At 60.0% G+C, this 55,738-nt stretch carries 49 protein-coding genes and 1 pseudogene; 32 read left to right on the forward strand and 18 right to left on the reverse strand.

Translation table 11 applies throughout. The features are described 5' to 3' along the window. The 9 genes from HMPREF9465_RS10615 to HMPREF9465_RS10655 all read left to right on the forward strand — a co-directional run. Positions 1 to 364: ISL3 family transposase (locus tag HMPREF9465_RS10615; protein WP_005436827.1), on the forward strand; the 364-nt coding region annotated here is incomplete at its 5' end. A gap of 229 nt (positions 365 to 593) precedes the next feature. Next, the gene (locus HMPREF9465_RS10620) at positions 594 to 2,609 is read left to right on the forward strand and encodes a type I restriction-modification system subunit M (RefSeq protein WP_038007707.1); all 2,016 of its coding nucleotides are present in this window, start codon (positions 594 to 596) and stop codon (positions 2,607 to 2,609) included. After that, positions 2,606 to 3,916: a restriction endonuclease subunit S gene (locus HMPREF9465_RS12925; protein ID WP_005436831.1), complete on the forward strand. Its 1,311-nt coding sequence runs from the start codon at positions 2,606 to 2,608 to the stop codon at positions 3,914 to 3,916. Before HMPREF9465_RS10620 ends, HMPREF9465_RS12925 begins: the two co-directional genes overlap by 4 nt. After that, entirely contained in the window at positions 3,906 to 4,952 is a 1,047-nt protein-coding gene (locus HMPREF9465_RS10630) for a virulence RhuM family protein (protein ID WP_005436838.1), read from the forward strand. Before HMPREF9465_RS12925 ends, HMPREF9465_RS10630 begins: the two co-directional genes overlap by 11 nt. Positions 4,953 to 4,994: 42 nt before the next feature. Continuing rightward, complete coding sequence (locus HMPREF9465_RS10635; RefSeq protein WP_005436841.1) at positions 4,995 to 8,252, forward strand: DEAD/DEAH box helicase family protein; 3,258 nt, start codon at positions 4,995 to 4,997, stop codon at positions 8,250 to 8,252. A 4-nt stretch (positions 8,253 to 8,256) separates the two neighbouring features. After that, positions 8,257 to 9,630 (forward strand): ISL3 family transposase, encoded by a 1,374-nt coding sequence (locus HMPREF9465_RS10640; RefSeq protein ID WP_005436843.1) that lies wholly within the window; start codon positions 8,257 to 8,259, stop codon positions 9,628 to 9,630. Further along, entirely contained in the window at positions 9,620 to 10,012 is a 393-nt protein-coding gene (locus HMPREF9465_RS10645) for a hypothetical protein (protein WP_005436844.1), read from the forward strand. Before HMPREF9465_RS10640 ends, HMPREF9465_RS10645 begins: the two co-directional genes overlap by 11 nt. Before the next feature lie 38 nt (positions 10,013 to 10,050). Further along, positions 10,051 to 12,264: an ATP-dependent RecD-like DNA helicase gene (locus tag HMPREF9465_RS10650; protein WP_005436846.1), complete on the forward strand. Its 2,214-nt coding sequence runs from the start codon at positions 10,051 to 10,053 to the stop codon at positions 12,262 to 12,264. A 201-nt stretch (positions 12,265 to 12,465) separates the two neighbouring features. Next, positions 12,466 to 13,371 carry an alpha/beta fold hydrolase gene (locus HMPREF9465_RS10655; RefSeq protein WP_005436848.1) on the forward strand — a complete coding sequence of 302 codons (906 nt, stop codon included), beginning with the start codon at positions 12,466 to 12,468 and terminating at the stop codon, positions 13,369 to 13,371. Here the strand turns inward: HMPREF9465_RS10655 and HMPREF9465_RS10660 are convergent, their stop codons facing one another. Continuing rightward, positions 13,372 to 14,361, reverse strand: coding sequence for a tRNA dihydrouridine synthase (locus HMPREF9465_RS10660; protein WP_005436850.1), 990 nt, complete (start codon positions 14,359 to 14,361; stop codon positions 13,372 to 13,374). It abuts the gene before it with no gap. Between the two features lie 253 nt (positions 14,362 to 14,614). Next, positions 14,615 to 15,862: an RNA-guided endonuclease InsQ/TnpB family protein gene (locus tag HMPREF9465_RS10665; protein ID WP_038007713.1), complete on the reverse strand. Its 1,248-nt coding sequence runs from the start codon at positions 15,860 to 15,862 to the stop codon at positions 14,615 to 14,617. A 241-nt stretch (positions 15,863 to 16,103) separates the two neighbouring features. Here HMPREF9465_RS10665 and dcuC point away from each other — a divergent pair, with 241 nt between their 5' ends. Beyond that, complete coding sequence (gene dcuC / locus HMPREF9465_RS10670; protein ID WP_005436853.1) at positions 16,104 to 17,366, forward strand: C4-dicarboxylate transporter DcuC; 1,263 nt, start codon at positions 16,104 to 16,106, stop codon at positions 17,364 to 17,366. A gap of 140 nt (positions 17,367 to 17,506) precedes the next feature. Here the strand turns inward: dcuC and HMPREF9465_RS12540 are convergent, their stop codons facing one another. Further along, positions 17,507 to 18,718: an MFS transporter gene (locus tag HMPREF9465_RS12540; RefSeq protein ID WP_147645357.1), complete on the reverse strand. Its 1,212-nt coding sequence runs from the start codon at positions 18,716 to 18,718 to the stop codon at positions 17,507 to 17,509. Between the two features lie 214 nt (positions 18,719 to 18,932). Here HMPREF9465_RS12540 and nadE point away from each other — a divergent pair, with 214 nt between their 5' ends. The 9 genes from nadE (at position 18,933) to HMPREF9465_RS10720 (ending at position 25,506) form a co-directional block, all read left to right on the forward strand. Further along, on the forward strand, positions 18,933 to 19,715 hold the full coding sequence (nadE, locus tag HMPREF9465_RS10680) for an NAD(+) synthase (RefSeq protein ID WP_005436857.1): 783 nt from the start codon (positions 18,933 to 18,935) through the stop codon (positions 19,713 to 19,715). Beyond that, positions 19,712 to 21,106 carry an MATE family efflux transporter gene (locus tag HMPREF9465_RS10685; protein ID WP_005436859.1) on the forward strand — a complete coding sequence of 465 codons (1,395 nt, stop codon included), beginning with the start codon at positions 19,712 to 19,714 and terminating at the stop codon, positions 21,104 to 21,106. The genes nadE and HMPREF9465_RS10685 overlap by 4 nt, the downstream gene beginning before the upstream one ends. 124 nt (positions 21,107 to 21,230) lie before the next feature. After that, positions 21,231 to 21,899, forward strand: a complete 669-nt coding sequence (locus tag HMPREF9465_RS10690) for a HyaD/HybD family hydrogenase maturation endopeptidase (RefSeq protein WP_005436860.1) — start codon at positions 21,231 to 21,233, stop codon at positions 21,897 to 21,899. Between the two features lie 39 nt (positions 21,900 to 21,938). Then, positions 21,939 to 22,265, forward strand: coding sequence for a HypC/HybG/HupF family hydrogenase formation chaperone (locus tag HMPREF9465_RS10695; protein WP_005436862.1), 327 nt, complete (start codon positions 21,939 to 21,941; stop codon positions 22,263 to 22,265). 3 nt (positions 22,266 to 22,268) lie between these two features. Next, the gene (locus HMPREF9465_RS10700; protein ID WP_005436865.1) at positions 22,269 to 22,727 is read left to right on the forward strand and encodes a hypothetical protein; all 459 of its coding nucleotides are present in this window, start codon (positions 22,269 to 22,271) and stop codon (positions 22,725 to 22,727) included. A 15-nt stretch (positions 22,728 to 22,742) separates the two neighbouring features. Beyond that, entirely contained in the window at positions 22,743 to 23,585 is an 843-nt protein-coding gene (locus tag HMPREF9465_RS10705) for a hydrogenase expression/formation C-terminal domain-containing protein (protein WP_005436867.1), read from the forward strand. Beyond that, positions 23,582 to 23,851 (forward strand): rubredoxin, encoded by a 270-nt coding sequence (locus HMPREF9465_RS13930; protein WP_005436868.1) that lies wholly within the window; start codon positions 23,582 to 23,584, stop codon positions 23,849 to 23,851. The genes HMPREF9465_RS10705 and HMPREF9465_RS13930 overlap by 4 nt, the downstream gene beginning before the upstream one ends. A gap of 153 nt (positions 23,852 to 24,004) precedes the next feature. Beyond that, positions 24,005 to 24,901 carry a DMT family transporter gene (locus HMPREF9465_RS10715; protein WP_005436870.1) on the forward strand — a complete coding sequence of 299 codons (897 nt, stop codon included), beginning with the start codon at positions 24,005 to 24,007 and terminating at the stop codon, positions 24,899 to 24,901. 119 nt (positions 24,902 to 25,020) lie between these two features. After that, positions 25,021 to 25,506 carry a GNAT family N-acetyltransferase gene (locus HMPREF9465_RS10720; protein WP_005436872.1) on the forward strand — a complete coding sequence of 162 codons (486 nt, stop codon included), beginning with the start codon at positions 25,021 to 25,023 and terminating at the stop codon, positions 25,504 to 25,506. Positions 25,507 to 26,022: 516 nt separating this feature from the next. Here the strand turns inward: HMPREF9465_RS10720 and HMPREF9465_RS10725 are convergent. Then, positions 26,023 to 26,904: an IS3 family transposase gene (locus HMPREF9465_RS10725; RefSeq protein ID WP_147645179.1), complete on the reverse strand. Its 882-nt coding sequence runs from the start codon at positions 26,902 to 26,904 to the stop codon at positions 26,023 to 26,025. Then, complete coding sequence (locus HMPREF9465_RS10730; RefSeq protein ID WP_038006001.1) at positions 26,892 to 27,383, reverse strand: helix-turn-helix domain-containing protein; 492 nt, start codon at positions 27,381 to 27,383, stop codon at positions 26,892 to 26,894. Before HMPREF9465_RS10730 ends, HMPREF9465_RS10725 begins: the two co-directional genes overlap by 13 nt. A gap of 825 nt (positions 27,384 to 28,208) precedes the next feature. Between HMPREF9465_RS10730 and ltrA the strand changes: the two genes are divergently transcribed. Beyond that, the gene (gene ltrA / locus HMPREF9465_RS10735; RefSeq protein ID WP_005436873.1) at positions 28,209 to 29,468 is read left to right on the forward strand and encodes a group II intron reverse transcriptase/maturase; all 1,260 of its coding nucleotides are present in this window, start codon (positions 28,209 to 28,211) and stop codon (positions 29,466 to 29,468) included. A 178-nt stretch (positions 29,469 to 29,646) separates the two neighbouring features. Here the strand turns inward: ltrA and HMPREF9465_RS10740 are convergent, their stop codons facing one another. The 5 genes from HMPREF9465_RS10740 to aroD form a co-directional block, all read right to left on the reverse strand. Next, on the reverse strand, positions 29,647 to 30,762 hold the full coding sequence (locus HMPREF9465_RS10740) for a M20 family metallopeptidase (protein WP_005436876.1): 1,116 nt from the start codon (positions 30,760 to 30,762) through the stop codon (positions 29,647 to 29,649). Between the two features lie 172 nt (positions 30,763 to 30,934). Then, positions 30,935 to 31,717, reverse strand: a complete 783-nt coding sequence (locus tag HMPREF9465_RS10745; RefSeq protein ID WP_005436877.1) for a transporter substrate-binding domain-containing protein — start codon at positions 31,715 to 31,717, stop codon at positions 30,935 to 30,937. A 134-nt stretch (positions 31,718 to 31,851) separates the two neighbouring features. Then, complete coding sequence (locus tag HMPREF9465_RS10750) at positions 31,852 to 32,076, reverse strand: hypothetical protein (RefSeq protein WP_005436879.1); 225 nt, start codon at positions 32,074 to 32,076, stop codon at positions 31,852 to 31,854. A 247-nt stretch (positions 32,077 to 32,323) separates the two neighbouring features. Beyond that, positions 32,324 to 34,117 carry an FAD-dependent oxidoreductase gene (locus tag HMPREF9465_RS10755; RefSeq protein ID WP_005436881.1) on the reverse strand — a complete coding sequence of 598 codons (1,794 nt, stop codon included), beginning with the start codon at positions 34,115 to 34,117 and terminating at the stop codon, positions 32,324 to 32,326. A 132-nt stretch (positions 34,118 to 34,249) separates the two neighbouring features. Next, on the reverse strand, positions 34,250 to 35,173 hold the full coding sequence (gene aroD, locus HMPREF9465_RS10760) for a type I 3-dehydroquinate dehydratase (protein WP_005436883.1): 924 nt from the start codon (positions 35,171 to 35,173) through the stop codon (positions 34,250 to 34,252). Between the two features lie 204 nt (positions 35,174 to 35,377). Here aroD and HMPREF9465_RS12545 point away from each other — a divergent pair, with 204 nt between their 5' ends. The 4 genes from HMPREF9465_RS12545 (at position 35,378) to HMPREF9465_RS10775 (ending at position 39,478) form a co-directional block, all read left to right on the forward strand. Then, complete coding sequence (locus tag HMPREF9465_RS12545) at positions 35,378 to 36,349, forward strand: phosphate/phosphite/phosphonate ABC transporter substrate-binding protein (RefSeq protein WP_005436885.1); 972 nt, start codon at positions 35,378 to 35,380, stop codon at positions 36,347 to 36,349. Beyond that, on the forward strand, positions 36,274 to 37,362 hold the full coding sequence (locus HMPREF9465_RS12550; protein ID WP_081579502.1) for an ATP-binding protein: 1,089 nt from the start codon (positions 36,274 to 36,276) through the stop codon (positions 37,360 to 37,362). The genes HMPREF9465_RS12545 and HMPREF9465_RS12550 overlap by 76 nt, the downstream gene beginning before the upstream one ends. A 74-nt stretch (positions 37,363 to 37,436) precedes the next feature. After that, positions 37,437 to 38,009, forward strand: a complete 573-nt coding sequence (locus HMPREF9465_RS10770; protein WP_331270990.1) for a response regulator transcription factor — start codon at positions 37,437 to 37,439, stop codon at positions 38,007 to 38,009. Then, a complete protein-coding gene (locus HMPREF9465_RS10775; RefSeq protein ID WP_005436892.1) occupies positions 38,006 to 39,478 on the forward strand; it encodes an FAD-binding protein in 1,473 nt (490 codons plus the stop codon). The genes HMPREF9465_RS10770 and HMPREF9465_RS10775 overlap by 4 nt, the downstream gene beginning before the upstream one ends. A gap of 74 nt (positions 39,479 to 39,552) precedes the next feature. On the opposite strand, the pseudogene HMPREF9465_RS10780 reads toward HMPREF9465_RS10775, so the two are convergent. The 3 genes and pseudogenes from HMPREF9465_RS10780 to HMPREF9465_RS10790 all read right to left on the reverse strand — a co-directional run bounded on the left by HMPREF9465_RS10780 (position 39,553) and on the right by HMPREF9465_RS10790 (position 42,568). Beyond that, positions 39,553 to 40,079, reverse strand: a pseudogene (locus tag HMPREF9465_RS10780) (DUF6803 family protein). A gap of 86 nt (positions 40,080 to 40,165) precedes the next feature. Further along, positions 40,166 to 40,513 carry a hypothetical protein gene (locus tag HMPREF9465_RS13325; protein WP_147645359.1) on the reverse strand — a complete coding sequence of 116 codons (348 nt, stop codon included), beginning with the start codon at positions 40,511 to 40,513 and terminating at the stop codon, positions 40,166 to 40,168. A gap of 240 nt (positions 40,514 to 40,753) precedes the next feature. Next, a complete protein-coding gene (locus HMPREF9465_RS10790; protein ID WP_005436897.1) occupies positions 40,754 to 42,568 on the reverse strand; it encodes an aryl-sulfate sulfotransferase in 1,815 nt (604 codons plus the stop codon). A 198-nt stretch (positions 42,569 to 42,766) separates the two neighbouring features. On the opposite strand from HMPREF9465_RS10790, the gene HMPREF9465_RS10795 reads away from it, so the two are divergent. Then, positions 42,767 to 43,264 carry a LysR family transcriptional regulator gene (locus HMPREF9465_RS10795; RefSeq protein ID WP_005436899.1) on the forward strand — a complete coding sequence of 166 codons (498 nt, stop codon included), beginning with the start codon at positions 42,767 to 42,769 and terminating at the stop codon, positions 43,262 to 43,264. Beyond that, on the forward strand, positions 43,261 to 43,752 hold the full coding sequence (locus tag HMPREF9465_RS10800; RefSeq protein ID WP_038007718.1) for a LysR substrate-binding domain-containing protein: 492 nt from the start codon (positions 43,261 to 43,263) through the stop codon (positions 43,750 to 43,752). Before HMPREF9465_RS10795 ends, HMPREF9465_RS10800 begins: the two co-directional genes overlap by 4 nt. 215 nt (positions 43,753 to 43,967) lie before the next feature. Here HMPREF9465_RS10800 and HMPREF9465_RS10805 read toward each other — a convergent pair whose 3' ends face one another. From HMPREF9465_RS10805 to HMPREF9465_RS10815, 3 genes are all read right to left on the reverse strand, one after another. Next, complete coding sequence (locus tag HMPREF9465_RS10805; RefSeq protein WP_005436902.1) at positions 43,968 to 45,452, reverse strand: flavocytochrome c; 1,485 nt, start codon at positions 45,450 to 45,452, stop codon at positions 43,968 to 43,970. Positions 45,453 to 45,667: 215 nt separating this feature from the next. Beyond that, entirely contained in the window at positions 45,668 to 46,309 is a 642-nt protein-coding gene (locus tag HMPREF9465_RS10810; protein WP_005436904.1) for a response regulator transcription factor, read from the reverse strand. After that, on the reverse strand, positions 46,306 to 48,204 hold the full coding sequence (locus tag HMPREF9465_RS10815; protein WP_005436906.1) for a sensor histidine kinase: 1,899 nt from the start codon (positions 48,202 to 48,204) through the stop codon (positions 46,306 to 46,308). The genes HMPREF9465_RS10810 and HMPREF9465_RS10815 overlap by 4 nt, the downstream gene beginning before the upstream one ends. 253 nt (positions 48,205 to 48,457) lie before the next feature. Here HMPREF9465_RS10815 and dnaQ point away from each other — a divergent pair, with 253 nt between their 5' ends. The 4 genes from dnaQ to HMPREF9465_RS14075 all read left to right on the forward strand — a co-directional run bounded on the left by dnaQ (position 48,458) and on the right by HMPREF9465_RS14075 (position 50,889). Beyond that, positions 48,458 to 49,324 carry a DNA polymerase III subunit epsilon gene (gene dnaQ / locus HMPREF9465_RS10820; RefSeq protein ID WP_231289390.1) on the forward strand — a complete coding sequence of 289 codons (867 nt, stop codon included), beginning with the start codon at positions 48,458 to 48,460 and terminating at the stop codon, positions 49,322 to 49,324. A 72-nt stretch (positions 49,325 to 49,396) separates the two neighbouring features. Continuing rightward, entirely contained in the window at positions 49,397 to 49,912 is a 516-nt protein-coding gene (locus HMPREF9465_RS10825) for a flavodoxin family protein (protein ID WP_005436911.1), read from the forward strand. Between the two features lie 168 nt (positions 49,913 to 50,080). Further along, positions 50,081 to 50,653 (forward strand): flavodoxin family protein, encoded by a 573-nt coding sequence (locus HMPREF9465_RS10830; RefSeq protein WP_005436913.1) that lies wholly within the window; start codon positions 50,081 to 50,083, stop codon positions 50,651 to 50,653. 137 nt (positions 50,654 to 50,790) lie between these two features. After that, on the forward strand, positions 50,791 to 50,889 hold the full coding sequence (locus tag HMPREF9465_RS14075; RefSeq protein ID WP_081579503.1) for a TFIIB-type zinc finger domain-containing protein: 99 nt from the start codon (positions 50,791 to 50,793) through the stop codon (positions 50,887 to 50,889). Between the two features lie 87 nt (positions 50,890 to 50,976). Here HMPREF9465_RS14075 and HMPREF9465_RS10835 read toward each other — a convergent pair whose 3' ends face one another. Continuing rightward, positions 50,977 to 52,107: an RNA-guided endonuclease InsQ/TnpB family protein gene (locus tag HMPREF9465_RS10835; RefSeq protein ID WP_005436919.1), complete on the reverse strand. Its 1,131-nt coding sequence runs from the start codon at positions 52,105 to 52,107 to the stop codon at positions 50,977 to 50,979. A gap of 126 nt (positions 52,108 to 52,233) precedes the next feature. Here HMPREF9465_RS10835 and HMPREF9465_RS10840 point away from each other — a divergent pair, with 126 nt between their 5' ends. Continuing rightward, positions 52,234 to 52,506 (forward strand): zinc ribbon domain-containing protein YjdM, encoded by a 273-nt coding sequence (locus tag HMPREF9465_RS10840; protein ID WP_005436920.1) that lies wholly within the window; start codon positions 52,234 to 52,236, stop codon positions 52,504 to 52,506. Between the two features lie 116 nt (positions 52,507 to 52,622). Here HMPREF9465_RS10840 and HMPREF9465_RS10845 read toward each other — a convergent pair whose 3' ends face one another. Continuing rightward, positions 52,623 to 54,650 carry a DNA topoisomerase 3 gene (locus HMPREF9465_RS10845; RefSeq protein ID WP_005436923.1) on the reverse strand — a complete coding sequence of 676 codons (2,028 nt, stop codon included), beginning with the start codon at positions 54,648 to 54,650 and terminating at the stop codon, positions 52,623 to 52,625. Positions 54,651 to 55,116: 466 nt separating this feature from the next. Here HMPREF9465_RS10845 and HMPREF9465_RS10850 point away from each other — a divergent pair, with 466 nt between their 5' ends. Then, positions 55,117 to 55,458: a helix-turn-helix domain-containing protein gene (locus HMPREF9465_RS10850; RefSeq protein ID WP_005436926.1), complete on the forward strand. Its 342-nt coding sequence runs from the start codon at positions 55,117 to 55,119 to the stop codon at positions 55,456 to 55,458. Positions 55,459 to 55,738: the final 280 nt, after the last annotated feature.

Consider the following 55,738-nt stretch of genomic DNA (forward strand, 5'->3'; position numbering starts at 1 on the left):
GAAGGAGCATACAAAACTGGCGGAGCTTTCGAAACTTAATACGCCGTTGCTCAAATGCTATCTCATGGGAGACGAGCTTCGACATCTCTGGAGTTTGGGAACACGCGGACAAGCAATTGCTTTGGTTATGGACTGGATTCACCGAGCCACTCACAGCAGGATCAAGCCCTTGGTAGATTTCGGCAAGAACCTCAGGCGCTATGTGCAGGGCATCATTGCAGCCGCGGACTTTAAGATCAACACCTCTGTACTTGAAGGTGTCAACAATAAAATCAAGCAAATTAAGCGACGAGCTTATGGCTTCCGAGACGATCTGTACTTTTTCTTAAAAGTCAAGGCCGCGTTCCACGGACTTCCGAGATGAACCCTTTTTTAGTGGTCATATGACCATCAAAGCGGCAGTTTGGAGTGCACAAAAAAAATCAAATCCTCACCAAGGGTTGGAGTCAGGCGCACGCTATGCTCCATTGATCTCCGCAGTCGTTGCCTCGCCGCGCCAGCCGACCCTATGCAGGAAATAAAATTAGATACTCTTTTAGGGTTGGGTTTGCTAGAATGGGTGCACTTAACCAAATTCAGGGATATGTCACACCATGGCTCAAAATGACCTGCATCTCCAAAACTTTTCGGATCTGATTTGGAGCGTTGCCGATATGCTCCGGGGATCGTTCCAAGAAGATGACTACGGGGCGATCATTCTTCCGTTCGCTCTTCTGCGTCGAATCGAATGCGCACTAGCGCCTACCAGACAAGCCACGGTTGCACAGTACGAGTTCCTGCGCAGTGCCGGCATGCTCTTGGAATCGCATTATTCCGATGCATTGAAGAAGGTAACGGGAGCTCCGTTCTTCAATACGACCAACATGACTCTGGACATAATCGGCGCAACCAATACCAGATCCGATATGGATGCGTATCTTGATGGCTTCTCTTGCAATATCCGTGAGATTTTCGACAAGATGAACTTCAGGAATATCTGCGACCAGTTGCAGGCCACCGATCACCTTTACGCCACGATTCAACACTTCAAGAATCTTGATTTGAGCCCGGCAACGGTTCCAACGCGCGTCATGAGCAACATTTACGAAGAGTTGATCTGGCGCTTTGCTGCAACTAAACACAAGCAGAGCAAGGAGTTCTTGACGCCTAGAGACATTGTGCGTCTAGCTACGACGCTGGTGCTTGAAGCCGATGATGGGCTTCTGACTTCTGACAATGGACAAATTCGAACCGTTTATGACCCTACTTGCGGTAGCTGCGGATTCATCAGCGATGCCATCGAACTGATCCAAGAGTACGCAGACCGAAGTGGTGCCAAGTATCCCCCGATGCTGCTCCCTTATGGTCAGGAAATCGCGCCAGTTTCCTGGGCGATTGGCAAGGCCATGATGTTGCTTCAATCCATGGTCGATAATTCAAGCAATTCGAATGTAATTCCAGTCGATAAATCAACTGGAATTAGCTTGGGCAACACACTAATTGACGACAAGCATCAGGGTGAGACATTCCATTATGTCTTTTCAAATCCGCCCTTCGGGATGGATTGGGCCAAAGAATATCCTGTCGTATCCAAAGATCTGCGTTTTTCCGCTGTTGGTTTGCCCCCGAAGTCTGATGGGTCGATGCTCTTCCTAACGCATGTAGCCAAGAAACTTGCTGAGGATGGCAAAGGTGCGATTGTCTTGTCTGGATCCCCGCTCTTCACTGGCGGAGCAGGATCTGGCAGCTCGAACATTCGTCGTTGGCTGTTTGAGTCGGATATTGTTGAAGCAATTGTTCAGCTTCCTGGGAGTTTGTTCTACAACACTAGCATTCAGACATATCTGTGGTTGTTGAACAAGGCAAAGCCCGCACACAAGAAGAACAAAGTTCAACTCATCAATGCTTCGGATTTCAAGACCCTTATTCGTAATATTGGTAGCAAGCGTTACGTCATTTCCGATAAAGACATTGAAGCCATCGCCCGCGAAGTTGCCAATTACAAGGACTCTGAAATCAGCAAGGTCTGTGATTATCGAGACTTTGGCTATCGTGCTGTCACGATTCAACGTCCGTTACGCGTGAAGTGCGTCATCTCTGACGGAAATATTGCGATCCTACTTGCTCATAAGGCTTTGAGCAAAGTGTCAGATGCAGATCGAGCCCAGATTCGTAGTGAACTTGAAACGTCTTTGGGCGATGAAAAACCGTTCTCTTGGATTGACTCTACCTTTTCTGCTCTGAAAAAACAGGGGGTGAAGCTCGGCGCACCTGTACGAAAAGCATTCATGGAAACCTTCACTATCGAAGATCCTGAAGGAGAAGTAGCCAAGGATGCGAAGGGAAGCGTTATCTCTAACGCCTCAGCAAAGCAAGTGGAAAACATCCCTCTTGGTGAGGATATTGACGCCTATGTTACACGTGAAGTGCTTCCGTTTATGCCAGATGCATTCGTCGATCCAACTGTCGCAGATCCTCAGGATAACGTGAGTGGAATTGTTGGATATGAAGTGAATTTCAACAAATATTTTTACAAGCACACCACGCTTCGGAATCCTGAAGATATTGCTGCAGATATCAAAATTCTAGAAATTGAAACGACTAAGCTGATGAAGGAGTTGTTTGAATGATCGTTCAATCTAGAAGCTCTTTGAAATTCACTCTTCCCAATGATTGGACGATCTCTCGCCTTGGACTTTTCGGAAGATTTATATCTGGCTCAGCATTCCCTGATCAATATCAAGGAAAGACTGATGAAGAAATTCCTTTTTACAAGGTCTCCGACCTCTCTAGAAGCACTGATGGTATTCATCTGCCTGAACCGCAACATACTATTTCGGAAAATACCAGACAAATTTTGAAGGCAAGGCTAGTGCCTGCTGGAGCGATTGTTTATGCAAAAATTGGGGCAGCTTCGCTACTAAATCGTAGACGAGTAACGACCCGAATTTGTTGTATTGATAATAATATGACTGCTTATATTCCTGATGCAGTTCAGGATAATTGGGCATTTTTGTGGCTTCGTTGTTTAGATTTCGGCGCATATATGTGTCCTGCAACAGTTCCGTCTATCAGCGAAGGGATCCAGTCAGATCTCCCACTTGCCATTCCGCCAAAAGAATACCAACAAAAAATCTTTTCACATTTAAATGCTCTTCTACCCAAAATCGAAGCAATAATTTTACAAACCAATAAAGAGCTTGCTCTGCTTTCCTCCTATCGCCAATCTCTGATCGCCCAAGTCGTGACCAAAGGCCTTGATCCGAATACTGAGATGAAAGATAGCGGTCTTAACTGGCTTGGCAGCATTCCTAAAGATTGGCGGATATCAACAATTGGAAAAGTGATGGATGTCACGCTAGGAAAAATGTTAGAAAATAAGAAGGCCAATGATTCCTACACTTTAGAAAGATATTTATGTGCAGGCAGTATTGATTGGGGTGGAGTGAAGCAAGATTACTTCAAACACATGTGGTTTTCTCCTGCAGAAAAAAATGCTCTACTGCTTAAACCTGATGACTGCTTGATTGTCGAGGGGGGAGCGGGGTTTGGTACAGTCGCTTTATATAAAGGTGAAAATTACCCGTGCTATTTTCAAAATTCTATTATTCGTTTGAGAGAGCATGGTAAGGTATTGTCGAGATTTGCAAAATATTGGCTACATATAACTTATGATTCGTATTTGGATACTGTATGCAATAAAGCTACTTTTTCTCATTACACAAAGGAAAAGGTTTCTGCAACTCCGATACTTATTCCTCCGCTGAATGAACAAGAAGAAATCGTTGATTATCTTGACAAGCGGGCCGAAGCAATTGATGCAGTATCAAAAAAACTGGAAAATATTACAGATAAGTTAACAGAATATCGGTCTAGCTTAATCAACGCCGCAGTCACCGGGAAACTGAACATAGAAGAGGTCACACATGGCGAATAAACCCGTAATTCACGAAGGAGCAAGTGGAACCGTTGTTATCTATCAAGATGATGCGGAGAAAATCCGTGTCCAGGCTCTTCTGTATGACGAAACGCTGTGGTTGACGCAAAAGTTGTTGGCCGAGCTTTTCGACACCAGCAAGCAGAACATCTCTAAGCATCTGAGGCGCATTTTTGAAGACGGAGAACTTATCGAAAATTCAGTTGTCAACGATTTGTTGACAACTGCCTCGGATGGCAAGAGTTACCGGACGAAACTCTACAATCTGGATGCTGTCATCGCAGTCGGCTACCGCGTTAATTCGAAGCGTGCGACCTCCTTCCGCATCTGGGCAACGCAGATCCTTCGCGAGTACATCGTCAAGGGGTTTGCAATGGATGACGAACGTATGAAGAATCCGGAGTATTTCCTTGGTAAGGATTACTTCGACGAGATGCTTGAACGCATCCGCGACATTCGCTCCAGCGAACGCCGGTTCTATCAGAAGATCACCGATATCTACGCTCAATGTTCTGTCGACTACAACCAAAATGCTGAGATTACTCGCCGCTTCTTTGCAACGGTACAGAACAAGATGCATTGGGCGACATCTCGTCAGACAGCGGCGGAAATCATCTACTCGCGTGCCGACCATACAAAGCCGAACATGGGACTGACAACATGGAAGCATGCGCCGGAAGGCCGGATTTATCAGGCAGATGTCACGATTGCCAAGAATTACCTCGGCAGCGAAGAGATGGAAAAGCTCAACCGGTTGGTGTCGATGTACCTGGATTATGCAGAAAACCAAGCCAAGAAGGGCATTCCGATGACCATGGCCGACTGGGTGAAGCGCCTTGACGCCTTCCTGCAGTTCAACGAAGAAGAGTTGCTTCAGGACCCTCAAGGGAAAGTTTCCAAGGCTGTGGCAGATGCCTTTGCCATTAAGGAATATCAACTTTATCGGAAAGGGCTTCTGGAAAGCTATCAATCCGACTTCGATCTATTTGTGGTCGAACAATCGTTGAACGAAATCGAAAAGCTGGCCAAGCCATAAAGCAGGACCACGACAGAGTTTGAAAGAGACAGGGTTAAAAAGATGATCAGCAATGCCGACCATAAAGAAAAAGCGTTCGAGAATGCAATTGTGCAGGGGTTTGTGCGCCAGGGATGGCAGCATTCTTCCAACGACTCTGGGTTTGATCCCAAGACAGGGTTGTACGCGCCAGACTTGTTCGCGTGGATGGACGCTACATATCGAGATGAATTCGAACAATTCAAACAGACAAATGCCAAGTGGCAGGAAACGTTTCTGAGTCGAATTGAGCAGTGTCTTATCCAGAAGGGAACGCTTCGTACGCTTCAGGATGCCGTCGGCATTACAGGGATGCCATTCTTCAAACTCAGCGAGAAGGAACCGGAAAACCTTGAAAATCACGCGGTGGTTGAGCGCTATGGCCACAATATCCTTCGTGTGATGCAACAGGTTCATTTCCGCGTCGAAACGACTGAATCGATAGATTTGGTGTTCTTCATCAATGGTATTCCTGTTGCGACAGCTGAAGTCAAGACGAACTTCACGCAGGACATCAATGACGCCGTGGAGGAATATCGCAGGAATCGTCATCCGAAACTTCACAAAACGGGTTCTTACAGCGCTCTGCTGAAACCGGGGCGCGGCGCAATTGTGCATTTCGCAATCAGCGAAACGGATATTCAGATGACGACGAAGCTGGAAGGGGAAACCACCCGCTTCCTTCCCTTCAACATGGGCAACGATGGCCATGCCGGCAACCCTTCCGCTACCGTGGACAATCCTTATCCGGTGTCTTACTTCTGGGAAGTCGTCGGGCGTCCAAAGACCTGGTTACGCCTTTTCCATTCGTTTGTGTTCACTGAAGCACATCGGGTCCAGACGCAATTTGGCAATTGGAAAACCGATAATAGGCTGATTTTTCCTCGCTACCACCAGCTTCGTGCCGTCACCAAAATTGTGGATGATGCGATTGAGTATGGAGTTGGCAGGAACTATCTGATCGAACACTCGCCCGGTTCTGGCAAGACCAAGACAATCACCTGGACGGCATTCCGCTTGACAGAAATTCGTGAGCCGAATGGTAAAGCCGTATTCGACACGATTCTGATCATCACGGATCGCACCAACCTCAACGACCAACTCTTGGCCGCCGTAAACGGCTTTAATCGCACGCCTGGGCTTGTTCAAGGCATAGACCGCAAGGCAGGTACGTCCAAGACCGCATCCCTTCAGAAAGCGCTTGAAAAGGGCGTGCGCATCGTTGTCGTGACCATCCAGACCTTCCCGTTCGCGATGGAGCAGATCATTCTCAATGAAAAGCTTCGCGATCGTTCGTTCGCCGTCATTATTGACGAGGCTCACAACTCTCAGAGCAGCACCAGCTCTTCGAAGCTCAATGCTGCTCTAGGGCTTGCAGGCAAGCAGACAACAAACCAGTCCCTTGATGACTTCATCGAGACCATTCAGAAGTCGCACAAACGTCCCGCCAACGTATCCTTCCTAGGGTTTACGGCTACGCCGCGACATCAAACGATGATGTTGTTCGGTCGTACTGAGGACGGTTCTCCTGTCAATCTGACATGTCCGGGTGAAGAAAAGGTTGTGAGCTTCGACCTGTATTCCATGCGACAGGCTATTGAAGAAGGTTTCATCATTGATGTCCTCAAGGGGTACACACCCTATGAAGAGGCCTGGAAGCTGGAACATTCAAATCCCAAAAATCCATTAGTGAACGAAAGGGATGCCAAGAGATCCATTGCAAAATGGAAGAACCTTCATCCCACGAATGTCAGTCAGAAAACCGATTTCATCATCAACCATTTTGTTCGTAATGTCGCTGGGCTTCTGAATGGTCAGGCGAAAGCCATGATTGTGACCAGCTCACGTGCTGCGGTCGTGCGCTACAAGATGGCTTTCGATAAATACTTTGAAACTCATCCCGATCTGAACAAGGTGCCGGCATTGCGTCTTGGTGTGCCCATCGCCGCGTTCTCTGGGGATGTTCAGGGAACGGATGTCATTCATGAAGCAGATCGAGAACAAGGCTTTACGCTGATCGACCCGGAAGCGGTGTTCAATGAGGAAAATCTCAATCCTGAAATTCGAGGGGCTTTGGAAGAAGCGTTCGATAAGGAGGAATATCGCCTGATGATTGTGGCCAATAAGTTCCAGACTGGGTTCGACCAGCCGAAACTTTGTGCCATGTACATCGACAAAGCTCTCGGTTCGGAGATTGAAATCGTCCAGACTTACAGTCGCCTCAATCGCATCTATCCCGCCAAGGACGCGGTTTTTATCGTTGACTTCGTGAATCAACCGAAGGATGTACAGAAAGCATTCAAGAAGTACGATGCGGGTGCGACCGTCAATGAAATCCAAAATAGCGATGTGATCTTCTCTTTGAGGGAGTCCGTCCTTGCTGCTAGTGTCTTCACTGAAGCCGACGTTACCGATTTCAAGGCTTCGTACTATTTCAGCAAGTTGCGCACATTGGTTGAAAACAAGAAGAGCAAGGATGACCATGCGGTGTTGAATCGCATTTTCGAACCCTTGGCGACGAACTTCAATCTGCAGTTGCGTGAATGCTATGAAGGATGCAGCCTGCTGACTGCACAGCTGGAAAAGGATGAGGAAAGCGGCAATGAAGCTCGTATTGCCGCTACGAGAGAGGCCTTGGAAGAGCAAACGACGGATCTCAATCTTTTGGAAAACTTCCGCAAGACGCTCAACAAGACGGTTAGTACCTATAACTACTTGGCTCAAATGGTGGATTACAACAATCCCGACCTAGAAGTCTTTGTCGCTTTCTGCAGCCTCTTGTCGAAGTATCTCAAGCATGCTCCCAAGGAAGAGATCGACTTGTCTGGTGTGCTCTTAACGAATTACACGATTCGTCAGCTTCCTAAGGACACGCCGGAAGAGGCAGAAAAGGACGCGACACCGCTAAAGCCCATTCGCGATACGCCCCATGATCCACATCCGGAAATGCCCGAACATCTGAAGACGATCCTGGAAAAGATCAGTAACTTCGCAGGCGACATCATAGGCAGTGAGGACGCTGTCCGCTATTGTTGCAGCATCACGAAAAAAATGCAGGAAAACGATCAGGTAATGGTTCAAGTGCTGAACAATGACTCTGAAAGTGCCCGTAAGGGACTTCTGGAGCCTGCTGTGCATGGTGCAGTCATTGATCTTTTTGATCAATACAAGAAACTCACGCAGGCTGTCATGCTTGACAACCATAAGAAGGACGAATTGGTAGACATAGTGCTTTCTTTGTTGAAGACCAAGACGACCGAAACTCAGTTGCGTGGAGCATGAAGCTATGTCAGAAGAAGCGAATAGCCTTGACATGCCTGGTCGGGTTTTGGATCTTGACGGCATTGTCGTTACAAATATTGTTACCGATCATATTGCGAAACGAACCGTTCTTTACGCCACGACCAACTTTGAGATTCCGAATACATGTCCGGATTGCCATGTGAATTTGCATTCACATTCAAGCAAAAAGGTTTGCATAAGCCATGCGCCGATGAGCGGGTATCCCAGCCAGATCGAGTTGATCAAACATCGGAAGCGATGTCCTAAATGCGGGAAGGTCTTCAACTGTGGGGCTCTGCCTTTTATGGCGAATAAGAGAAACATTACGAAGGCGCTCGTTCGTAACCTCATAGAATTTGGCATGAGAACAACTTTTCTTCATGCCCAGGAACATTTCGGGATTTCAGACAGTACGGCTCAACGAGTAGTCGCTGACTATTTCGGCGAAATGGATAAAAAACATAAGTTTGAATTGCCGTACTCTTTGGGTCTGGATGAAGTCAAAATTGGCAAGACGTTTCGAACAACTGTGACAAACCTGCAAAAGCGTACGTTGGTAGACTTCCTTGAACGACGGCAGGGGGATTTCTTAAAGGATGCGTTTGAGAAGCGTTACTCAGAAGCAGAGCGCGCGAAGGTTCGCTGGGTGTGCACGGATATGTACCGTCCTTTTGAAAAGCCGCTTAGAGCATTGTTCCCGAATGCCGAATGGGTTATTGATCATTTCCACGTTGTCCGGTATGGAAACGAATGCATTGAAGAAATCCGCCGCTCTCTTCAAAGTCAGATTCCGGAACGTAAGCTGGCTAAGGGGATTAAAAAAAGACTCCGCTACACCCTTCTGAAAAGACAGAAAGACCTTACGGAAGATGAACGTCAAAAAATAGATGCGATTAGCGTATTCGTCCCAGAGCTGAAGATTGCCTACGGCATCAAAGAAGATTTCTTCGAAATTTACGATCAGGGCAATCGTCAGGATGCGGAAGCAGCATTTGCCAATTGGGAGAGCAACCTTCCCACAGAATCGGTTTACGACCCGTTTCGGAACGTAGCCAACATGGTTCATAATTTTTATGAACCTATTTTCCGGTATTGGGATTCGAACGGTCTGACCAACGGATACACCGAATGTGCTAATGCGCTTGCGCGCGCGGTTGATCGCCGTGCCAGAGGCATGCGTTTCAACATGCTTCGAGGCATGCTTCTCTACAATCCGAAAGCGCTTGCTGACGGTACTATCGGAAAGCGCGAGTACGGGGCAAAGTTGGATTACAAGCCCGATCAAGACGACAGCCAAACCTCCATCACAAACAATGCGCTCAAGGAGCACGTCGTCGCTTCCGGAGCGCTGATGGAAGGAGATCAGGATGAGAACTGACGAATACCACGCGACGGATCTGCTCGAAACCGGGGGTAGCCTCGAAGCAGTCATAAAACTGATCGACGACAATGCTCGGGCCAATACGGAGTGCATGCTGGCCTGTGCAGACTCTGGCGGCGGCGAAAGCGGAGACGCCTCTCTTCAATCCGAAAAAGCTCTCGAAGAACTTTCCGACGAAGAGCTTCTGGTGTTGGGAAAGCATGCTGAACTTTTGATTCGTCATGAGCTGGTTATGCATCCTGGTTGGCGTCTGCTCGCTGCATATGCTCATCTAGAATTTTCTAGAGCTCAGCAAATGGAGGCGTGTCTCCAGGTCATGGCCGCACGGGTTGAGAAGTTGAAACGCGAACTTGATGCACGGCAGTCTGCTCATAAATAACGAATAACACGTTACATGTTATCGAAGGCTTCACGTACATGATCGCCACAGACTCTCGCACAGACAAGCAGCCTCTGGACAAACTCAGCGGCCTCGTAGAGCGCGTCACTTTTCACAACGAGACGAACGGCTACTGCGTCCTTCGTCTGAAGGTAAAAGGCGAACGCGACCTTATCACGGTGCTTGGCCATACACCCTCCGTAACGCCAGGAGAGTACGCATCTGCGTCGGGCATCTGGGTGATGGACAAAGAGTACGGACGACAATTCCGCGCTCAGTTCCTACGCATCCATGCGCCTACGACGCTTCACGGAATCGAAAAGTACCTCGGCTCTGGCATGGTGAAAGGCATCGGCCCCTTCTGCGCTAAGACGCTGGTCTCGGCCTTCGGGACCGATGTCTTCACCGTCATTGAAGAACAGCCTGAACGCCTGAAGGGATTGCGAGGCATTGGACCAAAGCGCATTCAGAAGATCACATCCGGATGGGCAGACCAGAAGGTCATTCGGGAAATCATGGTATTTCTGCACAGCCATGGTGTGAGCACGTCGAAGTCTGTTCGCATCTACAAGAAGTACGGGAAGGATGCTGTCAAGACCGTCAAGGAAAATCCGTATCGCTTGGCCAAGGACATCAGAGGCATCGGCTTCAAGTCTGCCGACACCATTGCGCAGAACATCGGCATTGAACCTACCTCTCCTATTCGCGCTCAAGCGGGCGTAGCCTTTGCCTTGTCGGAAGCCTCAGGCAATCAAGGCCACTGCTGCCTGCCACGGCCCTTGCTCATAAGTCAGGCGTCAGAGCTTCTGAACATCCCCGAAAGCGTTATCTCTAACGCTATCGACCATGAGATTGACGAAGGCGAACTGATCGAGGCCGATTTCCCAGTGCAAGGGTGCATCTATTTGGCTTCGCTCTATCTCTCGGAAAAGTCTGTCGGACGCAACTTGAGGGAGTTGGTCAAAGGTACACCGCCGTGGCCGAACATCGACCCGGAGAAGGCAATTCCATGGGTGGAGAAGAAGCTCAACCTCACCCTTGCCGCAAGCCAGCGGGAAGCCGTAGCAGCGGCTCTAAAGTCCAAGGTGATGGTCATCACCGGCGGACCAGGCGTAGGCAAGACGACGATCGTGAGGGCCATCCTCACTATTCTTCGTGCCAAGGGCGTCAATATGATGCTTTGTGCGCCCACCGGACGTGCGGCGAAGCGCCTTTCCGAGTCGTCCGGCATGGAAGCCAAGACGATTCACCGGCTCCTTGAGATTGATCCTGCCACGATGGAGTTCAAGCGCAACGAGGATAACCCGTTGGACTGCGATCTGCTCGTAGCGGACGAGTGCTCAATGGTTGACATTCCACTGGCGAACAACCTCATCAAGGCAATCTCATCGAGGACGGCGGTCATTTTCGTTGGCGACGTCGATCAGTTGCCGTCTGTCGGGCCCGGTGCATTTCTTTCCGACTTGATCGAGTCGAACGCCGTCCCGGTCATTCGGCTTACAGAAGTCTTCCGACAGGCTGCGACCTCTTGGATTATCAAGGCCGCGCATCAAATCAACGCTGGCAGAATGCCGGTCTTCCCGAGCAAGGAAGAGAAAGGCGATTGCTACTTCCTCTCGGTTGAAGACAACGAGCAGATGCCTGAAATCCTCACCGGCCTGGTGAGGACACGCCTGCCGAAGGCATACGGCGTGAATCCCATCAAGGACATCCAAATCCTTTGCCCGATGAATCGTGGAAGTGCCGGTGCCCGCACGCTCAACGAAGTTCTCCAGCTTGCGCTCAACCCTCCCACAGAAGCGTCCGTTCTCAAATTCGGCACGAAATTCTCTGTTGGCGACAAGGTCATGCAGATCGAGAACAACTACGACCGCGACGTGTTCAACGGCGACATCGGCTTTGTGACGCGGCTTGACGCTGAGGAAGAAGAGCTAACAGTTGACTTCGACGGGCATGAAGTTGTTTACCCCTACGGAGAGCTGGACGAGCTTGTGCTCTGCTATGCCACGACCATTCACAAGTCCCAGGGGAGCGAATATCCGATCGTGATATTGCCAATCACAATGCAACACTATGTGATGCTCAAGCGCAACCTCATTTATACGGGCGTGACGCGCGGGAAGAAGCTGGTGATCCTCGTCGGTCAGAAGAAGGCGTTGGCAATGGCGGTTCGGGGAAAGCAGACCATTACGCGAAATACGGGCTTGAAGCACTGGCTCCAGAACGAGAATCCAACCCAACATGAGTTTTGACGGTTATCGCGCACAGCTGGAAGTCCGTAGGATCGATCAGCGTGGTTACTGAGGCATGACGACCTGACTTCTTGGCCACTTCCAACCCAAATTGACTTTTCGGACTCGAATCGACAGCACGATTTTCAGGGGGGCAAAAAAATCGAGGTTGGACTTGACATTTCAAATCCAACCTCAAAAGAGTAATACCCGATTTTCCCGATGTCCCGCCGTCCCGTCGTTCCGCTCTCCTTCACGCGTCATGGTGATGCGTCCCGTCCCGCCGTCATTCTTCTGCAGGGACTCGGCATGGCGTCGAACGCCTGGCCCGCCGAACTCGTCGATGCGCTTGTCGAGACGGGACTTCAGGTAGTGCTGCCCGACAACAGGGACGCAGGAAAAAGCCCGCGCGTGACGGGCGTTCGCGTCAGGGATGTCGAGGTGCTCGGCGCTGTGGCGAGAACGCTCGCGCGCAGGAAGGTTTCGGCTGCCTACGATCTTGACGACATGGCGGACGACGTCGTGGCGCTCGCCGACGGTCTCGGCATCGGGCGCTTTCACGTCGCGGGCTTTTCCATGGGCGGGATGATCGCGCAGACGCTCGCCCTGCGTCATCCCGAGAGGATTCTCTCGCTCGCGTCGCTCTCGTCCGCGACGGGCAATCCCGCCACGGGCCTCGGCAGGCTCGGCACGATCTGGAAGATCATCCGCCCGAGAGGACCCGCGCGGACGAAGGAAGAGGCGAGGGAGGAGATGCGGGAGATCCTGCTTGCGCTCTCGGGGCCCGCCTTTCGCGGCGACGTCGAGGCGCTCGAGCGGATGCTCGACCGCATCGAGGACACGCCGCTCGACATGGAGGCGACGAAGCGGCAGCTGCTTGCGATCCTCGCGAGCGGAAACAGGTCGGAGGCGCTCGGGCAGATTCGGGTTCCGACGCTTGTCATTCACGGCACGGCGGATCCGCTGCTGCCGTTCGCGGCGGGCGAAGAGACGGCGGCCGTGATTCCGGGCGCGAGGCTCGAGCCCGTGGAAGGCATGGGCCACGAAGTGCCTGCGGCGCTCGGACGGCGTTATGCTGAGCTTGTCGCAGGGAATGCGGCTCGGGCCGAACCGAAGGGGGGAGCCTGATCAAAGAGGCTTGTACCAAGAGGCGCGGGCGTCGCGGCGAAGCGGGCAGGTCTCGACGAGCCTCCTGACGGCGTCGGCGAAGGCCTCGGGCGTCTTTGACTTGAAGATCTCCTTGGCGGGGCGCTCGCTCTCGTCATAAAGGGCGAGCTGGTAGAACCAGTATTCCTTCATGCGCATCATGGCGTTCTTGAGGCTGCCGAAGGCGGCCGTGTAGCTTTCGAAGAGATCGCGCCGGAAGTCGTCGAGCTCGGCTTCGGTCGCGGGCTCGCCACCACGGATCTTGCGAAGCAGCGCGGGGTCGGCCATCAGGGCGCGGCCTATCATCATCTGGTCGATGCCCGGATAGCGCTCCGTCATCGCGACCGCGTCGGCGGGCGTGACGACGTCGCCGTTGTAGCCCACCTTCATCCTGAGGCTCGGATAGAGGCGGTCGAGCGTCTCGAGGCGCACGCTACCCTTGTAGTGGTCGCTCTTGAGGCGCGGGTGCACCGTGAGGCGCTTCATCGGAAAGCGGTTGTAGACGTCGACGAGACGGTCGAACTCGTCCTCGGAGGCCCAGCCGAGGCGAGTCTTCACTGAAATCGCGATCGGAAGGTCCGCGCTGAAGATCTCGTCGAGAAAGCGGATCATGGCCTCGGGCTCGCGCAGAAAGCCCGAACCCTTGCCCTTGGCGACGACTGTGCCCGCGGGACAGCCGAAGTTGAGGTTCACCTCGTCGTAGCCCATGTCGGCGAGCGCCTTCGCGGACCAGAGGAAGTCGGCCGTGCGGCGCGTCAGAAGCTGCGGAACCGCATGAATGCCCGCATTGGCCTCGGGCGCGAGCTCGCGCATCTGGCGGTCCGTGAACTGCGGCAGGGTCGTGGGCGTCACGAAAGGAATGAACCAGTCGTCCGCGCCCGTGAAGTGGCGGCTGAAAACCTGCCTGAAGACGAAGCCCGTGAGGCCCTCCATGGGGGCGACGGCAAGCGGCGGAACGATCGTGGCGGACATGTCGGTTTGCTTTGGAAAAAAGATTGGAAATGGATGCGTGGCTGATGGGATTCGGGATTCTACCCGATCGGCGCCTCGGGCACGCATTCGGGACGGTGCGGCGGACCGGAATGAGGAAGGGGAGGCGAAAGGCGACCGGTGCGTCGAAATTGGGGGTGTTGCGGATGAAAAAACGAGGAGTTTCCCAACGGTTCTTAAATGACACATTTGTTGACGTTCTCTCCGCCGTGAACGACGGAGATTCTCTACTGTGTCAGCAGCATGCGCTGCTGATCACTTCGGTGGATTCCTGCTGCTGATTCGGCGCCGGTTTTTTAGACCGACCCGGATTCACTTGAGCCTGAGCATTCTTCTCAGACTCCCCACAGGCTAACGAGCTTCGTCCGCGCTCTTTGCTGTTGATCGCAGCCACGACGTCCGCGTTTCCCTGATGTCCGCAGGAGATGCATTTGAACAACGCCTGCGTCTTGCGATTGTCTTTGGAAACACAGCCGCATATCGGGCAGGTGCGACTTGTATTCTGCGGCGGCACCGTATGAACGTGTCCGCCCAGTCTCAACGCCTTCCATTCAAGCTTGTTGAAGAAAATCCCCCAGCCTTGATCGAGAATGGAACGGTTGAGACCGCTCTTTTGTGCAACGCGACTGCCGGGCTCCTCAACAGTTCCCTTCGCGGATGCCGTCATGTTCTTGATCTTCAAGTCCTCTCTGAAAATTTCTGCGTGGTTCTTGCAGATTTCCAGCGAGACCTTTTCGATGAAATCACGACGGACATTGGCGATATGCTGATGAAGCCTTGCAATCGCGGCCTTCTGTTTGCGCCAATTCTTCCCGAACTTCTGCATTCTTGCGAGCCTGCGCTGCATCCAAGCAAGCTTCTTAAGCTGCTTCTTGAGTGCGCCGCACGGCTCGAAGAACGTGCCGTCGGAAAGCGTGCAGAAACGGACGCATCCCATGTCAATGCCGACACTGTCGCCGGCATGCTTGGGAGGTTCCATTTCGTACTCGGTCTGGATGGAAACATGCCATCCGTCGGCTTGTCGGGAAACCGTCACGTTCTTGGCTTTGCCTTGGATGAAGCGGCTTCGCTTGTATTTGACCCAGCCGATGCTCGGCAGATAAATCTGCCGCCGTCCTTCGTCAATCTTGAAGCCCTGCGGGAAGCGGAAGGAGTCCGTGGTCACGAACTTCTTGTGCATCTTCGGGAAGGTCGACAGACCTTTGAAGAACTTTTGGAAGCCGCCCATCAGATCCTTCAGCGACTGTTGGAGAACCTGAGAGTGCGTTTCCCTCAACCAGGGATTCTGCTCCTTCCAAACCATCAGTTCGGAGCAAAGCTTCGAATAGCTGATATGGAAGGCGGGATCCGCTGTTCGGCGCTCTTCGTTCCAAGCAAGCCCTTGGTTGTACACCCAACGCGTACAACCGGCGAAGCGGGACATTTTCCTGTCTTGAGCTCCGTCGGGTTTCAGTTTGAACGAAAAGCCTTGGCGAATAATCAAGCCTATATGATACTAGCGTTCATCGAAAAACCCGCGGCTTATATCTCCGCCCTGAACGGAGCTTTACGCTGCAATTTGGTAAAATCTTCGGCCTGTACACAACAGGCGGCCGCGGAGCGGTCCGGCAGAGCGGATTCCGGCATCGGAGGAGGCTCCCGGAATCACCGCGGCGGACTGCGGACATCCGACACAACCACGCTGCGCAGCGCCCGCGGGGCATGCTGCGGCAGGAGACAATCCCATGAACATTACCATCGGTCTGGCGCTTCTCGTCGTGTGCGCCACCGTCTATGCGCTCATCAAGCGCTATGAAACGCGACTCGTGCTTCTCACCGCCGGTCTGGTGATGACCCTCATCGCCATGGATCCGATGGCGGCCTTCAAGCAGTTCGATAAGTCGATGACGAACGGCTCGCTCATCATCGCAATCTGCTCGGCGCTCGGCTTTGCCGGCGTCATTTCGCTCACGGGCTGCGACCGTCACCTCGTCCGTCTCCTCACGAAGCCGCTCGGCAAGCTCGGCATCTTCCTGCTTCCGGCCTGTATCCTCGTGGGCTTCGTCGTCGCCACCGCCATTCCGTCGATGGCCGGCATGTCCGCCGCCGTTGGCCCGACGCTCATCCCGCTTCTCGTTCGCGCGGGCTTCCGTCCGGCCATGGCCGCCGCTGCCGTCGCCTCCTGCGTGATGGCCGGCTACTTCAATCCGGGCGTCTCCCACAACCCGTTCATCGCCAAGCTCGCCGGCATGGAGGTGATGGAGTTCGTGGGCGGGTACGCCAACGTGACCTTCATGGTCTGCGGCTGCCTCGTCGTCCTGATGACGGGCGTCTGCGTCGCCTACGGCGACTTCAAGAAGGGCGGTTTTGAAGACGCCGCCCAGACCGAAGAAGAACATCAGGACGAAAAGGTCAACGTGCTCTGCGCGCTTGCTCCGCTCGTTCCGGTCGCTCTGCTTCTGGGCTTCTCCTTCTACATTCCGTCCGTCAAGATCTCCGTTGCGACCGCCATGCTCATCGGCATGATGTACGCGATGCTCGTCACCCGCGCCGACCCGCAGAAGACCATCTCCAAGTTCTTCGACGGCATGGGCAAGGGCTACGGCAGCATCCTCGGCATCATCATTGCCGCCGGCGTGTTCGCCTCCGGTCTTCGCGCCACGGGCGTGATCGACCTCTTCGTCAACTACCTGACGCACGCCAATGAAGTCGCCAAGATCGGCGGTTCCGTCGGCCCGTACGTCTTCGGCGTCCTGACGGGCTCCGGCGACGCCGCCGCGTTCGCCTTCAACGAAGCCGTCACGCCTCACGCCGCCGAATTCGGCATGAAGATCGACGGTCTGGGCTACCTCGCCATGATCGCCGCCGGCCTCGGCCGCATGTCCTCTCCGCTCGCGGGCGGCCTGATCCTGCTCTCGGGCATCGCAGGCGTCTCCCCGATCGAAGTCGTCAAGCGCACGGCTCCCGCCGCCATCATCACGCTCGGCATCCTGTACTTCCTCGTCTAATTCCGGACGTCGGAACCCGCCTCATCCACGAGGCGGGACGGGGGGCTGAAAAAAGGATCCGCGGTGAAACACAAGTGAAGGGCCCGCAGGCTTTCCAAAGCCTGCAGGCCCTTGCTCTTTCCATCCCCGTCATCCAGGACTCATCCATCGATTTTCGCGTCCCTGAGCGCCTTCATCCTCGAGAGCACGGTGCGGGCCGCAGCGCCCGCGTACCCGCATCCGCTTGCGGCGAAGGCCGCGAGGCACCAGATGGTGGAGCCCGCGCCGATCCAGTTGCCGAGGAGCCCGGCGAGGACGGGAAAGACCGACTTGCCGAGGTTGAGCGCCATGATGCGAAGGCCGATGGCTTCGCCGATGCGCTCGGGCGGCGAGAAGAGGTAGACGAGGGACATCATGTTGGGAAGTGACGCCCCGAGGCCGAGCCCGAGCACGAAGGCGGCGCCCATCATGGCGCCCTGGGTGGTGACGAGCGGCATGACGGCAAAGGCCGCCGTGGCGAGCAGGAGCGAGAGCACGATCATGTGCCACTCGAGCACGACCTTGAGGAGGAACGGCGTCACGAAGCGCACGATGAACGTGGCCGCCGCGAAGCTCCCGAGCACCCAGCCGATTTCGGAGGGCGTAAGCCCCACGCCCGCGGCGTAGATCGGGATGAGCAGGTTGCCGACCTCCCAGGCGATCGAGATGATGACCGAGGCGACGAGCACGGCGCGCATCGGGCCGTCGCGCAGGAAGTCCGCGGCTGACCCCTTCGTGCGTCCCGCCTCCGCCCTGACGGCGCGGGGCCTTGCCTTCATGACGATCCCGAAGGCGGGCACGAAGAGGAGCACGGAGAGAATGAGGGGCGCAACCGCGCTCCAGACGTAGACGGCCGTGTAGGAGAGCCGCTCGATCACGTAGCCCGCGACGACGGGGGCCGCAAGGTTCGAGCTCGCGGTCGTGAGCGAGAGCGCCGTGAAGGCGAAGCGGCGGTTTTTCGGCGTCGTGACGTCGCCCGTGAGGCGCTGGATCACGACGTTCGTGAGCATGAAGGACAGGCCCGTGAGGACGCAGGCGCCGAAAAGAGGCGCGATCCCGAGGTCGGATGCGGGAAGCAGGATGGCGCAGCCCGCAGCCGCCATGACGGAGAGCCGTGAGGCGAGCATCGGAGCGCGCGGACCCGAACGGTCGAGCCAGCGGCCCGCGGCGATCGCAAGGAACATGGGCCCGAACGAGATCGAGGCGAGCATGAGGCCCACCTCGAAGGACGAGGCCCCTGCATGAATGGCGTCAAGCGTCGCGGTAAAGCGCAGCGACGTGCACGCCGTGTGCATCAGAAGCGTGAAGAGAAGAAGTTTGAGGAGCGCTGCCATAGAATTGCCGCGAGGGAACATCCGCCTTAGGCGGGGGTTATTGACGTCTGCTTCAATCTTTCGCGTGTCTCTCATATTCTACTCGGGAGGATCGCCTTTCCCGACCGGGGCGGGCTTGCAAATGAGAGTCACCCTCAGGCGGGTGAGCCGCTAAAATGACGGGAGGCAGGGCGGCGCGCGGTGCGCCGTCCGCAAAAGACGTGAAAGGTGACGAATGCTCGCGAACCCTCGGCAGACGGCGGACGACCTTGCGGAATGGATCCGCAGGTATTTTGAAGAGAACGGCCCGAAGTGCAGCGCCGTGGTGGGGCTCTCGGGCGGCAAGGACTCGACCGTGACGGCCGCGCTCTGCGTGAAGGCGCTCGGCGCCGGGCGCGTCGTGGGCGTGCTCATGCCTGACGGCGTGCAGGCCGACATCGAGGATGCGAGGGAGATTGCGCGCGTGCTCGGCATCAGGATCGTCGAGGTCAACATTCATGCGGCGGTCGAGGGCCTCAGGGGCGCGCTCGAGGCTTCGCCGGGACTGCTCGAGCTGTCGGGCACGGACGGCCTCACGCGGGACGCCGCGATCAACATGCCCGCCCGCATCCGCATGACGACGCTCTATGCCGTCGGCCAGATGCTCCCGCAGGGCGGGCGCGTCGCCAACACCTGCAATCTTTCCGAGGACTGGGTCGGCTACTCGACGAAGTACGGCGACGCCGCGGGCGACTTCAGCCCGCTCTCGCACCTTCTCGTGCACGAGGTTCGCCAGATCGGCCATGCGCTCGGACTGCCCGGGTCGCTCGTCGACAAGACGCCCTCGGACGGCCTCTCGGGCTCGACCGACGAGGAGCGCCTCGGCTTCACCTATGCCGTGCTTGACCGCTACGTGCTCACGGGCGAGTGCCCCGATGAGGCAGTCAGGGCCCGCATCGACAGGCTCCACGCCCTGAACCTCCACAAGCTGCGCCTCATGCCGTCCTTCGAGCCGGCCGAAGACGCCCGCCTCGCATGACGGCGCCCGCGTCCGGCGACAAGGCCGCGAAAACCAGAGGCGAGCTCCTCACGGGGCCCGTCTTCCCGATGGTCGTCAAGTTCGGCGTGCCCACCATGGTGAGCATGCTCACGCCCGCCATCTACAACCTGACGGGGGCCTACTTCGTCTCGACCCTGGGTACGACGGCTGTCGCCGCGCTCGGCATCGTCTTCTCGCTCCACATGATCCTCGCCGCCGTCGGCATCATGACGGGACAGGGCTGCGCGAGCCAGACCTCGCGCCTCCTCGGTGCGGGCGAATACGAGGCCGCGGGCTTCATCGCGGGCACGGGCATTCTCCTCTCCGTGCTGGGCGGCGTGGCTATCGGCGTGCTGGGCCTACTCTTTGACGAGCCGCTCCTCAGGGTCCTGGGCGCGACGCCCACGATCATGCCCGACGCCGTGCGCTACGCCGAGGTTCTTCTCATCGGCTCGCCCGTCGTGTGCGCGAGCTTCACCTTCAACAACCTGCTCAGAAGCGAGGGCCTTGCCGTCGTCGGCATGCGCGCGCTGCTCGCGGGCGGCATCCTCAATCTTGCGCTCACGCCCGCCTTCATCCTCGGACTGGGCTTCGGCATCGAGGGCGCGGCCTGGGCCGCCGTCCTCTCCCAGGCGGCGGGTCTGCTCATCCTCGTCAATCACTACCGCAGGAAGGCGGGGCTCCTCAGGATCATTCCGCCCACGCTCGAGCGCTTGCGCAGGCTCTCGCCCACGATTCTGCGAAACGGCATGCCGAGCCTTCTGAGAAACGCGCTCGCAGCCGTCGCGGCCTCGATCCTCAACCTCACCGCAGGCGGCTTCGGCGACGCGGCCGTGGCGGCGATGAGCATCGTGGGCCGCGTGCTCATGACGGTGAACGCCGTGATGGTGGGCCTCGGCCAGGGCTACCAGCCCGTGGCGGGCTTCAACTGGGGCGCGGGCAACTACGCGCGCGTCAAGAAGGCGCTCGTCTCGACCATCGTCGCGGGCACCGCCTTCACGACGGCGGCTGCGATTCCGGGCTTCATCTTTTCGGAGAGCATCGTCTCGGTGTTCGCGGGCGGAGACCCCGAGGTGATGGAGACGGGCACGACGGCCATGCGCTGGGCGTTCGCGGGCTTCCCCTTCATCGCCGTCTCGATGATCGCCAACATGACCTATCAGGTCCTCGGCCGCCCCAAGGCCGCGTCCTTCCTCTCGAGCCTCAGGCAGGGCTGGTGCTTCCTGCCGCTCATCCTCACGCTCCCGGGATGGTTCGGCCTCACGGGCCTGTGCGCCTCCCAGCCTCTTGCTGAGGTGCTTGCAACCCTCGTGAGTCTCAGGTGGATTCGAGCCATCGTGCTCGAGGCCGACGACCTCACGGCGAAGAAGAACGCCTCGCGCAAGGTCTGAAAACCTCGCAGAACGTCGCGCGGCCTCTCCTCCATAGTGCGTAGTGGATTCGCTACGCCTGACTGATGCCGACCGAGGCGTGCTGGTCTATATTAAAGGGCAGGACAATCAACGGGGGGCATTCATGGCGCTTGACGTACTAGACGACCGATGCGAAGTGCTCGTGCTCGGCATCGGCAACATCCTCTGGGCCGACGAGGGGTTCGGGCCTCGCTGCGTCGAACACTTTCACAGGCTCTATGAGGACAGGCCTGAGGTGCGCGTCGAGGACGGCGGCACGCTGGGCTTTTATCTGATGAACCTCATCACGTCCGCGCGCCGCATCCTCGTCTTCGACTGCTGCGACTTCCACGAGGAGCCCGGCACGATGATGGTGCTGCGCGACGACGACGTCGAGCCATGGCTCACCACCAAGATCTCCCCGCATCAGACGGGATTCTCCGAACTGCTCGCCACTGCGGCCCTGATGGGCCGCGCCCCCGAGAGCCTGGTCGTCGTGGGTGTTCAGCCCGAAAGGCTCGACGACTACGGCGGAAGCCTTTCCGACACGCTCAGGAACCTGCTTGACGAGGCGGTCGAGCTCGGTCGTGCCGAAGTGGCGCGCTGGGGCTTTGATCTTGCCCGCCGTCCCGAAGGGGCCGAAGTCGCGCCGCTCATGGCCGCCTGCGTGGAGGAGGCGCCCTATGAGGAAGGCCGTCCCTGCGAGGCCGAGGCCTGCCGTATCGGCGACGAGCGCTTCCTCGTGAGGCCCGCGGGCGTACACGTCGAGGATCCGTCCTTCGAGAGAAAATGAGGCCTCCCGCAGGAGGCCCGCATAAAAAGGAGGCATGGCATGTGCATTGCCGTTCCCATGCGGATCGTTGAGGCCGAGGGCCTCTCGGCCGTTGCAAGGCGCGAGGGCGCGCCCGACCTGAAGGTCGACACGTCGCTAGTGGGCGAACTCGCGCCGGGCGACTGGGTGCTCGTCTTTCGCGAGAGCGTCATCCGCACCGTGAGCGAAGAGGAGGCCGAAAGGATCGGCCGAGCGCTCGCGTGCGTCTCCGCCGTGATGGCGGGCGACGAATCGGCGGCGGCCGAGGCCGCCGGCTTTGAGGACTTGACGGGCGAGCCTCGGCTCCCGCCGCATCTGCAGGCGCTCGTCGGAAAGAAAGGAGCCTGATCCATGGCAAAACCCAAGCCGCCCGTCGAGGCCGTCGTCGACACGGCCGTTCATCCGCTCTTTGCGCGCCTGCGCGAAGAGGCGGGCTTTGCGGAATTCTCGGGCGCCACGCTCGAGACGATGCTCGAGGCGCCCGGCCTCAAGATGGTCCTCTTTGCGGAGGATCCGAACCTGAGGCGCGAGACGCTCGACATCGCCGTGATCGGCCCCGAGCTCAGGAAGGCGCTCGGCGCCGCCGTCGCCTCGGGCTGGTACACGGCCGTCTCCGAGGGCAGGGCCCTCGGCGCACGCTACGGCATCCGCAAGTTTCCCGCCGTCGCGCTCTTCAGGGGCGCGGAGTACCTCGGCGCCGCCGAGGGACTGATGGGCTGGGACGAATACATACAGGCGCTCGTCGAGATCGGGTCCCGTGAGAAGGGCCCTTCGCGCACGATTGCGATCCTGCAGAAAACGGAAGATTGAGTTAGGAGATCCCCCATGTCCAGTCTGACTTTGGACGGCGCCGGCCGCTGGGCCGAGGTGCCGCAGCTCCCGCCCGAGGTAGAGCGCGCAGCCGCGCGGGCGCTCGTTGACTTTCTGCGCGAGGTCGAGAAGGCCGTGCTCGAGGCGAAGGCCGCCGGGCCCGAAGTCCTCGAGGAGCTTCACCGCGTCTGGGACTTCAGGAGCTTCGACCGCGCCTGGCTGCCCTTCATCCTGCCGATGCTCGGCAGCGGTGAGGTGCGCATCACGCTCCACGACGGGCTCGCCCGCATGGAGGAAACGGGCATTCCCGCCCTCTGGCGCCTGCAGATGGGCGGCCACGACTCCTTCATTCTCGGACGCATCCCGCGCTGCGTGTGGCTTGCCGCCCGGAGCGGCGAAGAGACGGTCGGCACTATCGTCAACAATGGCTCTGACGTCTTCGCGGCTCCCGCGATTCTGGAGGAGCTGCGCGCCGCACAGCAGAAGATCGACTGGTCGAGGCTCCCCGAGAGCCCCGCCCACATGGTCGAACTCACCAAGCAGCCGCTCTCGCCGGGCGACTCCCGCGCGATTCTCTCCACGCTCGGCACGGGCGACATCCGGGCCGAGATCACGGGCTTTGCGAAAAGCACGATCAACCGCACGGGCGTGCGCGGCATCTGGCACACGAAGATGCTCAACAATGCGGGCAAGCCGCTCCTTGACGCCTACGTCTGCGCGGTGATCCCGCCCGAGGTGGCCTCGCCCTGCGAGGCCTTCGACGACACCGTCGAGCGCTGCCGCGAGATGGTCGACTGGGTCGAAAAGGACCTCGAGCGCGGCGCCATCGGCGGAGAACCCGTGGAGGAGGCCCGATGAACGACAATGAAGTGAGCGACGACGTCCTTCCGACGAGCCTTTCAGGCTCGGACGTGAGCGACGGTCTCGACCGCCTGATGCGCGCACGCATCACGCCGGAGATGCACATGCAGTGCAAGGTGTGTTGGTTCGTCTACGATCCCGAAGAGGGGCTTCCCGAATTCGGCATCGAGCCGGGCACTCCCTTCAACGATCTCCCCGAGGACTGGACCTGCCCCGAGTGCGGCCATCCCAAGGCGAGCTTCATTCCGGCAGAAGGCTTCTGACGGGCGCTGCAGGGAAGAGGCGCATCATCAAGACTCATCGGGCGTCGCTGACAAGGCGGCGCCCGATGCATTTTCTGCGTTGTCGCGAGCTCCCGTTCCGCCTGATAAGATAACGAAACAGGCGTGGAAAACCACGCAGATTTCATTTTTTTTATGCCAGTCGACCGTTCCAACCTCACGGGCGTCGCGCTAGTCCTCCTCGCAGGCATTCTGTGGGGCGCGATGGGCACGTCCGTGCAGTATCTCTTTTCCTCGGGCGCCTTCGAGACGCCGCTCGAGCTCGTAACGCTGCGCCAGCTCTGCGCAGGCTCGCTCTTCGTGCTCGTCATGAGCCTCGTGCGCCCGCGGGCGATCTGGAGGCTCTGGACCGACCGCCGGATGGTGATCGACGCCGCCGTGAGCGGCGCGCTCCTCTTCGGCGCGCACAATGCGTTCTTCGAGTCCATCTACTATTCGAACGCAGGCACGGGCGCGATCCTGCTCGTGACCGTTTCGCTCTGGTGCGGACTCTGGAGCGCGATCGTGAACCGAAGGCCCGTGCCGCGGCTTGAGATCGCGTGCTTCCTGCTCGCTGCCGCAGGCGTCTCCCTCATCGTGACCGACGGCGACTTCTCCGGGCTTGTCTTCTCGCCGATGGCGATCGTCTGGGGACTCGTTTCGTCCTTCATGGCCGCCGCCTACAACATCCAGTCCAAGCGCCTCGTCGCCCGCGCGGGCGTTGTGCCCGCGCTTGCGTGGGGTCTGGTCTTCGGCGGCGTCTGGGCGTCCGTCTTCTGCAATCCGCTCTCGATTTCGGCCGAATGGACCGCGGCGTCCGCAGGCGCCTTCGCCTTTCTCGTTCTATTCGGCACGATGTTTGCCTTCTGGAGCTTTCTCGCGGGCCTGAGGCACGTCTCGCCCGTGGTGGCGGGGCTGCTCAACAGCGCCGAGCCGCTTGCGGGCTATTTCTTCTCGATGCTCTTTCTGGGCGACGTGCTCGGCTTCTGGCAGACCGCGGGCATCGCGCTTGTCATCGCCAACGTGGCGCTCCTGGCCTTCAGGAAGAATTGAGCGAATGCTTTGTCAACTCAACTTCATGAGATGGGCCGCCATCGTCATGCGCACCGGATGGGAAAAGGCCTGCAGGCTCCTATAATATGGCGCGTACGAAACACTCTGAGGAAAATCCCATGCTGACCGTCCGCCCCGCCGCGATGAGCGACCTTGACGCCATGACCGACATCGAAGCGCAGTCCTTCCCGCCCGAGGAGAAGGCCACGCGCGAGAGCTTCGAGGCTCGCATGAAGGTCTTTCCCGAGTGCTTCATGCTTCTGTGCGAGGACGGCCGTCCCGTTGGTCTCATCGACGGCATGGTGACGAACGACGCGACGATCTCCGATCCGATGTTCGAGAACGCCTCCCTGCACGACCCGAAGGGCGCCTGGCAGTCGATTTTCGGCTTCTGCGTGCTTCCTGAAATGCGCGGCAGGGGCGCCGCGCCCCTGCTGATGCGCGCCTTCATCGAGAAGGCGAGGGCCGAGGGCCGCCGCGGCCTCATCCTCACCTGCAAGGAAAGGCTCATCCATTATTACGAACAGTTCGGCTTCGTCAACATGGGCGTCTCCGCTTCCGAACACGGCGGCGCCGTCTGGTACGACATGACGCTCGAATTCTGACGGCCTCCTGCTGGTCAATAACCCCTGTCTGAAGACAGAGGTTCCCGCGCCGAATTTCTATGCATCCTGAGCCCGCGGCGCACCTTCGGACGTGATGAGTGCAAATGAGGGTTTTTGAGGGGGAGTTCGAGCCAAAAGACGCTTGACGAAAGCTTCGTGCGGGCGTACCATAGTATCAACCGCAGGACACTAGGTCCCGGTTTTCAAGAGTCCGGCTCCCCATCGCCGGCATCCCGGAAGGTACCGTAAGACCTTCCCACGATAGAGCCCCGTCGGCATTGTGATCTGGACCCCGAAACTTGGACTACAAAATAAACTCCAAGTTGAGTGCGGCCGATTTTAACGCTCGCCGCTTGGCATAGCCGGGACAAGCAAGTCCCGGCTACGCCGATAGCGTATTTTATCTGGGGCGCGTCAAGGGACGACCGAACAACTTAGATCCTCCCAAAGGGCCCCTCCAACTTCTTCGGTCAACCCTTGACCCGACTCATCGCTCTCAGACCGCTGAGAACGCTCTTATTCCGCTTTAACATAACGCTGACGGTACTCGGATGGTGCGTATCCATCCAAACGCTCCTGAGGTCTCTTCGTGTTCCAATGGGCGATATAAGCCGTCAGATCGCTCTTGAAGGCGTCAAAGCTATCCCAGCACTGCCCCCTGAAGAACTCGTCCTTCATATGGCCAAATGCCTGCTCTGTTGCCGCATTGTCCAAACAGTTACCCTTGCGAGACATGCTTCGCGTGACGTTGTGCTCCTTGGTCCATTTAATCCAATCAGGATTCTGATATTGCCATCCCATATCGCTGTGAAGGATGGGACTAGCCCCAAGGGGTAACGCCTTCACCAACGCGTCGAACATCTCTTCTTGCTGATCCATGTTGGGCGATCGACTGATGGAGAAAGCCAGAATCTCATTGGAGTAAAAGTCAACGACCTGAGCGAGGTATACCTTACCGAAGGACAAAGCGAACTCTGTCACATCGGTACCGATCTTCGTGAAGGGGCAGGCTGTTTTGAAATCGCGTGCCAAGAGATTGGGAACGGTACGATTGTCGCCTTTATAAGAGCTGTACTTTCCAAACCCCTGTCGCCTAATCTTACAGATCAACCCCAATTCTCGCATTACCTTCAATACCGTCTTTTTCGCGATGACGATGTTGAACTCACGACGTAAACGCATGAAGATCTGGCGATGGCCGCAACCATTTGACGTGCGGTTGAAGATTTCCTTGACCTTCTCATGAACGTCCGGGCGTGTAGCTGCCTTCGGATGTTTACGGGCATAGTAGTAGCTCGACCGGGGCAACCCAATGATCTTCAACAGAAGATCAAGATCATGTTGCCCTGAAAGAGAATAAACGATCTCTGCTTTCTCTCGATTGCTCAGTTTCGCCAATCTTTCAGGGCCGCGACTTTTTTTAAGATGGCATTCTCCGCTTCAAGTTGCTTGATACGAAGTTCCAGCTTCTCCATGGGGGTCAACTCTTGCACGGGCTTCTGCTTGGCCCCTAACTGACGTCCCCTTTTCTTCGGTTGCAGACCTGCTTCGCCATGTTCACTATAAATCTTGCACCAACGTCGAAGAAGCTTGGGAGCAACGCCATATGCAGCCAAGATGTCTTGGTACGAGACCTGATCTTCAATGCGAGCTTTGACTGCTGCCAGCTTGGTTTCGTAGGAATATGTCGTTTTGACGGTATGTGACATTAGAAATCGAGAAACGCCCAAAATACGAATTGTAGCGCGCCAATCCCTAAGATCATGCTCATCCAGCCCAAGCTGGGTCATTATCTCTTGATAGCTTGCGCCATCCTCATAGAGCTCGAGAAACCTCAGCTTTCTAGCTTCAACTGTTCCCTTCCATTTATGTCCCATACAGATGGTCCCCAATTCTTTGTCCAAGAATCGGGGACCACATCATTGCCTCGGGGCTCTTCCATTTTGGCTCATTTTGTGCGTGATGAATGCAGATGAGTGCGAATGCGGGTATTTCCTGCCGTCTAGCTTGCGAAATCGTGCGTGTTGAGGCTTGACGGGAAGGGCTCGCGGGCGTACCATAATATCAACCGCAGGACGCAAGGTCCCGGTTTTTCAAAGTCCGGCCGCCCATCGCCGGCATCCCGGAAGGACAGCAACGCCTTCCCACGATAGAGCCCCGTCGGCATTCGCCTCGGGGCTCTTCTCTTGTGTGCTCGGCATGGGCACGTTCTAACGGGTGAAAGTCCCGAGAGGGGCCGGCAGTGGCAACCTCATAGCCAAAAGCAAGGTGTGCGTCGCGAGGCGTAGGCTGAAAGAAGCTGGAGGCAAACCCTTGAGCTGATGAACAAGAACCTCATCAGGCATACGACGGCGGATAAGCTCGCAAGGCAGAGTGAAGTCCGACAACTGCACGGAGCCGTTGGTGTAAATGAGGCAGCTGCATGAGGGAAAAGAGCGTGTTTCTTACCCGAGGAGGTCTCACGGACGCCGTTCCATTCGGAGCGTCGGAGTAAAGCTTGTCGTGAGAAGGCCATAGTACCGAGCGGGATGGTGCTCGGGAAGGGCTGAAATCAATAACAGGAGGCGTCCGACGTAGCCGACAACCCGTTTATTGCTGAAAAAATCCCGAAGGGGGACCCCTGCGGAACAGGGGAGGACCGGAGGGGAGCAAAGGGAAGAAGGACGAGAAAGAACAAACGCCGCCACATGCGAAGGCAACGAATGGTAACCCTAGAAGCCATCCTTGAACGGAACAACTTGAACCGAGCTTATAAGCAGGTCAAGGCAAACAGAGGCGGTCCGGGCGTCGACGGCATGACCGTAGACGAGCTCCTGGACTATCTGCGTGCGCACGCCGTCGAGATAGTGGAAACCGTGAAGGCGGGGAAATTCAAACCTCAGCCCGTACGCCGAGTCATGATCCCGAAGGAGGAGAAAGGCAAGTTCAGACCGTTGGAAATTCCAACTGCTGTCGATCGAGTCATCCAACAGGCGATCGCGCAGAAACTGAGCGACGAATACGAACCAGTATTCAGTTTGCACAGTCATGGCTTTCGCCCGTGCAGGAGTTGCCGGACGGCCATTGACGAGGCCCTCGATATCGCAAATCAGGGTTACGTCTGGGTCGTGGACCTCGACCTGTCGAAGTTCTTCGACACGGTCAGCCACTCCAAGCTCCTGCAACTCTTGTCGGACAAGCTCAAGGACGGACGAGTAGTCTCACTCATCCACAAGATCCTGAGAGCACCGATACAAGAAGGGGACAAGATCACGCCATGCGAAATAGGAACGCCGCAAGGCGGTCCGGTCAGCCCCGTTCTCGCCAACATCATGCTCAATGAGCTCGACCATGAGCTCGAACGCAGAGGGCACCGTTTCGTTCGGTACGCCGACGACATGATGATCTTCTGCAGGAGCAGGAAGGCGGCGGAGCGGACTCTCAGACACCTCAAGCCCTACGTGGAGGGAAAGCTGTTTCTGAAACTCAACGAACAGAAGACGAAGATCTGCCGCATGACGGATCCGAACCTGAAGTTCCTTGGGTTTGGCTGCTGGCAAAGCCGAGACGTCGTGAAAGCACGACCGCATCAGAAGTCCAAGGCCAAATGCAGACAGCGCCTGAAGGCCATTACCTCACGCAGTCGAGGCAGAAGCCTTGAAGCGTACAGGAAGGAGCTGAAGGCTTTCGTCTGCGGATGGGTCAACTATTTCGCGGAGTCGTCGATGGCGATATTCGTCAGAAGCACCGATGAATGGTTGCGCAGACGCATCCGACAGATCTACTGGAAACAGTGGAAGAAGGTTCGGACAAAGTTTGCGGCGCTCAGGAAACTGGGCCTAGACGACAAGGTGGCTTGGGAGTGGGCCGATACCCGCAAGTCGTACTGGCATACGGCAAACAGTTGGATACTCTCGACCTCGCTGACAAATGGCCGACTCCGAGAATTGGGATGGACGTGCCTGGGGGACGTCTACAAGTAGGAAGTTCTCTGAGGTTATTGATAACCGCCCACTGCGGATCCGCACGGTGGGTGGTGTGGAAGGGGCTGAGGATCAAAAGTCCTCACCCCTATCCGATTTCAGACGGCAGGAAAAAGGCCTCCGGATCCCTGGGATCAGAGGCCTTTGTCGCAGACGTCGCCTGATGGAGCTCTGAGGATCAGAGACGCTTGAGGAGGTTGACGATCATGATGATGCGTTCCTCGACGGTTTCAAGGCGCAGGAACTCGCGTTCGGAGTGAAAGCCACCACCGGCGGGGCCGCAGCCGTCGACGACGGGGATGCCGGCCTCGGCCATGTGGTTGCCGTCGGAGGCGCCGCCGGCGTCGACCCACCGGGCGTCAAAGCCCGCTTCGGAGGCGGCGTCGGTGATCTTCTCGACGAGTGCCCTGGTGTTTTCGGAAAGCGGCATGGCGGGCGAGTAGCTCAGCTGCTCGATGGTCTGCGTGACGCCCTCGACCCAGGTCTTTTCGGCGAGCGCGCGGATCTTCGAGATGAGTTCGCGGCCGTCCTCGTCGTTCCAGAAGCGCAGGTCGAGCGTCACTTCGGCGTGGTCGGAGATGATGTTGGCGCCCGTGCCGCCGTGGATGAGGCCGGGATTGACCGTCGTGCCGCGGGTCTTGTCGTCGAGCTCGTAGGCGGCGAGCGCAAGGCGCATGGCGGCGACGTTGGCGTTGCGGCCGTCCTGAGGATTGTTGCCTGCGTGCGCCGTGAGGCCCTTGAAGGTGAAGCGGATGTTGGAGGAGCCCTTGCGGGAGCGCACGAGTTCGCCGCCGGCACGCGCGGCTTCAAAGACGAGCGCGGCCTTCGCGTGCGTGGAGAGCTCGCGGAGCCATTCCTTGGAGGCGCGGGAGCCGAGCTCCTCGTCGGGATTGAAGACGCACCAGACGCTCAGACGCTCGAGGTCTTCGGGACGGGCGTTTCGGCAGGCGTAGAAGATGGCGAGCACGCCGCTCTTGCAGTCGGAGCAGCCCGGACCGTGAGCAGTCGTGCCCTCGATCGAGAAGGGGCGCGCGGCGGCCGTGCCGTCGGGGAAGACCGTGTCGAGATGGGCGTTGAAGATGACGTCGCATTCGGTCGAGCCCGGCTTGTTGCGGCAGATGAGGCCGCGGCCCGCCGTCGGGCCCAGGTCGACGAGCTCGGCCTCCCAGCCGATCGATTCGAAGTGACGCTTCATCACCTCGGCTGCGGACGTGACACCCGCACAGTTGGTCGTGCCGCAGTCGCGGTTGACGAGTTCGGCGAGGTCGCGCACGTATTCTTCAAGCATGCTCATGGATAATCCTTGTTTTCAATCCGGACTTTGGGCCCGGGCGGTTGAGTCGAATTCCAAAAGGATACCAAGTGATCCGCAGCGCCGCATCGGGATTTCCGAGAACTGGGACGGGGACGGGCCCGCAGGCGGCTGCCTGACGGGCCCTGAGAACCTTGCGAAGGCGGTCTGGCCGTCAATCAAGCCACTTTGCCTCGATGGACTTGAGTTCGCCGCGGCGATCCAGAAGGTCCCAGAGATAGTTCATCACGCGCGTGTAGTCGGGGTCGTCGACGGGCAGCATGAAGCCCATGTAGTTGACGGGCGTTAGCGGGTTTTCGAGGAAGGCGGCGTGGAGGCGCTTGTCCTTCTTCGCGTAGAGCTTCGCCTCGGCGTTTTCCGTGATCATGACGTCGCCCCTGCCTTCGGCGATGAGGCCCGGGATCTCGAAGTTCTTGTCATGGGTCGAGACTTTGGCGCGGGTGAGGTTGGCGAGCACGAAGGCCTCGTTGGTGCCGCCCGGATTCTTGATGACGCGCACGTCGGGCTGGTTGAGGTCGTCGAGCGTCCTGAACTTGTTCTTCATCTTCACGTTAACGAGCGCGACCTTGCCGAACGGCGCGTAGGCGGGCAGGAAGTCGGCGATGAGCGCGCGAGCGGGACTGCGGGTGATGCCGCCCACGGCCACGTCGAACCTGTTGTCCTTGAGGTCGGCCGCCATCTGCTTCCAGGTGGTCGGGACGAACTCGACCTTCCAGCCGTAGACCTCGGCCATCGCCTTGACGACGTCAATGTCGTGGCCCGCGTAGCCTGAATCCTCCTTCATCGCGAATGGCCTGTAGTCGCCCGGCGTGCCGACGCGAAGCGTGTTGTTCTTAACGATGTTGTCGAGTCTTTCGCCCGCTGCGGCGGGAACGGAGCCAAGGGAGGCGAGGGCTGCGATGGCGCAGGCGAAGGTCGTGAGTGCGCGTGCGTTCATGATTGTTTTGAGACGAAAAAAAAGACAGTCCGCATCCGCTGCCGGCTCGGACGAGGATGGATCGGGGCTGCGAGGGGCCGGCGCAGCCGGGATGCGGCGGGAAGGTGCGAATCCTGAGTGTCGTCAGTCAGGCGTCAGTCTGCGGCGGCCGCCTTCCTGGCGGGCTCGGAGAGAATGGCGAGACAGGCCTCGAACTCGTCCTTGGAGATGAGGAAGGACTTTTCCTCAAGCCTTTCGGAGAAGAGCTCGTGCAGGGCCTCGAGCACGACCGCTTCGGGCGTCCTGCCTTCGCGTTCGGCGATGTTGGCAAGCAGCTCGGCGTCGAAGTCGCTCAATTTGATTCTGATATCGGAAGACATGTCCGTTCCTCCAACCAAACATTTCCACTTTGCATTGTATGTAGGCGTAATGCGTTTTGGAAGGCAGTAGGTGTTCGAACCTAGGCAGAAGTGCGCAGGCGCATTGAGCGCGCAGGGCGGCGCGCGGGGCGCTGACGAGAAAAGGGGCCCGAAGCCGATTGGAGAGCTTCGGGCCCGGAAGTCGGGAGCCGCCGTTGCGGGGCGGCCCCGATGGGGAAGAGAAGTGGTTGGGAAGGTTCGTCGCCCCTTACTTGGCGACGGCTTCCTTGATGGCGTCCGCAGCGACACGGCCGGAGGTGAGGGCCCAGCCCACGTTGGCGCCGGCCGGGGAGTCGTCGCCCATCACGCCGCCGACGAGTTCACCCGCAACGTAGAGACCCGGGATGAGCTTGCCGTCCTTGGTGATGACGTTGAGCTTGTCGTTCGTGCAGAGGCCGCCCATCGTGGTGGCGAAGCGGGGACGCTGCTCGACGATGTAGTACGGGCCTTCGGCGGAGATTTCGGCCTTCATGTACTGGACCGGACGGTCGAAGTCGGCGTCCTTCTTGGCCTTGACGAAGCCGTTGTAGCGGGCGACGGTGGCCTTGAGGGCGGCGGCGTTGATGCCGGCCTTGGCGGCGACTTCTTCAACCGTGGCGCCCTTCACGAAGAGCGGAGCGGTCTTGCCGTCCTGGGCGAGGTACTTGTCGGCATCCTCATGGGAGACGCCCGTTTCAGGCAGGCGCTTGTAGAAGCCTTCCCAGGACTTCTGGTCCATGAAGACGTAGCCTTGGCCGTTGGCGTTCTGGAGCATCGGATCGAGGATGTGGCGGTTCGAGGCCTTTTCGTTCACGAAGCGCTTGCCGTCGATGTTGACGAGAATGCCGGCTTGGTCGAAGGCGCCGACGTTGGCGTAGATGGTGGACTTGGCCTTGCCCGGCGCGACTTCAATGCCGTTCGGGTAGCGCTTGCCGTATTGCATGAGCTGCGTCTTGGCGCCGAGTTCCATGGCCATGCGGTGGCCGTCGCCCGTGGAGGAGACGGGACCGTAGTAGAGCGTGGACTTGATCGGCTCGACGAGCATGTCCTTGTTGTTGCCGAAGCCGCCCGTGGTGAGCAGCGTGGCCTTGGACTTGATCGTGTACTTGACGCCGTTGTCGTCCGTGGCTTCAACGCCGATCACGCGGCCGTCCTTGTCCTGAAGGAGCTTTTCGACGCGGGTGCTGTAGAGCACCTGGGCGCCGTTGCCGGCGATGACTTCACGAAGGTGCTGGGCCATCGTCTTAGCGCCGCCTTCGAATTCAAGGGCGCGGCGGTGGGAGTACTCGGCGAGGAACGGCAGGTCGTTCGGGATGAACTTCACGCCTACCTTTTCATGCAGCCAGTCGATCGTGGCACCGACATTGTTGGCGTAGAGCGAGATCTTGGCCGGGTCGTTGAGGTTGTGGCCGTTGGCCATGAAGTCCTTGATCATGGACTCGGGAGAGTCTTCCGTGGAGCCGAAGGCCTTCTGGAGCTTGGAGCCCTGGGCGACGACCTGACCGCCGGAGATGGCGGCGGCGCCGCCGATGTACGGCATCTTCTCGACGAGGATGACGTTCATGCCGTTCATGCGGCCGCGGATCGTGGCGGACATGCCGGAACCGCCGCCGCCCACGACGACCATGTCGGTTTCAAGCGTCTTCTGGCCGCCGGTCTTCTTGACGGCGAGCGGAACGAGGTTGGCGGGATCGACGCCGGCCTGCTTGACGCAGTCGGAGACGGCTTTGCGGATGGCTTCGGTGGTGATGGTGGCGCCCGTCACGCCGTCAACGGCGGGAGACTGGGCGGCGACCATGCGGCCGGGAAGGAGTTCAACGGCCTTGGAGCCGATGCCCACGGTCTCGGACTGCTTCGTGACCTTGATGTCGGCGAGCTTGTCGGCGGTGAACGTCACTTCGACGGTGACGTCGCCGTGGATGCCGGGGGCGGTGGCCGTGTAGGTGCCGGCCTTGAAGCTCGCGGCGGAGGCGGCGGACGCAAAGGCCGCGGCAACTGCAAAGGCGATCAGAGTCTTCTTCATAATAAATTCCTGAACTTGTGATGAGTCGTAGGTTGATGAAAAAGGAGAACGTTTGTCCTTCGGATCGAAGGAGACGGGCCCGCGCCCCCGGGGGATGGAGGCGGGCGCAGGCCCGCAGGAGGAAGAGGAGCCTTACGGGTTCATGGCCTTGTGAAGCGTTTCAAGAACCCTGAGGCAGTCCTCGGCCGGGATCTGGCCCGGAGCCGAGGCCTTGCCGCCCACGCTCGCGAACGTCATGTCGCTGCCGAAGCCCTCGCCCGTGATGCGGGTGAGGACGCCTGCACGGCCCATGGCCATCGTGAGCATCGGACGGGCGGAGTGGTAGTGGCGCATCTTGGCCGTGGCGCTCATCACCGCGAGGGCGTCCTCGGGGCTGTGGGCCATGACGGCGATCTTGAGGATGTCGGCGCCGGCCTGTTCTTCGAGCATCAGGCGGCGGATGATTTCATCCTCGTCGGGCGTGAAGTTGAATTCATGATCGGAGATGATGACCTTGACGCCCTGCTTGCGGGCAAGCTTGACGAGACGGTCGATCATGGCGCGGTCACGGAAGAGCTCAAGGTCGACGATGTCGGCGCGGCCTTCCGTGAGGACGGCCTCGTAGACGCAGCCGTACCATTCGTCGTCGGCGATGAAGGGACCGCCGTCCGTGCCGTTGCGCAGCGTGACGAGCACGACCTTGTCGCCTGCGGCGGCATAGGCGTCGCGGGTAATGCGGGCGTAGTCCTTCGGATCAATCTTGCCGAGGTAGTCGATGCGGACCTCGATCACGTTGAGCGCGGGCATGTCCGCAAACTTCTTCACCGTGGCAATCAGGTCGGCTTCGGTCTTGGAGGTCGTCGGTGCAATGAGCTTCGGACGACCTTCGCCGATGCGCACGCCCTTGATGTCGATCACTTCGACGCTGCCGTTCGTCCAACCGCCGATGCGGTTCATGGTGTCGACGGGACGCGTCTTCTTGGAGAAGGCTTCGGAGGTGCTGGCCTGAGCAAGGCCCGTGTGCGCAAGAGCGGCGGTGCCGGCGGCAAGGCCCGTGATGAAGGAGCGGCGGTCCATTGTGGATGTCCTTGTGTTGCAGGTTCGCGTTGGAATGCTGAAAGTTTGGGTCGAACTGTTTTTCCGAGGAGCGGTCCGCTCTTCGGCGGACTTGAAAATGAAGTTCTGCTTCAGGTCCAAATTCTGCTAGAGTTTTCTAAAATCGCCTACCCCTGCATGGGGGTAAGCGTAAACCCTAGGGTTCTTCCTCCTCTCGGAAGCATCATGAATCCTCTCGACGTCAAGCGTTTTTCGGCTGCGGGTTTTCTTGCGGCGCTGTTCTGGACCGTGCTTTCGGGCCCGGTCGGCGCAGTCGTGCCGGGATCTTCCGGAGCGGCTCCGGACGGGCTTTCGCACCCGTCCCTGACGGCGCCCGCCGACGACACCCGCCCCGTGATGACGGTGGCCTGGCCCGACACGCTCGTCAATCCGTACGACGCCTTTACCATCCACGAGACCATCGCCGCCCTCAAGGAGAGGCTGCGCGGCTACCGCATCAGGACGGCGACCTTCGCGGCCGCCGAGAGTGCGGAGCAGCTCGAGAGGCTCAGGCCCGACTTCATCTTTGCGCGTTCGGTGTTTCCGCTCGACGCGGGCGTCTCCTCGGTGCGCATCGCCACGAGGCGCCTCAAGGGGCTCGCTGAGGCCGAGCGCGCCGTGGGCGCGGCCTTCGTCGTGAGGAGCGATTCGCACTACAGGACGCTCCGTGACCTCAAGGACCGCACGGTCTTTTCGTCTCTGCCCACGGCCATCGACGGTTGGCTTGCCGCCGAGCGCGTCTTCAGGCGCGAAGGCATCGATCCCACGCGGCTGTTTGCCAGAGTCGTGCGCCGCAACAACGACTATCCCGACGTCGTGGGCGCCATTCTCTCAGGGAGGGCCGACGTGGCGGTCGTGCCGGCATGTCTGCTCGAGACGCTCGGCGACGAGGGCCTCGCGGACGTCTCAGGCCTGAGGGTGCTCGAGAGCGAGGAGTCGAAGAGCGCGCCCGTCATTCCGTGCAGGTACTCGACGGAGCTCTATCCCGACATCAGTCTTCTGGCACTGCCGCACGCGCCGTCCGAAATGGTGCGCGACATGACGATCGCCATTCTGAGCCTCAGGAACACTGCGGGCGCCGAATGGCTCACCAACGTTTCCCACGCAGGCGTCGACGCGCTTCTCAAGGAGCTGCGCTCGGCCCCTGGGCCTATCTGAGGGACATGAGTCCCGCCGCGCTCTATGCAAGGCACAGAACCGCCTTCTGGCTGGCGGCGGGGCTTCTTCTGTTTCTCATCTTCAACGAGCTGAGGCTCGACAGGCTCGTGAGGCGCAGGACCGAGGACCTCAGGCGCTCGATGGCCGAGCAGGAAAGGCTTTCGGCGGTCGCGGCCGCCACGCGAACCCAGCTCGCGATGTTCGAGCGCAGAAGCGTCGTGCAGCAGATGTCGGGCATGATCGCCCATGAGATCAATGCGCCCGTAGGCGCGATCCGCACTTGGGCCGCCCTTGCAAGAATCAAGTGCCCGACGGCGGCGGTGGCCGATCCGGCGGCGGCCGAGGCGCTCTCCAATGCACTCTCGCGCATCGACGGCGAGGCGACGAGGATCGCCGACATCGTCTCGAGGGTCCGAAAGTATGCAAGGCGCGAGCACGAGCGCGTCGCGATCTGCGAACTCGACGCCATCGTTGAGAGCGCCGTCAGGGCCTACAGGGCCGAAGAGCGAAGCGACGCCCGCGTCCCGATCAATGTTGCAGTCGCCGAGCGCCAGGCGGGCGTCTTCGGACAGCCGCTCGAACTCGAGGTGCTCGTCCTCAACCTCGTTCGCAATGCGGCCTCCGCCGTGAGGCGCCTCGACTGCCTCAAGGGCCCCGAGGTTGCCGTCGGGGTCGAGCTCGTGAGGGCCGCGGACGGCAGGTGGCGCATCACGGTCGAGAATCCGGGGCCCGTCCTCTCGGCGCAGGTCTTCGAAAAACTCAACGCCCGCGCCGAAGGTCTTGCCTGCGAGGTGCTCGACGGCGAGGCCGACCGTGAGATTCCGGAAGGCCTCGGACTCGGACTCACGATCTGCAGGGGTATTGCCGACAGTCACGGTGCGACGCTGCGCTTCGAGGCAAGACCCGAGGGCGGCGTGCGGGCCACGGTCGAGATCGACGCGGCAGGCCCCGCAGGAGAGGACACCGAAGGCAGGAAAACCATGAAGGTGAATGAACAGGGAGAAGATGCATGAAGCGGATGATCAGGACGCCGCTCGTGAGGCTTGTCGACGACGATGATGCGTTTCGCGAGAGCTAGCGCGAGTTTCTGAAGGCCATGGGCTGGCAGGTCGAGGACTATGCGGGTGCGGCCGACCTTCTCGAGCGCGACGACCTCTCGAGGCCGGGCTGCCTCGTGCTCGACATCCGCATGCCCGGCATGACGGGCGTGGAGCTTCAGCGCAGGCTCTTTGACGCGAAATGCACGCTGCCCGTCATCTTCCTCACGGGGCACGGCGACATCACGACGGCCGTGCACACGATGAAGTACGGCGCAGCCGACTTTCTTGAAAAGCGCGGCGATCCGCTTGCGCTTGCGGGCGCCGTCGAGCGCGCCTGCGCGAAGTCGATGGCCGCAGAGAGCGATGCGGCCGAGGCGGACGACTACAGGAGGACCTTCGAGTCGCTTACACAGAGGGAGCGCGAGGTGTTCATGCTCGCCGCCGAGGGACTCACCAACAAGGACGTTGCCGAAAGGCTCGGCATCGGCGCCGAGACGGTGAAGATGCACAAGGCCAACGCCTACGCCAAGCTCGGCGTCGCAAGCGCGCTCGACGCCTACCGCTGGCTCGAGAACCTGCCTGCGGACTACAGGGCGGGCCTTGCGGGGACGGGCAAATGATGAAGGACACGAGAGGCGGCGTCATGACGCAGAGGCGCCGTCTTCTGGCGGGCGCGGGTCTTGCGGCGGCGGTGCCGGGCCGGCTTCTTGCCGCGGGCGCGCCCGACACGCTCGATCCGGGCGCCTCGGGCGTTTGGGACGTGATCGTCGCGGGCTCGGGTGCGGCGGGGCTCTCGGCTGCGGCCGCAGCTCTGGAGTCGGGCGCGGGCCACGTGCTGGTTCTTGAAAAGGGGCCGCTCGTGGGCGGACATTCGATCTATTCGAGCGGTTCGGTTTCGGCCGTGGCGCCCTCGCGCTCGCACGATCCGAACGACACGCTCGGCAGGTTCGTCGAGGATGCGCTCGAGGTCGGCGGCGACACGGGAGACGCGGCGGTGCTCGCGAAGATCGGCGAGGATTCGGCGGGCGTGCTCGACTGGCTCGAGAGCCTCGGCGTGTTCTGGAGCGAACCGTTCATCGCGTATTCGGGCAAGCAGGCCAAGAGCTACGCGATGCCGGGCAACTCGGCGGGCCGCAGCTACGTGCTTGCGCTCATGGCGCATCTGAGGCGCTTCGGCTGCAGGCTTGCGCTCTCGACGCCCGTGACGGGCTTCAGACCCGAGGGGCATGCGTGGGTTGTCGAAGTGAAATCGCCGCAGGGCGCAAGAACGCTCAGGACGCGAAGCCTTGTCATCGCCTGCGGGGGCTTCACGGCCAACGTCGAGGCGCGCATGAAGATCAATCCCCTGCTCACGCCCGACGTTCCGACGAGCGCCAATCCGGCGGGCACGGTCTTTGATGGGGCAACGGGCGAACTCATCGCGTGCGCGGGACGAAACGGCGCGTTCGTGACGACGGGCTTCGGCCTTCAGGCGCTTCCGTTCTGGGGCGGACGCCTGCTCGACTATCAGGGCGCCGACATCTACGTCGACATGCACGGCAGGCGATTCGTCAACGAGAACAGTCCCTGGAACGTGATTTCGAACGCCATTCTGTCGCTTCCCGAAAGGCGCTGCTGGGTGATCACGGACGACCGCTCCTTCAAGGGAGCGACGCTCGGCGTCAAGCTCATCAATGGCGTCGTGAGGAAGTCGGACTCGATCGACGCGATGGCGGCCGCCATGGACATCGAGCCCGTCGTGCTCGCGAGGACGATCGAGGACTACAACAGGGCGGCGGACAAGGGGTACGACGCACGCACGGGCAAGAGGCTCTTTCGCCAGAGGATCGAGCGGCCGCCCTTCTACTGGGGAGCCGAGCGCATCTACGTGCACACGACGCTCGACGGCATCAGGACGAACCGTGCGGCCGAAGTAATTGCGTCCTCGGGCGGCCTCGTGCCCGGACTCTACGCTGCCGGCGAATGCGCGGGCGGCATCTTCGGCGGCGACCGACTCGGCGGCGCAGGCATGACCGCCTGCTTCGTGATGGGACGCGAGGCTGGAAGACAGGCTGCGGCAAGAGCGAAGGAGCTCCAGGCCGCAGCGTGAGCATCCGCGCGCATGGACGCAGGGCACGGCGGAGAAGCCCGCAGGCTTCGCGCCGCGCTTTTTTGCGGCCTGCGTCAGTGAATGACGTGGCCTGCGTGCGTCTCAGGCATCGCGTGAGCGCCGTGCGTCATGTGCATGTCGTCCGAAGCCCGCCAGCCGAACTGCACGGGATCGAACATCCCGAAGACCATGGCGGCGTGGGAGAGGACGAGATAGACGACCATCGCCGCGACGGCCGAGCGTCCCTTCCAGACGGCCGTCCTGCTGCGGGCGACGAGGCCGCCTCGAGAAGGCCGACGTAGATGAACGGAAGGCCCGCGGCCACGTAGGCGAGGGCCGAAACGGCGTCGACCCAGGTGCGCCATGCGACGACCGACGAGAACTGAAGGGCCACGCAGCCCGAGAGGAGCGCGATGCCGAGCGCGGTTGCATAGGCCGAGGCCTTGTTGAAGGCGGCGAGGGCGTCGCCCTGACGCGGCTTGATGAGCAGAAGGATTTCGCTCACGACGTAGCACTCCGCGAGCAGCATCGGTGCGGCCATGAAGAGGACGAGCATGTGCCAGGAGCCCATCATGAGCTCCATATAGTGGGTCATTTCCATTTTGTGTGTCTCCGAAAAAAGAAGCTTGAGTGACGCGGACGGACGGCTGTCCGTCCGGAAGGCGTGCGGGCGCAGGGCCCGAAGCTTCAGGCTTTCGGAGGCGGAGAGTCCCTGCCGAGGATGACGCTCGTGTCGGCGGGACGGGAACCTGTGGCGGGCGGGAGGACGGAGGCGGAGTACGCAGTCCGGCACTCGGGCGCGGGCGCCGCGGGCGGCGTCACGCAGCAGAGGCGATCGGTGCAGGGCGCTTCGGGCGCCGCTGCGGAACATTCGGCCCGAACGGCCGCCTCGTGACGCGAGGCGTGTGACCCGACTGAGGCGGGTTCTCCCTGCCATGAGGCGGAGACCGCCTGCACGACGGCGGCATGATCCGGACAGGCGTGCGCACCGCAAGGCAGCGCAAGGAGCGCGGCTGCAGCGAATACGAAGGCCATTAAGCGGATCAATATTGTGAAAACGCCTCTGAAAGAATTGAAGACGGAATAGATTGTAGCTCCGATGCATTCGGGCGGCATAGGGCGAACGCAGTAGGCGGTGCGGGCGGCGGATAAAAAAAAGCGCCGTGCCCGAAGGCGCGGCGCGAGAAGGAGGGAGGCGCCTGATGACGGTGCGCCTCCTGAGGAGGCCTGCGGTTCCAAAGAGAAGAGAGACCGCAGGACTGAATCCGCCGATGCTTATCGGCTGAAGGCCTTGTCGAGCGAGATCGGAAGCGCGCGGTAGCCCATGGTGGACTTGAGCACGATTTCGACGGACGGTTCCGTGGAACCCCACTTGAACTCGTTGATGACGGGGTTCGGGCTCACGCTCTTAAACTGCTTCATGTTGAGCGAGGCGGTGGCCGAGTAGACGAAGACGGAGTTCTTGTCGGCCTGGTATTCGGTCACGGAGGTAATCGGGCTGTACCATTCGAAGCCGCGTTCCTTGCCGTATTCCCAGACCTGCTCGATGGTCATCTTCTTCTGGTCGATCCTGTAGATCACGGCGCGGGAGTACTTCATTTCAGGCAGCGCCGGCTGTTCCATGCCGCGTGCATCACCGTTGTCGAAGACGGAGAGGTAGAAGACGTCCTTGTCGGACTTGGAGTCGATGCGCCAGCCGGTGTGCTGCGTCCAGGTCCAGTCGAAGCCGCCCTCGCACTTGGAGCCTTCGCACTTGAGCGGCTTGCCGTTCTTGTCGATCGGCGTGAGAAGCTTGTCCTGGAACTCCTTCTTCCAGCCTTCATGCGAGCCGACGATCCACTTCACCTTCTTGTCGCGGCCGATCTTGATGAGGGCCGACTGGTGGCGGGAGGAGATGATGATCGAGTCGTCTGACGGGTCATAGTCGACGGAGTTGACGTGGGCCCAGTTGCGGCCCGGACCGACGCCCGCGATGTCGCCGAACTGATTGTTCGTATCCATCTTCGCGAGTTCTTCGGCGGAGAGCGTCTGGCCGGACTTGGAGGCGTCGACGTTGAGGCACACGGCGCCCTGGTCCATCGCCTTGATGACGTTGTCGCGATACGGGTCGAGGATGTCGAAGAGACGGAAGTCGTCGACGGCGCAGCCGTTCTGGTCGACCTCAAGGATCACGTCGCGGACCGTGTGGACGCGCTTGCCGTCGGGACGGCGGTAGTCGGCCGAGGAAACGCGCAGGAAGTAGTGGCCGTTCTGGGCCGGGTCCATGGCGTGCGAGAAGTCCGCGTAGCCGGCGGGCAGGCGGCGGTTGAAGACCTCGCGGCCCATCAGGTCGTACTTGGCGTAGCGCTGGCCGTAGCCGAAGGTGAGGAAGCCGTCGTCGGCCTGATGGAAGCCCATCATGATGCCGGACTTGTAGATGTTCTCGGGATCGTAGATCGGCGAGACGAACATGTACCAGCGGACGTCGCCCGCCGTGTCGATCACGGCGTTCTGCGGATAGTAGACCCACTCGAGGGCGCCGCCCATCGGATTGTTCCATGTCGTGCGTGCGACGTTGCCGCCCGAAGGCAGGAAGTTGTTGATGAAGTAGAGGCGGTCCTTGAATTCGGGCGCAACCTTCTTCACTTCGGTTTCGAACATGGCGTGGTGCTGGGCGGCCGTGCCGTTCGTCTCAGTGTGGATCCCGGGCGCGTAGATGCGGTAGACCTCGTTTTCGACGCGGGTTTCCTTCGTGCCGTCGACGAGCGTGTAAGACACCTCGACCGTGTTGTTGTAGTCGGGATAGAGGCCGAAGACCGGGATGCCCGCATGGGTGCGCAGCTGAACATCGCTCACGTTGTACTTGATTTCGGCGCCGCCGTGCTTGGGAACGATGCGGACCGCGGCATCCTTGAGCTGGTAGCCGCCGTTGCGGATGACGGCCGTGAGCGGCGCGATCTTGTACGGGTTCGTGATGACTTCGCCGATCTTGCCCTGGACGGCGTACTGGACGTTTGGGCCGGAGCCGCCGCCCGAGGCGGAGGCGGTGCCCGGAAGAATGCAGGCGGCGGCAACGGCCGCGGCGGCGAGCTTCAGTGTGAAGGACTTCATGAGGAAACTCCTTTGGATCCCTGGTCGGGGAGATGAAAGCGTGGTTTTGTCTTCTGGCGCGGACGTACTTTAGGTCGCGGCATTCTCTGCCGGGAGGCTGTCGCGCCATGGCTGTAAGGTTAGAGAAGACCGGAATTTCCAACCATTGTGAATTTCAGACGTGTTCAGGTCATATTTGACGAATGGAACCGTTCAAAAATGAGAAAAGAACCGAGGGAACCTCTCGACCGCGACCATTTGCTTCTCTTCAGGACGCTCTGCGCGCCGCACAACCTTCAGCGGGCCGTCTCGCAGCTCGGCATGCCGCAGGCGACGGCGTCGCGCTCGCTCACGAAGCTTCGCGAGGCCTTTGAGGACGAGCTCTTCACGCGATGCTCGGGCGGCCTCACGCCCACGCCAAAGGCGCTCGCGCTCGAGCCGAAGGTGGCGGCCGTGATCGCAAGCTTCGAGGACCTCTTCGTCGAGGAGACCGTCGATCCCGCGAGTCTGGTGCGCGAATTCAGGATCGCGTGCGCGGATCATGCGATGTTCTACATCGGGCCCGCCGTCACGCTCGCTTCCAGAACGGCGCCGGGCGTCACGTTCAGGCTCTCGCCCAACGGAGACGACTGGGTCGTGGAGCTCCAGAAAGGCGATCTGGACTTCCTAAACAACCTCGCCACTGAAGTGGGAGGCTTCCTGCGGCTGTTTCTGTGATCTTTCCCATCGAGCGCGCGCCCGAAGGCTGCGCATGCCTGCCGCTTTCGTCGTGCAGGAGCGTGCTCGTCGTGCGAAGCGGTCATTCGCTGGCCCGAAGGTTCGACGAGGCGGGCGCACTCACGCTCGAAGAGTGTCTTGCGCACAGATACGTGGAAGTCCGACCGGGCCCCGAATGGGTGCTTAGGGCAATGGACGCGTCGGTTTCCGAGGCCTGGATCGCAAGGCCGCGTGCGGTGAGAACGCCGTACTTCTTCAGCGCCGTGCAGATGGTGAGGCGTTCCGACCTCTGCTTGACCTGTTCCGAGACGCTTGCGCGTGAAGTCGCGGGCACGGATGAATTCAGGATTCTGCCGCTTCCCGAGGAGTGTTCGAAGAAATGGGTTCCGAAGCTCGTCTGGCACGAGCGCGGACATCGGGATCCCGCCATGCAGTGGCTGAGGAGCGTGATCACCTCGCTCGTGCACGAGCAGGATTCGGGTCGGTGAGGAAAGAGCTGCAGATGGAAATGAAGGGCCGGTTCCGTGAAGAACCGACCCCTTTCCGTACGTCTGCCTGCCGGGCCGTTGGAGGAGCGTGGGTCCGGCCGGGCGGGCGTGCATGCATGCGGCGGAGAAGTCCGCATGCGTGAGGTCGATGCCGGGCGCCGTGAGGAGAGAGGACGGCGCCCGGCACTTCTCAGTCGTGAGACCTGGAGGTCTCGTCAGGCGACTTCCTTCGCGGCGTTTTCGCCGGCGATCTGGCCGAAGACGAAGCAGTCGAGAACGGCGTTGCCGCCGACGCGGTTCGTGCCGTGGATGCCGCCCGTGATTTCGCCTGCGGCGTAGAGGCCCGGAATGACCTTGCCTTCCCAGTCAAGGGCCTGAGCCTTGACGTTGGTGTTGATGCCGCCCATCGTGTGATGGACCGTCATGCCGGTGTAGCAGGCCCAGAAGGGACCGTCCTCGATGCGCTTGGTGAGGTTGACGGGCTGCTTGTGGAAGTCGTCGTCGCGGCCGTTCTTGACGAAGACCTCGTTGTAGCGCTTGATCGTCTTCTCGAGGCCGGCGGGATCGACGCCCATCTTTTCGGCGAGTTCGCGGATTGTCGGGGCCGTCCAGGCCTCGTTGATCTTGATGCCTTCCATGATGGCCTTGCGGTTGACCGCGTCGTAGCTCATGAAGTTCGTGTTGTCGCAGACCGTGTAGCCGTAGCGTTCCGGCGTGCCGAGCACGGCGTCGCGGATCACGTCGCGGCGTTCGCCTTCGTTGACGATGCGGTTGCCGCGCTTGTCGACGTAGATGGAGCCGTTGACGTTGAAGTTGAGGAGAAGCTTCATCTTCTTGCCGGCGGGAGCACCCGGAGTCGACTGGATGAAGTCCATGCCGACGAGGTAGGCGCCGACGCGCACGGCGGCCATAGCGACTTCGCCCGTGGAGCCGGGGAGGTTGTCGGTGCCGAGCCCCTTGACGCGCGGGTCATGCAGCTCGCGCAGGTAGCGGTTGCCGGAGAAGCCGCCGGCGGCGAGAACGACCGCCTTCGTGGCGCGGATGAAGCGGGCGGGGCCCTTGGCGGGCTGGACCTTGACGCCGATCACGCGGCCCGCAAACTGCTCTTCGCGGATGATTTCGGTCACGCCGAGGCCCGTGCGGACCTGAACGCCGAGTTCCTTGGTAGCCTTCGTGAGGACGGTGCCGTAGCCCTGGCCCTTCGGAAGCGCAGGGATGTGCGAGCGCGGATAGAGCGCGCCGAAGATCTGGATGACGTTGTCCTTGAACTTCATGCCGAGGGATTCGAGCCAGGTGATGGCGCCGTAGGCGTTGTCGCAGAGGACCTTGACGCGTTCGGGATCGCCGCGGAAGTCGCCGGCAGCGAGCGTCTGCTTCATGTGGTTTTCGGGCGAGTCCTTGATGCCCTGGCGCGGCTGGCGCACGGGGTCGGCGGCGTTGATGAAGCCCTGGGCGATGAGCGTGTTGCCGCCCGTGAAGGCGAGCTTCTCGAGGACGAGGATGTCCTTGGCGCCAGTCTGGGCGGCCTTGACGGCGGCGGCCATGCCGGCGCCGCCCGCGCCCACGACGACGATTTCGTGGGTTTCGTCCCATTTGAGGTCGTTGCGGCACTGTGCGGATGCGGCGCCCGAGAAGGCGGCTGCGGCGGTGCCGATGCCTGCGGCGGCGAGCATGCGGCGGCGGGTGAGATTCGCGGTCATGATGTTTCTCCTGCTGGAGCGAAGCAGCGGGTGGTCTTGTTCGACGGGGCCCCTTCTGGGGACCCCGAAGCCCGCGGGCTGCGCTCGGTTTGTCATGACTGCATTGTCGGCCGACGGATTACGCGCGTAACTCGGAAAAGGTCAACGGGAGGCGATTTCGTCCCGTGCGTGAAGAAGAGAGCGGCGGGCGGCGGCGAAGAACGGCGGGGCCGGCCTCATCTGCCGATGAGGCGCATGATGTCGGGCAGCATGGCCTCGAGGACCTTGCCCGAATGAATTCCGAACTTCCGGTAGATTTTGGCGCGGTGGCCCTGCACGGTGCGCTCAGAGATGCCGAGCTCGGAGGCGATGCGCGCGTCGCTGCGGCCGAGCGAGATGAGTTCGAGCAGATGTCTTTCCCGGTCGCTCAGGGCCTTGGCGCCCGCCTTGAGGAGCTCGGCCGAGAGGCCTTCGCGGCGCAGGCGGTCCTTGTGCACGGCCGAGGAGATGGCGGCGAGGAGCTTCTCGTCGTCGACGGGCTTGAGCAGAAAGTCGACCGCGCCGCGCTTGAGGCTCTGGATCGCGGTGTCGAGGTCGCCGTGGCCCGTGAGGAAGATGACGGGCAGCTCAATCCCGCGCTCCTCCATCGCCTGCTGAAGTTCGAGGCCGCTCATGCCCGGCATGCGCACGTCGAGGACGAGGCAGCCGGGAGAGTCCATATTCTCGACAAGGAACTCCCGCGCGCTCGCGTAGCTCACGCATCGCCAGCCTTCGATCTCGAGCATCAGGGATAGTGCGGCGCGCACGTCGGGCTCGTCGTCGACGAGGCGGATGAGTGCCGAGTCGCGCTCGGCGGGATCGAATTCGGATTCGGTCATGGCAGATTTCCGTAGTTTTCATGCAGAGGCGCTTCGCTTCGGGCGGGCATCGTCAGCGTGACGGCGAGTCCGCCGCCGTCCCTTGCGGTGCGGGCCGAGAAGGCGAGCGTGGCGAGGTGGGCCTCGGCGATCGACTTGCAGATCATGAGTCCGAGTCCGAGGCCCGAGGACTTGGAGCTTGCGAGCGGACGTCCGATCTCGGCGAGCGCTTCGGGCGTGAGAAGCGCGCCCGTGTTGGCGACGGTGAGGCGTACGGCGGTGCCTTCATCTGCCGCGTCGAGCGTGATGAAGAGGCCGTAGGGACGGCCTCCGGAGGCTTGCGCGGGCTCGGGCGCCGAGAGTACCGCCTCCTGGGCGTTCTTTACGAGATTGATGACGAGGACCCGAAGCTCCACGGCGTCGCCCGAGACGATGAGGTCGGGGCGGATGTCCGCGGCGACGGGCACCTTGAGGCGGTCGGACTTCGTCATGTCGGCGAGGCACTCGGAGAGGAGTGCGGGCAGGTCGACGGGGAGGTCGCGCCTGGCGCCCTCTCTGGCGTAGCTTCTCACGCGGTCGATGATCGCGCCCGCTTTGTCGAGCTCGGCCGACATGCCCGAGAGGCAGCGTTCGGCGAGCACCGGGTCGGGTGCGCCGCGGCGCATGAGCGTGCGCATGCCGCGCAGGTAGCAGCGAACGGCCGAGAGCGGCTGGCAGAGTTCGTGCGCGAACATCGAGCTCAGCTGCCCGACAATGCCCGCGCGCTGCAGGCTGTCGAGCCTCGCGCCCGTCTCGCGCACCTGTTCGCGGGCGGCCTTTTCGCGCTCGAGTGCGGCGCTGAGGTCGGCGGTGCGGCGCCTGACGAGCTTCTCGAGTCTTGCGAAGTGCAGGATCCAGGCGGCGAGAAAGCCGAGGAGCAGGAGGACGCCGCCTCTGGCCTCGTTCCAGACCCGCTCGAGCGTCCAGTGGTTGAGATAGGCGAAGGGGCCGGCCTTGAGCGAGCGGAAGAGGTCGTTGACGCGGTCGAACTCGGTCGCGATCGAGACGGTGAAGCCGCCCGGCGTCATGTCGGGCCTGAGGTTGAGCAGGAGCATGGCGACATGCTTCGTGATGACGGGCGGCGTGTGCGGCACGCTCGCGATCGTCCATCCCGGATACATGTCCGTCGAGTAGCGGCAGCCGAGCGCCTCGGCGCGAAGGCCGGGCTTGTCGTTGACGACGGTCCAGCGGCCCGCGAACTCGGGATGGCGCTCCGTGATGGCCTCGGGCATGCAGGCGCGAAGAAGACCTGCGTCGGCGCGTCCCTCGACGACCGCGCGCAGGACCTCGACGGGATGGTTGTCGGTTTCGGTGACGGCGCTGAAGAATTTGTCGGGCCTGAAGCCTGCGGCGGCGATCTCGCCCATGTTGAGCATGTATGTCATGAAGTTCGCGCGGCTCGTCGTGACGGCCGTCATGCCTTCGAGGCTCGCGAGGTCCGTGATGTCGGGTCGCCCGCTCCTGACGACGATCACGCCCGCAACGCAGCGGTTCGGATCGGGAAAGGCTCTGGATGTGATGGTGCCGATGTCGCGCGCGCCCATCGGACGCATCTGCACGAAGAAGCCGGAGCTGCCGAGAAAGAACTCGACCTCGCCTTTTCTCGCCGCTTCGGAGAGCGCTTCGGTCGTGTAGAAGCGCGGAACGATCCGGAGACCGGGCGAATTTTCCTGCAGATGGCGGACGATCGTTTCCTGAATGTTTTCGCGCCTGCTCAGGTAGGATGCCTCCGACTCGAAGTCAAGCAGGCCGATGCGCACGACGGTGCGGGCCTCGCTGCGGAGCGGGGCGTCGGGCTCGATCGTGGCGGACGGTGCTGCAAGGGCCGCGCCGAGCGGAACGAGGAGTGCTGCAGAAAGGAGGCAAAAGGCTTTCATGAGGGAGGTGAAGGCGAAATCCCGTTCAGGACGAGGCGCGGACGCAGCCCGAAACGATTGATTGTGCTGCAGGAATTCTACGCGACGCGCGAGACGATCATGCCGAATTCGCCGGCGTGTTTCAGAGGACGGTGAGGCCGGGGCTCAGACAGGATGATGCCGTCTGCGGCGTCGAGGCGGCCGCATGGCTGCGGTCGTGCAGGGACGTCGTCGGGATCAATGTGCGATATAGTTAGGTCACCTGAACAGACACATGAGAGACACGCAGATGGCCTCCACCACCGAGTATGAAGACGAGAGGATCAACCTCTCGAAGGACGCCCCGAAACAGGCTCGTCCCCGCAAGAAGATCCTCGTGCCGCCCAAGCCGCATGAGAAGCGCTACTCGAGCTTCAACAAGCCGCAGATCACGCTCGATACGGAAACGACGGGTCTTGATCCCGACAAGGGCGACCGTATTCTCGAGATCGGCTGCGTGAGGCTCAACGGCCGCGAGATCTCGCTTGATCCCGACGACTATCTGCAGATCTACATTAATCCCGAGCGCGACATTCCCGAGGAGACGACGGCCATTCACGGCATCACGAACGAGAAGGTGAAGGACTGTCCCGTCTTTGCGGACATCGTGGACGAGTTCCTCGACTTCGTCTCCGACACGGAGCTGCTCATTCACAACGCGAAGTTCGACGTGGGCTTCATCAACATGGAGCTTGAGCGTCTCGGCAGGGGCAGGCTCGAGGACTACGTCGCGCAGATCACGGACACGCTTGAGATCGCCCGCGAGATGTATCCCGGCCGCCGCGTGAGCCTTGACGGCCTGTGCCTGATGCACAAGATCGACAACTCCGCCCGCGTGTTCCACGGCGCACTGCTCGACAGCCAGCTTCTTGCCGAAGTGTATCTGACGATGACCCGAGGCCAGGGCGAGATCGACCTCGACAACTGGGGCGACGCGGTCGAGATTCCGCCCGAGATCATCGCCCGCCTGACCATGCCCGAGCCCTCGCCCGAGGAGCTTGCCGAGCACGAGAAGATGCTCGACAAGGCCGACAAGCAGTGCAAGGCGACCTGCGCATGGCGCAAGGCGCTCGGCATCGGCGTCGAGGAGAAGGCGTCGTAGGCTTCGCCGCCTGCGCGAAACGGGCGCGGCGTCCTATACTTTCTTTTTCCAGCTTCCTGAACGAATCCCGACATGACCGAGAAGCCCCTGATCATCATCAGCTCCCGCACCGGCAACACGCTGGCCGTGGGACATGCCGTCTGCGACGCGCTGCCCGGCGCCGTCATGATGCGCCCCTCCGAGGTTCCCGACGACCTCACGCCCTACAATCCCGTCCTGCTCGGCTTCTGGTGCGACAGGGGCGATGCGCCCGAGGAGATCCTCAGGATCGCGCCCCGCCTCAGGAACAAGACGATCGGCTGCTTCGCCACCATGGGCGGCGACCCCGAGGGCGAGAAGTCGAAGGCCTGGATGCAGAAGACGAGCGAGAAGCTCGTCGCGATGGGCGAGGGCAATACGCTTGCGGAGACCTTCCTCTGCCGCGGCCGCATCGACCCCGAGGTCTTCCAGCGCATGACCGACATGCTCGGCGGCACCGTGAGTCCCGAGCGCGAGGCCGGCCGCAGACTGAGCGAAACCCACCCCGACAGGCTCGACCTCGACAGGGCCGCGCAGATCTTCGGCGGCTTCTTCGGCGGCAGCTGGTAGAAGCGTCCGCAAGACGCGATCGAACGGGATCAAAGAAAATCGAAAGGGCCGTGCCTCATCAGCACGGCCTTTTCTCGCATTTTGCGTGCGCCTTGCCGTGTCGCGCTATCATGAGGACCTCTCGGAACCCAAAGCCCGCCCCTCGGGCAACAACAGGAGACAACACGGATGAAGATCCTTCTCATCAACGGCAGTCCGCGCGAAGGCAACACCGCCCGCGTGCTTGAGGCCCTCGCCGCCAGGCTCGGCGGCCATGATGTCGAGACGCTCAGGCTCGGCGAACTCGGCATCAGGGGTTGCATCGGCTGCCTGCGCTGCCAGCAGGATGTGGAGCACTTCGTCTGTCATCAGACGGGCGACGACGCCAATGCGGTGCTCGCGAAGATCGTGGCGGCCGACGTCGTGCTCATGGCGACGCCGCTCTACGGGCATTGCTTCACGGCCCAGATGAAGTGCCTCGACGACCGCATGTCGGCCCTGATGAAGTGGGTGGGCGGCGAGCATCCGCACGTCGTCTCGGCGCTCAAGGACAAGCCGATGGGCCTTGCGGTCACCTGCGGAGGACCGTCCGCAGGAAACGCCGACCTGCTCCTCGCGCTCTTTGACAAAACCGCCGAAGGCCGTCAGGCCCGCGTGTTCGGCAAGTACGTCTTCGAATTCTGTCCAGGCGATCCTGCGGGCTTCACGCCCGACGAGGCGCTCCTCGCGCGCATGGCGGCCGATGTCGCCGCGCTGGGCTGAGTCTTGCAAATACCCGCCCGTTTTCGGCGGAACTCGATGCGCATCATGTTAGAATGCGCTCCTTTCGCGCCTGCGCTCCGCGTGCAGGCGCCCGCAACTCAGAAACCCAACAGAAACAACAGTTCAAGGACACCGCCATGACCTCTCTTCCGCCTTGCCCGAAGTGCAGCTCCGAGTACGTGTACGAGGATGCCGGCCATCTCGTCTGCCGTGACTGCTCCCCGTCCGATTTGTAACAAATCGGGCGAGGCTTCCTGCTTCTTCAACACAGCCCGGACGATCGTTCGGGTCTTACATGTCTCCACAGGCTTTGGCTCGTGACGTTACGAGCGCAAGACGGTCAGCCCAGCCGCCTTCAACATTCTTATGCCTTCCTGTTTGATATTCAGAGAGGCGTTTAGGTCTCGGGCATGATGTGAGCCGCAATGCGGACAAGTCCAGCTGCGGGTTGCAAGGCTCAGTTCCTTGAGCTTGTGACCGCAGGCGGAACACGTCTTCGAAGACGGATAGAAGGTGCCGATCTTTGCAAAGATCCTGCCTTCATGCTTCGCCTTGTATTCGCATTGGCGCATGAATTCACCCCATCCGGCATCGGCAATCGCCTTTGCCAGATGGTGATTCTTCATCATGCCTTGAATTTTCAAAGTCTCGAAAATCAGCGCTTGGTTTTCGTTCACCAATCGTCGAGATGTCTTGTGAAGGAAGTCGCTGCGGCGGCGCTTCACCTTGCGGTGCAGTTTTGCCAGACGCTTGCGGGCCTTCTCACGATTCTTGCTACCTTTCTGCTTTCTTGAGAAGGCGCGTTGCGCCTTCTTGAGCTTCTTTTCGGCTCTCTTGAGAGCTTTGGGAGACTTGATCTTTTCACCGTCGGAGCATGTACCGAAGGTCTCAATGCCGACGTCAACGCCAACCGTTTTGGACTGACGAACGCATGTCGCAGGCACGGCTTCGGGCAGACCGTCCTCGTAGAGAACGGAAGCCCAGTAGTCGCCGCAGGCATCCATCGAGAGCGTGATGCTCTTGACCTTGCCTTCGATCTTCCGATGCATGACGGCCTTGATCTTCTTCATCTTCGGCACCTTGACGAAGTCGTCGCCTGCCGAAACGCCGGTGCAATGGTAGCTGGACTGTTCGCCGCGTCGGGACTTGAAGCGCGGATATCCGGCTTCCTTCTTGAAGAAGCGGCTATAGGCTTTGTTCAGATTGCGAACAGATTCCTGTAACGCCATGCAGTCGTATTCCGCCAGCCAAGCGTACTTCTCCGTATTTTTAGCAATGGCGATGAGCTTCTTGAGGTCGTGAATCGGGTGAAGATTGACACCCTTCACCTTGTAGAAATGCGTCTTGAGATACAGCGCCTTGTTGAAGCAGAATCGTACGGCACCGAAAAGACCGGCCAGATATTTTTTCTGGTCGGGCGTCGGATAGAGTCGAATTCGGATGGCGCGGATCATTCGGACAAAGGCAGGAAAGGTATTGCTATTTGATTATATGAGGCTTCCTATTTTGGCGTATGCCTCGCATTTTGCTGTCTTTTCCGCCATTCCTCCCCGCCTCACAGGCGAGGGTTCCTGGCGGATTTGGCTGAATGCGCCCATGACTGGACGCCCGGCGAGGAAGCCGCCCATGACGAGGAGAAGCTCGTCGTGAAGGACGCCAACGGCACGCTGCTCGCCGACGGCGACTCCGTCACCATCGTGAAGACCCTCAAGGTGAAGGGTGCCTCGACGCCGCTCAAGATCGGCACCAAGGTGAAGAACAGCCGCCTCGTCGAAGGCGACCACAACATCGACTGCAGGATCGACGGCTTCGGCGCGATGCAGCTCAAGTCCGAGTTCGTTAAGAAGCTCTGACGCAGGACGTCGTCCTGCGAGGATCCATCCGGACGCGAAAGGTTCCGCTTCTCTCCGTTTCGACGGAGGAAGGCGGAGCCTTCTTCGTTTGAGGGCCGCGCGGGTCTTCCGGACGATCAGCAGACCGTATCGAGCGGTGGCGGCTCGTCGGGCATGTTCGGGGCGGGCGCTTCGGGCGACGGCTCGCGGGACGGTGCGGGTGCGGGCCTTGCCGCTCCGGTGCGTGCGGAGCCGCTCGGGGCCGTGCGGCCTGCGCGGACCTTCTGCAGTTCGGCCGCGATGAAGGCCTCGTATTCGCTCACGAAGTTGTCGAGCTGCTCGGCGCCCGACTCGACGAGCCTGAGGCGCTCCTCGAAGTGTGCGGTCATGGCGGCCGAGCGGATGCGGGGCGAAACCCGCTTGAGGAGCCTGCGGCCCGATTCGGTGCAGTGCAGGTACTTGCCTTCGGTCTCGAGGTATTCCTTGCGCCTGAGTTCGGCGATGATGGCCGCGCGGGTGGCCGGCGTGCCGATGCCGCCCGCCTCCTTGAGCATGGCCTGTCCCTTCGGGTCGTCGAAGCTGCGCCAGATGTTCTCCATGGCGGCGATGAGCGTGCCCTCGGTGAAGAACTGCGGCGGCTTCGTCTTGTCCTCGCGTCCCTTGACGGCGCGCACGTCGCAGACGTCGCCCTTTTTGAGTGCGGGGAGCGTCTGGGCGTCGTCCTCGTCCTCGCCGTCCGGATCTCGGCCGCCTGCGGCCTTCGGGTTCTTCCTGCGCTTTTCCTCGGCAGCCCTGCGGTCCTTCTCGAAGAGGATGCGCCAGCCTTCGACGCGCACGACGCGGCCCTTGGCGGTGAAGGTCTCGCCGCCGATGCCGAGCACGACCTCGGTTGCGTCGAACTCGTGCACCGGGAAGAACTGCGCGATGTAGCGCCTCACGATGAGGCGGTAGATGTCGGCCTCCTCGCGGGTGAGCGTGGCGGGATCGATCGTGTTGGCGACGGGCACGATGCCGTGGTGCGCCGTCACCTTCTTGTCGTTGAAGGTCGGGCTCTTGAGCTTCGGGTCGGCCTTGGCGCAGGCGGGGGCTGCGGCGGGGAAGTTCCTGGCGACGGCGGCGAGCACGGCGGGCGCGTCCGCGTGCTGGGATTCGGGCAGATAGCCGCAGTCGGTACGAGGATAGCTCGTGATCTTCCTGACTTCGTAGAGCGACTGGCAGACCTTGAGCGTGTTCTCGGCCGTCATGCCGAAGCGCTTGCTCGCCTCGATCTGGATGTCGGCGAGCGAGTAGGCCTTGGGCGGATTGGCCTTGCGGCGCTTCGTCTCGGCGGAGAGCACCGTGGCGGTCTTTTCCTTCGAGAGACGCTCGACGAGCGCGCGGCCGACGTCGAGGTCGATGAGGAGCCTGCCTTCCTCGTCGAGGCCCTTCTGGTCGGGACCGGGCTTCCAGCGTGCGGTGAAGGGGACGGTCTCCTTGGCGAGGTCCGCCGTGATCGAGAGGTAGGGCACGGGCGTGAAGTTGCGCACCACGTAGTCGCGTCGCGCGACCATGAAGAGCGTCGGCGTCTGCACGCGGCCCACGGCGAGGAGTCCGTCGCCGCCCGCGAGCGTGTAGGCGCGTGAGAGGTTCATGCCGAGCAGCCAGTCGGCGCGGGAGCGTCCGCGCGCGGCGTCGCGCATGCCCGCGTAGCTGCGGTTGTCGCCGAGCTTGGCGAGGCCTTTTCGGATGGAGGCGGGGTCCACCGCCGAAACCCAGAATCGCTCGACGGGCTGTCGGGCCCTGAAGTGCTCGAGCACCTCGTCGACGAGGAGCTGTCCCTCGCGGTCGGGGTCGCCCGCGTTGACGACCGTTGCCGCAGACTTGAGCAATTTGCCGATCACCGAGAGCTGCTTCTTCGCACCGCGCTCGGTCTTCGCCTCCATCAGCCAGTGCTGCGGAAAGATGGGCAGGTCCTGCATGCGCCAGATCTTGCGCCCCTTCTTCGTCTTCGGAATGTCGTCGGGCAGGTAGGCGTCGGGCTCGGCCTGCTCGAGAAGATGGCCGAAGCACCAGGTGACGACCACGTCGTTTCGGCAGTTGATGAACCCGTCGCCTCGGCCCGATACGCCGAGCTCGGCGGCGATGGCCTTGGCAACGGAGGGCTTTTCGGCGATGAAGAGCTTCATGAGGGATCCGTTCGAGATTATCGGAGCAGTGTACAGATTTCGCGCTCCGGACGCACGGCCCGCTCAAAAAAGCCTTCAATTTCGACTTACGATTGTATGGAAAGGCAACGGACTTGATCCAGCCGATGTTTATAGACAATCTTTACACTTGTCGTTCGCTTTTGTCGAACATTAAGTTCGAGGTATTCGAGCGTTCTGCCAATTGAAAAAATCAATCGCTAAAAACTAGGGAAAAATACGCAAGTCGAAGGTCGAGCCCCGCGTGGTTTTTCTTGAGCTTCGTCAAGGTCGGGAAAACCCTCCGAATGTCGCGTCGGAAAAAGCGAAGGGATGTTGGGTAAAAACCCTGAGTCTAGGTGCGACTTTTGAGCAACTGCCCCCTGTGGGAGAGGGACGTCGGAGGCGTTCACGTGTTAGCATCGAATCCGTCCCCCCGACAAGGGGGCTTGACAAACAGGAGGCAAACATGACTGAATTCTGTTCGATTGACCGGGTGACCTACCCGCTGCCGTGCCAGCAGTCCTACATGCGGTGGAGTGCTCATTCGCTCCCCCCGCTTGACACCGTGTCGCAGGGTCGACGCGAAAGCGGCCTGCAGCAGATGCATCCCGAAGCGCTTCAGAACGTTCGCAAGCGCGCATTCGAGATGCTTGACGCCGGCATGAACTGCGTTGAGATCGCAAGAAAGCTCAGCGCGCACCCGCAGACGATCCGCAAGTGGAAGAAGCATCGCGAGACCTTCGGTGAAGAGCTCTCGGTGATCGGCCTCAAGCGGGGCCCGAAGAAGCTCCGTCCGGAGGTGCTCTAAAAAGAGGGTTCATCTCGGAAGTCCGTGGAACGCGGCCTTGACTTTTAAGAAAAAGTCTGGTCGGCTCCCTCCAAGAAAAAAAAGTAGCGCTCACTCCCAATTTCAGGCAGATTCAAGTTACTAGAGAAGAACCGCGAAAAAAGGATGAGCGCTATGACCAATATTGTAGGGCAACTTTTCAAATCTCTCGATCCATGGCCCGGCTTCCAGATCACTTCTTTCAAGATTCAAGTCTCGCCCGTAGATGGCAGGAAGACTCTAATTCTTGATTTGCGACCTG

It is taken from the genome of Sutterella wadsworthensis 2_1_59BFAA (assembly GCF_000297775.1).
Classification (GTDB): Bacteria; Pseudomonadota; Gammaproteobacteria; order Burkholderiales; family Burkholderiaceae_F; genus Sutterella; species Sutterella wadsworthensis_A.

Bases quoted from the DNA above. Each gene is read 5' to 3' on its own strand.
- HMPREF9465_RS10700 (WP_005436865.1), top strand. From the start codon at position 22,269: ATGGCAAAACCCAAGCCGCCCGTCGAGGCCGTCGTCGACACGGCCGTT.
- HMPREF9465_RS10690 (WP_005436860.1), top strand. From the start codon at position 21,231: ATGGCGCTTGACGTACTAGACGACCGATGCGAAGTGCTCGTGCTCGGC.
- HMPREF9465_RS10755 (WP_005436881.1), bottom strand. From the start codon at position 34,117: ATGAAGAAGACTCTGATCGCCTTTGCAGTTGCCGCGGCCTTTGCGTCC.
- HMPREF9465_RS10850 (WP_005436926.1), top strand. From the start codon at position 55,117: ATGACTGAATTCTGTTCGATTGACCGGGTGACCTACCCGCTGCCGTGC.
- HMPREF9465_RS13325 (WP_147645359.1), bottom strand. From the start codon at position 40,513: ATGGCCTTCGTATTCGCTGCAGCCGCGCTCCTTGCGCTGCCTTGCGGT.
- HMPREF9465_RS10740 (WP_005436876.1), bottom strand. From the start codon at position 30,762: ATGAGCATGCTTGAAGAATACGTGCGCGACCTCGCCGAACTCGTCAAC.
- HMPREF9465_RS10805 (WP_005436902.1), bottom strand. From the start codon at position 45,452: ATGACCGCGAATCTCACCCGCCGCCGCATGCTCGCCGCCGCAGGCATC.
- HMPREF9465_RS10790 (WP_005436897.1), bottom strand. From the start codon at position 42,568: ATGAAGTCCTTCACACTGAAGCTCGCCGCCGCGGCCGTTGCCGCCGCC.
- HMPREF9465_RS10730 (WP_038006001.1), bottom strand. From the start codon at position 27,383: ATGGGACATAAATGGAAGGGAACAGTTGAAGCTAGAAAGCTGAGGTTT.
- HMPREF9465_RS10705 (WP_005436867.1), top strand. From the start codon at position 22,743: ATGTCCAGTCTGACTTTGGACGGCGCCGGCCGCTGGGCCGAGGTGCCG.
- HMPREF9465_RS10715 (WP_005436870.1), top strand. From the start codon at position 24,005: ATGCCAGTCGACCGTTCCAACCTCACGGGCGTCGCGCTAGTCCTCCTC.
- HMPREF9465_RS12925 (WP_005436831.1), top strand. From the start codon at position 2,606: ATGATCGTTCAATCTAGAAGCTCTTTGAAATTCACTCTTCCCAATGAT.
- HMPREF9465_RS10635 (WP_005436841.1), top strand. From the start codon at position 4,995: ATGATCAGCAATGCCGACCATAAAGAAAAAGCGTTCGAGAATGCAATT.
- HMPREF9465_RS10815 (WP_005436906.1), bottom strand. From the start codon at position 48,204: ATGAAAGCCTTTTGCCTCCTTTCTGCAGCACTCCTCGTTCCGCTCGGC.
- HMPREF9465_RS10640 (WP_005436843.1), top strand. From the start codon at position 8,257: ATGTCAGAAGAAGCGAATAGCCTTGACATGCCTGGTCGGGTTTTGGAT.
- HMPREF9465_RS10620 (WP_038007707.1), top strand. From the start codon at position 594: ATGGCTCAAAATGACCTGCATCTCCAAAACTTTTCGGATCTGATTTGG.
- HMPREF9465_RS10835 (WP_005436919.1), bottom strand. From the start codon at position 52,107: ATGATCCGCGCCATCCGAATTCGACTCTATCCGACGCCCGACCAGAAA.
- HMPREF9465_RS10810 (WP_005436904.1), bottom strand. From the start codon at position 46,309: ATGACCGAATCCGAATTCGATCCCGCCGAGCGCGACTCGGCACTCATC.
- HMPREF9465_RS10845 (WP_005436923.1), bottom strand. From the start codon at position 54,650: ATGAAGCTCTTCATCGCCGAAAAGCCCTCCGTTGCCAAGGCCATCGCC.
- HMPREF9465_RS12550 (WP_081579502.1), top strand. From the start codon at position 36,274: ATGGCTCACCAACGTTTCCCACGCAGGCGTCGACGCGCTTCTCAAGGA.
- ltrA (WP_005436873.1), top strand. From the start codon at position 28,209: ATGGTAACCCTAGAAGCCATCCTTGAACGGAACAACTTGAACCGAGCT.
- HMPREF9465_RS10775 (WP_005436892.1), top strand. From the start codon at position 38,006: ATGATGAAGGACACGAGAGGCGGCGTCATGACGCAGAGGCGCCGTCTT.
- HMPREF9465_RS10830 (WP_005436913.1), top strand. From the start codon at position 50,081: ATGAAGATCCTTCTCATCAACGGCAGTCCGCGCGAAGGCAACACCGCC.
- HMPREF9465_RS10720 (WP_005436872.1), top strand. From the start codon at position 25,021: ATGCTGACCGTCCGCCCCGCCGCGATGAGCGACCTTGACGCCATGACC.
- HMPREF9465_RS10660 (WP_005436850.1), bottom strand. From the start codon at position 14,361: ATGTCCGCCACGATCGTTCCGCCGCTTGCCGTCGCCCCCATGGAGGGC.
- dcuC (WP_005436853.1), top strand. From the start codon at position 16,104: ATGAACATTACCATCGGTCTGGCGCTTCTCGTCGTGTGCGCCACCGTC.
- dnaQ (WP_231289390.1), top strand. From the start codon at position 48,458: ATGAGAGACACGCAGATGGCCTCCACCACCGAGTATGAAGACGAGAGG.
- HMPREF9465_RS10650 (WP_005436846.1), top strand. From the start codon at position 10,051: ATGATCGCCACAGACTCTCGCACAGACAAGCAGCCTCTGGACAAACTC.
- aroD (WP_005436883.1), bottom strand. From the start codon at position 35,173: ATGGACCGCCGCTCCTTCATCACGGGCCTTGCCGCCGGCACCGCCGCT.
- HMPREF9465_RS13930 (WP_005436868.1), top strand. From the start codon at position 23,582: ATGAACGACAATGAAGTGAGCGACGACGTCCTTCCGACGAGCCTTTCA.
- HMPREF9465_RS10695 (WP_005436862.1), top strand. From the start codon at position 21,939: ATGTGCATTGCCGTTCCCATGCGGATCGTTGAGGCCGAGGGCCTCTCG.
- HMPREF9465_RS10655 (WP_005436848.1), top strand. From the start codon at position 12,466: ATGTCCCGCCGTCCCGTCGTTCCGCTCTCCTTCACGCGTCATGGTGAT.
- HMPREF9465_RS10685 (WP_005436859.1), top strand. From the start codon at position 19,712: ATGACGGCGCCCGCGTCCGGCGACAAGGCCGCGAAAACCAGAGGCGAG.
- HMPREF9465_RS10825 (WP_005436911.1), top strand. From the start codon at position 49,397: ATGACCGAGAAGCCCCTGATCATCATCAGCTCCCGCACCGGCAACACG.
- HMPREF9465_RS12545 (WP_005436885.1), top strand. From the start codon at position 35,378: ATGAATCCTCTCGACGTCAAGCGTTTTTCGGCTGCGGGTTTTCTTGCG.
- HMPREF9465_RS12540 (WP_147645357.1), bottom strand. From the start codon at position 18,718: ATGGCAGCGCTCCTCAAACTTCTTCTCTTCACGCTTCTGATGCACACG.
- HMPREF9465_RS14075 (WP_081579503.1), top strand. From the start codon at position 50,791: ATGACCTCTCTTCCGCCTTGCCCGAAGTGCAGCTCCGAGTACGTGTAC.
- nadE (WP_005436857.1), top strand. From the start codon at position 18,933: ATGCTCGCGAACCCTCGGCAGACGGCGGACGACCTTGCGGAATGGATC.
- HMPREF9465_RS10745 (WP_005436877.1), bottom strand. From the start codon at position 31,717: ATGAACGCACGCGCACTCACGACCTTCGCCTGCGCCATCGCAGCCCTC.
- HMPREF9465_RS10795 (WP_005436899.1), top strand. From the start codon at position 42,767: ATGAGAAAAGAACCGAGGGAACCTCTCGACCGCGACCATTTGCTTCTC.
- HMPREF9465_RS10630 (WP_005436838.1), top strand. From the start codon at position 3,906: ATGGCGAATAAACCCGTAATTCACGAAGGAGCAAGTGGAACCGTTGTT.
- HMPREF9465_RS10645 (WP_005436844.1), top strand. From the start codon at position 9,620: ATGAGAACTGACGAATACCACGCGACGGATCTGCTCGAAACCGGGGGT.
- HMPREF9465_RS10750 (WP_005436879.1), bottom strand. From the start codon at position 32,076: ATGTCTTCCGATATCAGAATCAAATTGAGCGACTTCGACGCCGAGCTG.